Source organism: Agriterribacter humi (genome assembly GCF_009192765.1).
GTDB lineage: Bacteria > Bacteroidota > Bacteroidia > Chitinophagales > Chitinophagaceae > Agriterribacter > Agriterribacter humi.
In genome coordinates, this window is record NZ_VOHQ01000002.1 from 230,686 (window position 1) to 286,347 (window position 55,662).

The following is a 55,662-nucleotide window of genomic DNA, read 5'->3' on the forward strand; positions in this document are numbered from 1 at the left end:
ACCACTTGCAGGGGTGTTAGCACATCTTTTCCCTCCGACACAGAATTTTGAATTCCATAATAGGCATTTAATTCTATTTTAGGTTTTCCCGTTTTCCCTTTTTTAGTAGTGATGAGTATTACGCCATTTGCGGCTCTTACTCCATAAATGGCGGCTGCCGATGCGTCTTTTAATACGCTGATGGATTCGATATCGTTAGGGTCAACAATGGTAAAAACATTGATAGGCGTACGCAGATCCTGCAATACCGCTTCATTTCTCCCCAAGCCTCCTTCCGTAAGCGGAATGCCATCAATAACATACAAAGGATCATTTACACCATTAAAAGTATTTACACCTCTTATACGAACATTAATACGATCGTTGGGATTACCGCTGGGAGTACTTACAAATACGCCCGCCATCCGGCCCTGCATGGCCAGTTCGGCGGAAGGGGCGGTGCTTTTTTCAATATCTTTTGCAGCAGTAGTGGAAACGGCGCCGGTAATATCTTTTTTCTGCCGCTGACCATACCCTATCACTACTACTTCATCAAGCCCGCGTGCTGTGGCGGTAAGTATAATATTGATGTGCTGGCGGTTATTAACGGGAACGCTTTCCGTAACATAGCCTATTGACGTAAGTATGAGGATGCCGTTTTCGGGAGCATTGATGGAAAACTCTCCCTGGGCATTGGTGGCGGTTTGTACCGTGCTGTTTTCCAGTGCAACAGTTACACCTGCCAAAGGAGCTCCATTGGCATCCGTCACCTTTCCCTTTACAGTTATTTGGTTCAGCTTTGGCTCACTGCTTGTAATTACAATAAGATCTTCATCCACCTTTTTAAAAGTAAATCCCGTTCTGGCAAGTATAAGTGATAAAATTTCAGATACAGGCGTATTTTTTACCTGCACATTTACAGTAAGTTCCGCCGGGAAGAAATTACTGGAATAGACGAACCTGTATTCTGTTTTACGCTCAATGGTTTTGAGCGCTTTGCTGATGCTGACCTCCTTAAGGTCAAGCGTTAGTTTGGTTTCCTGCGAATACCCTTTTGCAGATACCTGCAGGCAGGTGGCAAGAATAATGATAACAGCCAGCTTCATAAGCAATGCAATTTTGGTAAGCGCGGATACGCAATGAAGCGCCCGGCTCTTTTGCCTTTTTTTCATATTTTTACCTTAGTTTAAGTTAATAATGAGGCAGGTCAATCTTAATACAGCCTGTCTCAAAACATTTAGAATGGGGGAATGCGTCAACATTTCCCCATCTTTTTCCCTTTTCATTAATTGCAATCGGTTGCTTCGGTTATTTACTGATAATAATATTATTGTTCTCTGCTATTTTATATTCAAACCGCCTTGATAATTGCAGGGCATCTAATACCTGCACAATATTTTTCTGATCAAAAACTGCGGTAAATCTGTATTGCTTTACCTGTTCATCATTAAACCGGATAGTGATATTATACCAACGCTCCAGTTCCGCGGCTACCTCATCCAGCCTGCTTTCATTGAATACCAGCCGGTTTTCTGTCCATGAAACTTCCGTAAGTGTGCTGTCTACTTTACTATAAGTAAGCCCTGTTATTTTAAAATCCTCAACATTCGTTTTTGGAGCATTTTTAACGGCAATCGTTGCTGTATTGTCATCCTTATGATTTGGCAAAATGATCTTTTGATTAGGACGTAACAAAATCTTCTCTGCTGCTTTATTGTGCAGCATTATTTCAACAGATCCTTTTATTAAAGATGTTTCCGTTAGCTTATCTGTTGGATAGGCTTTAACATTAAAAACGGTTCCCAATACTTTTACATCCATGGATGAGGTATGAATTACAAATGGTTTGCCCGGGTTATGCGCTACATCAAAGAAAGCCTCACCCAACAACGAAACCTCGCGGGTATGCGTGTTGAAATCTTTAGCTATATTAATAGTGCTTCCTGCATTCAGCATTACTTTGCTTCCGTCCGGCAATTGAAACGATTTTCTTTCACCCGCCTTGCTTACTCGCGTGTAATTATATTGTAAGGAAAAATCTCCTGTTTGCGTTTGCTCAGCAGGACGTACAGCAAAAAAAACAATAGCTGCAACGGCAGCGGCGGCAGTGGCCCCGTAAAGGAACAGCTTTCGCAGGTTTCCCTTTTTATGAACCGGCGCTTCAAAAGATATTTGCGGCGTATTGATCGCCATATGCTGTTCGGCCGCCCTTTGAAAGGCATTTCTGCCGGCAGTGAATTGTGCGGCATCATGATTGCCGTTCAATAAAGAAAAGAGTGATTTTGCCTGTTCTGCCGCATCGTGTTTTTGCGGGTTATCCCGGATCCATCTTTCCCAGAATGCCACATCTTTTTCGTCTTTTCCGAGGCAATAATTCTGGAAGGAAACATCCAGTATGAAATCCTCGGCCTCATATTCTGTATAGTTCATGTAACAGCTTTTTTGTATTGAGGAGCCCGGCCCAGTTATTTACTATGGAATTGAAGTTTTTTTTACCGGGAAAGGAACAGGGAATCTATAAAAAAAGCATACAGCAGCGCAGAGCCAGTATGGCGGGGTTATAAGTAACAGTGCCTGGTATGGGAGCAGTAATGAAATTAGCTTTAAGCGTTTTTAATGCAGCATAAATAATATTATAAGCAGTTCGCTTGGTTATATTACACCTGGCAGCTATTTCGTCGTAGTCAAGATCTTCAAAAAATTTAAGCTCCATCAGTTCTTTTTCTCTTTGGGTCAATTGATCCAATGCTTTAGTCAGCCTGTCTTTAAGCTCTTTACTGTGTTGCAATTGCACTAAGTATTCTTCATAGGAAGATTCTTCCTGCGGCGCCGTATGCTGGAATAGCTTATTGCTGCGCATTCTGTTGCTTTCCATTTTTATTTCTGCCATCAGTTCCCGCCTGAGGCAGGTAAGCAGGTATGACCTTACATTTTCCACAACAGGAAGCTTGGCCCGGTTATCCCAGAGACGCAATAGTATTTGAGTAATGCAGCCGCTGGTCAGTTCCCGCTGACCGGTTAACTTTATGCCATAGTTCATTAGGCCAACATAATGTTGATTGTATAGTTCCAGCAAGGCATGCTGGTGTCCGTTTTGGAGTTGAATCCAGGTATGGCAGGTTTTGGTCTGCATAATTAATCTTATAGCAGCGATCGGCAATTTCCCCTTTCAGTTGGTTAAGATAAAAATATTTAATGACTATCCGTTGTTTGGTATAATATTTTTTATAAGCACCCCACCAACGTCATTAACGTAAGATGCTGCGTTGCGATCTTTACGTTTTACACTTTAAATCGTTGCGTGAAAAATCACTATCAAATTTCTTAAGTTAATGACGTTGATCACATCGCCATCTTTACAACACAATTCCCCGGGTATAATTGTTTTCAATATTGAGCCACCAGCCTGTTTATTTTGCCTGCTGGCAATGTTACTATAATGTAATTGCTGTTACGGATGGTAACTTTACCTGCTGCCAGTGTTTTGCCCTCTACGCTAACAGTGGCTTTAGTAGCACCCTTGGGAAGTAAAATACGGACCTTGCTTTTATGCATATCTCCATTGATTGCAAGTTGAATGGTACGCAACACCGGGTCATGTTCATATTTGTAGCTGATAGCTGCTCCCGACGGGCCATATACCACATGAACACTGGCTTTGTTAATATCGGCCGCCAGCCAGCGCGGCGAAATTTCCACCGTTCTGAAAAGTGAACTTTTATCTGATACACCGGCCAATCCTTCAATTAATGCGCTGTATACGGCTGCCTGCCCCCAATTGTCGGGAATGCCTTCATCTACCGTTCCATCTGGTTTATAAGCTACCGGCAGGTTTCCCTTGTGTTTTTTCATTAAAACCATAAGCCTTTGTAAAATATCTACCCCATAGCTTTCATATCCATGCCGGAAAGCCGCTTTTGCCAGTTCGCCTGCTACAATGGTATTTACGCCGCCGTTCATATAGGAACCGGGCTGGTAATCAGCAAAATGTGGCAGCACCGCAGGGTAAATGCCATACCATTCTGCAAATGATGCTGAACGCTGATCTTCTTTTAATTTTTGGTAAGTATGTATAATAGACTGAGCCATCTGTTCAGTGGGCAAGCCCCGGTTAATATCGTAAGCATTGGATAGGCTCAATGTATTTTGCTGATCCATGGTAAGATAAGCAGGCTGGGGATCGTCCTCTATAAAATGAGCATAAAATTTTCCATTCCAGCACAGGGCATTTGTTCTTGTTCTGAAATGTTGTGCCTTGCTGGTCCATTGCTGCGCTGCGGACGTATCACCTGTTATGGTAAACATAGCCGACAATTGTGTACAGGCTGCATACATGCCACTGTTATCGCCATGCATAATGCCCATGGGGGTATTTTCATCAATATCAAAAATGCCTTTCTGCACGTTACCACCATTCTTTGTATATTCTTCCCTGGTAGCGGGCAATTGCATAAAATCCCATGTATCCAGGGTATAACCTCTTTTTATCAACTGGTGTTTTTTTGACCAGCGCAGCGGATCGGTCATCGAATAGTTTATTCCTTTTACCAGTGTGGGTAGCCATCTGGTTATAAAAGCTGTATCGCCGCTACATTGCCATACGGTATATACGCCTTCCACCAGCAAATATTCAAGGTCTGCTTCTACGGGTAAACGGTGCATCTCAATGCTGTCTTCAGGAAAAACTTTCCAATATCTTTTATGGAATATATTTTTCCTGTTGCCTGCTCCTCCATAATTAAGCGGGAAATAATAATCGAAATAAATACCTTCCTCCGTTTGGTTTTCAAGGAAAAACTCAAGAAAGCTTTTCATATCCGGATAAAGGTATTTCATGGCTTTCATTACATGTACATGATCCCTGATCCAGGGAACAAATACATTTCTTTGTTTACCGCCGAGCGTATCTGTCCACTTTTCCTGGTAATGCATCATATTATGTTCCAGTTGCTGCAGCATAACCGCGTATGCACCAGTTTCTCTTCCAAAGGCAGTTCTGCTTTGTGATGCGCCCTGTAATAGTATGGCAGTTAGCAATAATGCCAGGCTAAAATGTATGATCAGTTTTTTTGTGTTCATTAGTCGCCTTTTGGAAGAAAATGAATGCTTTTATAATTCAGGGGGCTTTACCGAATCCAATATACATCACCGGCCGGTACGTACTATGCTGTTGTGTGCCGGTTAACTGAATGTATACGCTATGCGAATGTTAATTACTTGTGAATAATTAAGTGCTGCATTTATATTACATACTGAGGCGCCGCTATTCAATAGTAGGAACCAACGTCAGGTGTAACACGAAACACTTTACCGAAACAATATGCTTAAAAACGACTGCCTGCAAACCATATTTCAGATAGATGCCCAACGCAGAACGCCAAAATATCTGCAGATTGTTCATTCTGTAACAAAAGCTATAAGGCAGGGCCAGTATAAAAAAGGCGACAGGATATTTTCTATCAACGAGCTCAGCAATGAATGTTTGCTTTCCCGCGATACTGTTCAAAAAGCGTATGATATGCTGGAGCAGGACAAGATTATAGAAGCAGTTCGGGGTAAAGGGTTTTATATATCCAGAACAAATATTGTTGTTCCTTACAGGGTGCTGCTGGTTTTTAACAAACTGAGTACCCATAAAAAAACGATATACGATTCATTTGTACATACACTGGGTAATAAGGCTACCGTAGAACTTAAGATACACCACGCCAGTTCGCGGTTGTTTGATGATATTATTGAAACCAGCCTGGGATGCTACGATTATTATGTGGTAATGCCCCATTTTTGCGAACAAACAGAGCAAACGTATAACAGCATTCATAAAATACCACAGGAACAATTAATTTTATTGGATAAGGATCTACCAACCGGCAACCGGATTCATAAAGCGGTTTACCAGGATTTTGAACACGACATTTCGGAAGCATTGGGGTCGGCTGTGGAAATGCTGCGGAAGTATAGAAAATTGATTTATGTGCATTCCAAATTACTGCCGCACCCGGTGGAGATCATCCGGGGTTTCAGAAAATTTTGTCTTCAATACGATTTTGAATACTGTATTAAGCCGGAGATGAATTTAAATGAAAAGCTGCAGCCGGGAGAGGCTTATATTGTAGCTGAAGATACCGACCTGGTGAGACTTATTAAAAATTGCAGGAACGAAAAACTAAAGGTAGGGAAGGATGTTGGTATCATTTCCTATAATGAAACACCTCTCAAAGAGATTTTGCTGGGCGGCATTTCAGTTATTTCAACGGACCATTCAAAAATGGGAGAAACTGCGGCCCGGCTGATTCTTGAAAATCGGGAAGAAAAAATCAGGAACCCTTTTTCGCTGATCATGCGTAAATCACTCTAACAAATATTTCCAGCATTTACCGGCTTTATTTTTCTATAAATGTTTTGCTATGTTCAGTAATCGCTTCATTTTGTTTTTTTATTTTTTATTTTTTGTTGGTATAACAGCCTGCACCAATGAGCCATCAGGTTTGTTTAAAAGAATTTCATCCTCTCATTCAGGCATACATTTCAATAATCGTATTATAGAAAACGATTCCCTCAATCCTATAGATCTTGAATTTTTATACAATGGAGGTGGAGTGGCTGTGGGCGATTTTAATAATGATGGACTGTCCGATCTGTATTTCACAGCGAGCACAGGCTCCAACAGGCTTTACATGAATGAAGGTGATTTTAAATTTAAGGATATTACAGGCGTAGCCGGCGTTACGGGAGAGGGAAGATGGAGCAATGGAACTTCCGCAATAGATATTAATAACGATGGCTGGAAAGATATTTATGTAAGCGCTGCCATAAAGAAAGACCCGGAGCAACGGAAAAATCTTTTATACATCAACCAGGGAATCGACAAAAATAATGTGCCCGTATTTAAAGAAATGGCCGGGGAATATAACCTGGCCGATACCAGCCATTCGGTGCACGCTGCATTTTTTGATTATGATAATGATGGCGACATAGACATGTACCTGGCTACTACCAAACCCGCCGGCAGAAATGCCGCGCAATTTTATAATAAAAATGTAGCCGACCCGGCCACCGGTGATTTTGATAAACTGTTTCGCAACGACTGGAATGATGCCTCCCAACACCCAGTGTTTACAGATGTAACCCGGCAGTGTGGCATAGGCGTACATGGTTTTGCACTGGGGCTCGCCGTGGCCGATATTAATAAAGATGGCTGGAAAGATATTTATGTGGCCAACGATTTTTTTACCAGTGATGAATTGTATATCAACAACAGGAACGGAACTTTTACCAATAAGCTCGATCAGTACATCAGGCATACTTCTCAAAATGCTATGGGTACCGATATTGCTGATATGAATAATGACGGGCTTGCCGATATCATAACTGTTGATATGAACCCCGAGGATAATTTCCGAAAAAAGAAAAACATGAACAGCGCTAATTATTACGTGTATCAAAACATGATCAATGGCAACTATGCTTTACAATATATCCGCAATACTTTGCAGCTTAACCAGGGACCGGCTATGCGAACTATGGATTCTATAGGGGAACCTGTTTTTAGCGAGATTGGATTTTTTTCCGGTGTGGCGGAAACAGACTGGAGCTGGAACCCTAACCTGGCTGATTTTGATAATGATGGCTATCGCGATATGATCGTTACCAATGGTTATCCGCGTGATGTAACCGATCATGATTTTGGCGCTTTCCGGCAAAAAGCCTCACCCACTGTAACAAAGCAGCAGCTCATAAACCAGATGCCTCAGATCAAAATTCCTAATTATGCATTTCGCAATAACGGAGCGCTGCAATTTGAAAATGTAACGCAGCAGTGGGGACTAAGCGAACCCAGCTTTTCAAGCGGAGCTGTGTATGCAGACCTCGACAATGACGGTGACCTGGATTATGTAATAAACAATATTAACGAAGAAGCTTTTGTATATAAAAATACACTGAATACAAAAGAGCACATTGCTGCTAATTTTTTGCAGTTGCGGTGCAGGGGCGATAAAACAAATATAAATGGATTAGGCGCGATTATAACACTGCATTATAATAACGGGAAACAACAAGTGTATGAAAATTCTCCCTATCGCGGTTATCTTTCCACTGTTAGTGACATTGCTCACTTTGGTATGGGGAAAACTACAAAAGTGGATTCACTGGTAATTGTTTGGCCCGGAAATAAAAAACAGGTGATCCGTAATGTAAGCGTTAACCAGCTGGTACAGGTGGATATACAAAATGCTTCATCATATACTTCACCGCAAAGTACAATTGCGGCCGATAACCTGTTTACGGATATTACGCCTGGTGCGGGCATCAGCTACCGGCATAGCGAAATGGATTTTGTGGATTTCAATTACCAGCGTTTATTACCACATAAATTTTCCCAGTATGGTCCTGCCCTGGCGGCCGGCGATGTGGATGGCAATGGACTGGACGATATAGTTACCGGCGGCAATACGATCAGTGATGCCGTTGCTTTGTTGCAACAATCCAACGGTAAATTCATTCAGCAAAAGCTACCGGCGGCTACGGGAAAGGATGCCCGAAGTCCCGAAACAATGGGTATTCTTTTATTTGATGCGGATAAAGATGGCGACAATGATATATACATGGCAAGTGGCAGCAGTGAGTTTACCCCCGGTACAAAAAATTACCAGGATCGTTTGTATGTGAACCAGGGCAAAGGAAAATTTAAAATAGATGAGCAGGCAATACCTTTAAATTATACCAGCAAAAGCTGCGTAAAGGCTGCAGATTATGACCATGATGGCGACCTTGACCTGTTTGTTGGCGGAAGAGTATTGCCCGGGAAATACCCGCAACCGGTAAGTAGTATTATTTTACGAAATGATTCAAAAGCAGGGGCGGTTAAATTTACAGATGTAACGGCGGATGTAGCCAAAGCGTTTACTGGTATTGGTTTGGTTTGCGACGCTTTATGGACGGATTTTGATAATGACGGTTGGGAAGATATTATTGTTGCCGGTGAATGGATGCCATTAACATTTTTAAAGAACAACCGGGGAAAATTTGAACGGCTCAAAAATAGTGGTATTGAGCAGCACAAAGGCTGGTGGAACAGCCTTGTGGCAGGTGATTTTGATAATGATGGCGATATGGATTATATAGCAGGCAATCTCGGGCAAAATTCATTTTACCGCGCTACAGCGGAAAATCCCATGCGTATTTATGGAAAAGATTTTGATAAAAATGGAGGATATGACATCATCACTACTATGTATTTAAAAGATGAGCAGGGAGTAAGGAAAGAATTTCCGGCGCAAAACCGCGATGAAATCATGGAGCAGTTGCCGGGGTTAAAAAAGCGGTTCCTTACCTATAAAAGTTTTGGTAAAGCCACTGTTCATGACATGTTTACGAAAGAAGAATTACAGGACGCCCTGCTAATGGAAGCGAACAATATGAAAAGCTGTTTTATAAAGAACATGGGCAATGGCAAATTTGAATGCCATCCCTTGCCGGTGCAGGCACAGTTAGCGCCTCTGTATGGTATGGTGGTGGATGACTTTAACGGCGATGGAAACCCTGATGTGGCAATGAATGGCAATGATTTTGGAACGGAAGTGGCCACGGGACGCTATGATGCATTGAACGGATTGGTATTGCTTGGAGATGGAACCGGAAATTTCAATGCGCAAAGCATACAGCAAAGCGGTATTTTCATTCCCGGCGATGGCAAGGCGCTGATCCGGTTACAACAGGCTGGCGGGCATTACCTGATTGCCGCTTCACAAAATCAAAATGCGTTGAAAGTTTTCAGGCTGAAAAAAAGCAACCGGCTGATTGCTTTGCAACCCGATGAGCTGTATGCTATTGTTCATCTCCAAAACGGTGAAACCCGCAAAGCGGAATTTTCGTACGGCAATTCATTCCTTTCACAATCTGCCCGCTTTATTACAGTGAATGAAGCTATGGAAAGCATTGAAATTTTTAACCGCAAAGGGCAGAGCAGGCTGATTAAGTAAAATAAATATTTTTGAAGGGATTTGAAAAAAACCGTTGTGAAATACCGCCTTTTGCTTTTGTGGCTCAACTGGCTTATATTTTATCAATTCCCTCAATATCGTTTTCAACTTATCTGGCACTGCACAAACGATATTTTCTGTATCTAAAAAAGAGATGGCGTTTTATTGTTTATTTTTTTTGCAATAATTTTTCCCCGACTACTGTTATTGGTTCCAACCTTAGGTTCTTATCTGATTTATGTCCAACCACTGTTATTGGTTCCAAACCTGGGTTCTTGTCTGACTTATGTCCGACTACCGTTATTGGTTTCAACCTTAGGTTCTTACCTGATTTATGTCCAACTACTGTTATTGGTTCCAACCCTGAGTTGTTGTCTGACTTTTGCCCGATTACTGTTATTGGTTCCAAACCTGGTTTCTCATCTGACTTATTTCCGGTTACTGTTATCGGTTCTGCATTCCGCTTAAAAGGTGTTGAAGTAGATTTTGGAATAGTATCTTCAGAAGGTTTCTGAATTTCTTTTGCTGTTTGAAAATTTGTTTTTGTATCTGTTTGTGCTTTAACATTAACAGATAGAACTGCCAATACAATTAAAGTAATTGGGAGTACCAATATCTTCCTTAAATAGGAATATTGGGTTTTGTTTGATAAACCAATCATATTTAACCGGCGTTTTATTGATGAATTAAAAAATGAATGAGACGGCGAAAGGTAGCTGCCTTCATTGTGAGAATGAAGAAGCATTTTTGCAAAAGATTCTGTATCGCCATTTTCAACAGAAGCTGCATCTGCAATAAATTCGTGTATCGTATTTAGCTCTCTTTGAATTAACCAGTAAAAGGGGTTCATCCAAAATGTACAAAAAACCATTTGGGCAAATAATTTGTCATAAGTGTGTTTTTGCGTAATATGAGTCAGTTCATGGTTTAAAATTTTTTTCCCATTGATATCTGTTGCAGAAAGCCCCTGCTTCCAGAATAAATTGCTGAAAAAAGAAAATGGGGCCTGATTAACTTCTGTTTCAATTAAAGTGTATCCCTGCATTTTTGTATTCGTATTCATTCGCTTAATTCTATAAATCCACATTATTTTTGAAGCTAAAAGAAAAAACAATAAAATACTTATAAATGTACTAATGCTGAACAACACAGAACAGATAGTAAAAAGCTTAACCGGGTCGCTTATAACTGGAGAATTTATAATGGTTACAAAATTAGTCAGAGGACTATTTTGTGCTTCTACAATATAAAACCATCTGAAATTTATAAAAGGAATTATAAGACTAATAATTATTGACAGCAACAAATAAAACCTGTTGTAGAAATGAAATTTTTTATTCCTAAGGGCAGCCTGATAATAGAGGTACAAAACTCCACTGGTAATAAATGATTTGATGAGACAGGCGGCTAATATATCCATATACTATTTCTTAGTTTTTTTTATTTGCTGCAATAAAAGCTCCAGGTCCTTAACTGATAATTTATTTTCATCAACCAAAAATGAAATGACATTCGTAAAAGAGCCTTCAAAATATCCTTTTGCAACATTATCCAGCGTTGATCTTGAGTATTGCTCTTTTGTAATTACCGGATGGTATCTGAAAAACCTTCCAACATTTTCAGTTTCTACAAAGCCCTTATCCACCATAGTTTTAAGGACCGTTGCAATAGTGTTTTTGTGTGGTTGCGGTTTAGGCATTTTTTTAACGATTTCCATCAATAGGCCACTTTCCAGTTTCCATAACACCTTCATTATTTGTTCTTCTGCTTTCGTAAGGGATCTCATAAACTATCTTTGTAGTTCAAAGATAAAACTATTTTTATAGTTCAGTAAATTTTTTTATAATTTTTTTTCGCAATGCTTCCAGTGAACCTTTTACATAAATTTAGGAGTACAAGCCAGTGCATATAAAACTGGATAGTAACTGCATATTCGTTTGAAGAGGAGTGGCCCTGCCTGAAATGGTCAGAAAGGAAGCAGCTTGAAGGTTATTGCGTAAATTGCACTTATAAATAATTACAATTATGCTTGAATGGCTTAAACAACCCTGGCCATGGTATGTAGCCGGACCCCTGATTGGATTAACCGTACCTGCTTTACTGCTGCTTGGCAACAAAACCTTCGGTATATCCTCTTCGCTGCGGCATATCTGCGCCATTTGTATTCCCGCCAAAATTCCGTTTTTCCGGTACGACTGGAAGAAGGAGACCTGGAATCTGTTTTTTGTGGGGGGCATTTTGCTGGGCGGTATAGTGGCAGCACAGTGGCTGGCTAATCCTGCACCTGTGCTGGTACATCCTCAGCTGGCGGAAGAACTGGCGGCTTATGGCGTAACGGATTATAATGGGATTGTGCCCCGCGATCTTTTTTCGTGGCAGGAATTATTCACCCTGCGCGGTTTTATTTTGATAGTAGTGGGCGGTTTTATGGTTGGCTTCGGCACCCGCTATGCAGGAGGCTGTACCAGCGGTCATGCCATTATGGGACTGAGCAATCTGCAATGGCCGTCACTCGTAGCTACCTGTTGCTTTATGATAGGCGGCTTTGTAATGACCTGGCTTATCCTTCCCCATATTCTCCAATTATGATCTAAAAATCCAAATATAGGGTTTAACAATAAATCAGAAATCCACAAATCAGAAATCAGAAATCTCAAATATTTATATGTTGGTAAAAGAAAAGGTACGTAAGACGTCTTTAAAGAAAGAACCGGTAGATACGGATTATGAAGTACGTTCTCAAAATGCCATGTGCGTAAATGAAAGCACCCTCGACAGGCCGCTCGTTTCTAATATTAAGTATGGCGTATTGGGTATTTTTTTCGGGATCGTATTTGTAAAAGCCGAAATCGTTTCCTGGTTCAGGATACAGGAAATGTTTAAGCTGCAAAGTTTTCATATGTATGGCGTTATTGGTTCGGCTGTGGTGGTGGGTATAATTAGTGTGGCGCTGATCAAAAAATACAATGCCAGGTCAATAGAAGGTGAAAAAATCCACCTGGAGCCTAAGCAATTTCATAAAGGGCAAATTTATGGCGGACTGATCTTTGGCTTAGGCTGGGCTATTACCGGCGCCTGCCCCGGACCCCTGTATGCGCAAATCGGCGCAGGGGCTACGGTAATTTTAGTAACCTTATTAAGCGCCGTAGCCGGAACCTGGGTATATGGACGTTTTATGAACAGGTTGCCGCATTAAAAGCGGCTGAAACGTTTATTTCCTGAAGCCAATCCTTTCACGTTTGCTGAAGTCCACCTCCTGTTGCTTTTTGTTGAGCAGGAATTGAAGGGCCTGGTATATATCTTTAAATTTTTTGTTGCTGCTTTGCTCTATTTCAGCCAGCTTTTCAACCAGTTCTTTATACTGGTGAGCCATTTGCCGCAAAGCTATGAACGCCCGTACAATAGCTAAATTGATTTTCACGGCTGTATCGCTTTTCAGCACACTTGCCAGCATGGTAACGCCGTGTTCCGTGAATGCGTTGGGTAGGTATCGTCTCCCACCCCGGTTTGAGGTCACAAATTGTGACCTCAAACCATTCCATTCACCCATGGTAAGCTGAAACATAAAGTCGGGAGGGAATCTTTCAACATTTCGCTAAACAGCCTGATTAAGCGCTTTGGTCTCTACTCCGTACAGCCCGGCAAGATCAAAGTCGGGCATTACTTTTTCACCTCTAATTTCATATATCTTTTGCTGAATGATGGCGATGTCCATAGTGTGTTTTTCAGGTTGAGCAAACAATTACTTATTTAAAAATAGTAAAATATAATAATTGCAGGTAAAACTAAAGAGGACAGAGAGGATAAATTATGTCCCATAAACTGCCTGAAATGAATCTATAGGGAGGCGGTTTACAGCACCCTAAAACATTTTTAAATTTTCTTTCCCAACTATTTGGCAATAAACGATAAGGCACATACCTTTGCACTCCCAAAATCAAAACGGGTACTTTACGGTATGTCTCAAAGAATCAGAATAAAATTACAGAGCTACGATCACAATCTGGTGGATAAATCTGCCGAAAAGATCGTTAAAACTGTACGCAGTACCGGCGCTGTGGTAACAGGACCAATTCCTTTGCCTACGCAGAAAAAAATATTTACGGTATTGCGTTCACCCCACGTAAACAAAAAGAGTCGTGAACAGTTCCAGCTTTCTACGCACAAGCGGTTGCTGGATATTTACACTTCTTCTTCACGTACCGTGGATGCACTGAGCAAGTTAGACCTGCCCAGCGGTGTGGATGTTGAGATCAAAGCGTAACAGCTTTGTTTGTGCGGGAAAATAAAGAAGCTTAGTTCTTACTATATATTCCATCTGCCAATTGCGGGAAACCAAAAAAAAGCAGCGCTGGATGCCGGAAGCAAAAGGGGTAAAGCCCGTTTGGTCATAACCAGTTTATGATTTCCGGTTTTTGAGAATTAAATATGAACTAGCCCTTCGAGGTTAGTTTACCGCTGGTACTTCCTCTTTCACAAGTGGGAAATACGGGAAAAGGTCGGCGGCAAACGGGGATTGAAGCATTGGATATAAAATAATAGTCCAGTCTGTCTCTTAAACCAAAATGGGTATAAAAACAAAACAATGAAAGGTATTATTGGTAAAAAAATCGGGATGACCAGCATCTTCAATCCTGCCGACGGCACGCAAACTGCCGTTACTATTATTGAAGCTGGTCCTTGTGTGGTAACACAGGTAAAAACAAAAGAAACCGACGGCTACAGTTCAGTTCAGTTGGGTTTTGGCGATAAAACTGAAAAGCATACTATAAAAGCAGAAGCCGGTCACTACGCCAAATCAAATACTCCCGCTAAAAAGTTCGTAAAAGAATTCCGCGATTTTTCCATCGAAAAGAATATAGGTGAAACCGTTACACTCGACATTTTCGCTGAAGGCGATAAAGTTGAAGTAATAGGCACTACAAAAGGTAAGGGTTTCCAGGGTGTGGTAAAACGCCATGGATTTCATGGTGTGGGTGAACAATCACATGGTCAGCACGACCGCCAGAGAGCGCCCGGTTCTATTGGTAACTCTTCCGATGCGTCACGTGTATTTAAAGGAATGCGCATGGCGGGCCGCATGGGTACCGACAGGGTGAAGGTAAAAGGATTGAAGGTGGTGAAATTGTTCCCTGAAAAGAATTACCTGCTGGTAAGCGGTGCAGTTCCGGGATATAATGGTTCAATTGTATTAATTCAAAAGTAAAGTCACTGCCGGTACACGGGTAACTGTGTACCGGCAAAATATTTTATACAATGCAAGTAGATATTTTAAATAAGACAGGTGAGAAAACAGGTCGCACAGCGGAACTGCCTGATGAAATTTTTGGAATTGAGCCCAATGACCATGTCATCTACCTCGCTGTAAAGCAATTTCTGGCTGCACAACGTCAGGGTACGCATAAGGTTAAAACCCGTGCAGAAGTTAAGGGGTCCAGCCGTAAGCTGCATCGCCAAAAAGGTACAGGCGGCGCCCGTAAAGGTAATATCCGTAACCCCTTGTATAAAGGCGGTGGTACTATATTCGGACCTAAACCACACGGTTACGATATTAAGCTGAACCGTAAAGTAAAAGACCTGGCTAAAATATCGGCCCTTTCTTATAAGGCCAGGGAAAATGCCATCGTGGTTATTGAAGATTTTTCACTGGAAGCACCTAAAACAAAGGAAGCCGCCAGCGTAATTAAAAGTCTTAACCTCGATAAAAAAAGAACTTTGCTGGTATTGCCTGGTTACAATGAGAACGTACAGTTAAGCTTTCGTAACATGCCCACCGTATTGGGAGTGTTGCTGGCCGATGTGAATACTTATGATATTGTGAACAGTGATGTGCTGGTGCTTACAGAAAATGCGGCTAAAATATTTTCTGAAGAAGAAGCAACAGCAGGAGCAGAGGCATAAGAAGAAATTTTGAAAAAGCTGGTTAAGGATAAAGAGGCGGATGGGTTTTCAAATTTTCAAATTTTCAAATTTTCAAATTAACAGAGATGAAACTTGCAGATGTACTTGTAAAACCGATCATAAGCGAAAAAAGCAATAAGCTTTCTGAAAAAAGAAATATATATGCTTTCCGGGTAGGGCGTAAGTCCAATAAGCTTGAAATAAAGAAAGCCGTGGAAGATTTTTATGGCGTTAGCGTGGTAAATGTAAATACAGTTGTTGTTCCCAGTAAAAGCAAATCAAGATTTACAAAAGCAGGTGTTATTTCGGGACGTAAACCTGCGTACAAAAAAGCCTATGTAACGATAGCTGAAGGTGAAAATATTGATCTGTACAGCACATTATAATACGGAACGGATATTCAAATTATTAAAGTTGGCGAAGCTGAAAAGTTCGCAATAAAAAGAAATAACAATGGCAGTAAGAAAATACAAACCAATGACAGCGGGCACCCGTTGGAGAATTGGAAATGGATATGCCGAAATTACTACGGACACACCTGAAAAAAGCCTGCTGGAAGCTAAATCCAGAACAGGAGGACGTAATTTCCAGGGTCGTCGCGCCATGCGCTATATTGGTGGCGGGCATAAACAAAAATACCGTATAGTAGATTTTAAGAGGGATAAGAAGAATATTAAGGCCACTGTAGCATCTGTTGAATACGATCCTAACCGTACTGCTTTTATTGCCTTGCTTAACTATGCTGATGGCGAAAAAAGATACATTATTGCTCCCCAGGGTTTGCAGGTAGGATCTGTGATAGTAAGCGGGGATAGCGTTGCCCCTGAAGTGGGAAATGCATTACAATTAAAGAATATGCCTTTGGGTACAAACGTACACAATATAGAATTACAGCCAGGCCAGGGTGGCAAACTGGTACGCAGCGCCGGATCTTCTGCGCAGTTGAGCAATAAAGAAGAAAAGTATGGTGTATTGAAAATGCCAAGTGGGGAACTTAGAAAAATATTGATCAATTGTTATGCTACCGTAGGTGTGGTAAGCAACAGCGATCACAGCCAGGAAAGAGCTGGTAAAGCTGGTGTAAACCGCTGGAAGGGCGTTCGTCCGCGTGTGCGTGGGGTGGCTATGAACCCTGTTGATCACCCGATGGGTGGTGGTGAAGGAAGGGCCTCCGGAGGACATCCAAGATCAAGAACCGGAAAATATGCGAAAGGATTGAAAACCCGTAAGCAAAAAGGTTCTGATAAGCTGATCATTCAGCGCAAGAATGGAAAGAAGCTGGCGAAATAATTGATAAGTGCCCGCCCGGCTGAACACCGTTCGGACGGGTAAGTGGTAAGATAAATCAGAAATCAACAAATCTAAAATCTGAAATATAGATTATGGGTCGTTCAATTAAAAAAGGTCCTTACGTAGCCGATTATTTAGAAAAGAGGGTATTGGCTATGAACGAGGGTAAAGCTAAAAAAGGTGTGATCAAAACCTGGAGCCGCCGCTCCACTATTACCCCCGATTTTGTGGGCAATACTTTTGCGGTGCACAATGGCAACAAGTTTATACCTGTATATGTAACCGAGTATATGGTAGGGCATAAATTAGGTGAATTTGCACCTACCCGTAATTTTAAAGGACACTCGAGCAAAAAAATAGCTTAAAAATAAGTTGCGGATTACAGTTGTAACAAACGGTAGCCCGGAACCAGAAAAAATAAAAAATGGAAGCAGTAGCTAAACTCAGAAACTATCCTACGTCACCACGCAAAATGCGTTTGCTGGCAGATGTTATCCGTGGTATGGATGTAGAGAAGGCTTTGGCAATATTGGAGCATCATCCACAGCATTCTTCTACCCCTCTTTATAAATTATTAAGGAGCGCCATAAGCAACTGGGAGCAAAAAAATGAAGGAACAAATGCGGCAGACAGCAACCTGTTGGTGAAAACCATTTTTGTAGATGGAGGAAGAGTGCTGAAAAGAATGTTGCCGGCGCCCCAGGGCAGAGCTTACAGGGTACGCAAACGCAGCAATCATGTAACATTGATTGTAGACCAGAAATAAAAATGAAAATTTTCAAATTATAAACATGGGTCAAAAAGCAAATCCAATTGGTAACAGGTTAGGGATCATTCGCGGTTGGGAAAGCAACTGGTTTGGTAACAAGAGGGATTACTCCAAAAAACTGATTGAAGATAACCGGATCAGAACCTATCTTAATGCCCGTATCAATAAAGGCGGAATTTCGAAGATTGTTATTGAACGTACACTCAATAAGCTAATTGTTACAATACATACTTCCAAGCCAGGCATTATCATTGGTAAAGGTGGTGGCGAAGTAGACCATATTAAGGAAGAGTTGAAGAAGCTTACCGGTAAGGAAGATGTGCAGATTAATATTCTGCAGGTTCGTCGTCCTGAACTGGATGCCAATATAGTGGGTGATACCATTGCACGGCAAATAGAGAACCGTATTAATTATAAACGCGCTATTAAATTATCCATTGCTTCAGCGCTTCGTATGGGCGCCGAAGGAATTAAGGTAAAGGTTAGCGGACGTTTGGGCGGTGCTGAAATTGCACGTACAGAAGAAATCAAGCAGGGACGTGTTCCTTTGCATACATTCCGTATGGAAATTGATTATGCCAACGTATTTGCTTTAACCGTATATGGTAAAATTGGTATTAAGGTTTGGATATGTAAAGGGGAAGTATTAACCAAACGCGACCTTAACCCGAATATAATTGATGGAAAAAGCGAAACCAGTGTGGGTGATAACAGAAGGGAAGACAGGAGAGATGACAGAAGAGGTGGTGGCGACAGAAGAGGGGGAGGCGACAGGCGTGATGACAGAAGAGGCGGTGGCGGAGACAGAAGAGGTGGTGGAAGAGGGGGAGACAGGAGATAATTATCAATGTATAAGGTGTGAGCGGTAAGGTGTAAGAACAATATTCAAAATTTTCAAATTGTAATATAAAATGTTACAGCCGAAGAGAACAAAACACAGAAAAGCGCAGAAAGGACGGATCAGGCAGGTGGCGAAACGGGGAGCAACTATATCTTTTGGTTCATTTGCATTAAAAGCACTGGAACCTATATGGCTCAATAACCGCCAGATTGAATCTGCCCGCCAGGCTATGACGCGTGCTATGAAGCGTGAAGGGAATGTATGGATTCGTATTTTCCCCGACAAGCCAATTACACGCAAACCAGCGGAAGTGAGAATGGGTAAAGGTAAAGGTAACCCCGAGTTTTGGGCTGCCGTGGTTGAACCGGGTCGTATTCTTTTTGAAGCCGATGGGGTTTCGGTTGAGGTAGCAAAAGAAGCAATGCAACTGGCTGCTGCAAAATTGCCCATTAAAACCCAGTTTATTATCCGTCGCGATTATGCCGGACAATAGATCAGCAGCTAATGTTTTAAATATTCAAACCGAATAGTAATGTCAAAGAAAACGGATTTTGTAAATAGCCTGAAAACGATGAGTGAAACGGATTTGCAGGCGCGTATCAGCGAAGATGAGATACGCCTGAAGAAATTAAAATTCGCTCATGCTACCTCTCCGCTGGAGAATCCCATGACCATACAAGCGGTTCGGAGGGATATAGCAAGGTTAAAAACTGAATTAAAGAACAAAGCTAAAAGCTAAATAAAATGGCTGAAAGAAATTTGCGCAAAACAAAGATCGGGGTGGTAACCAGCAACAGGATGGAAAAAACTGTGACGGTTGAAATTGAAAGAAAGGTGAAACACCCTATCTATGGTAAGTTCGTAAAGAAAACGACCAAATTCCATGCTCACGATGAAAAAAATGAGTGCGGTATTGGTGATGTTGTTAAGATAATGGAAGCCCGCCCGCTGAGCAAAACAAAGCACTGGCGCCTGGTTGAGGTGGTAGAAAAGGCGAAGTAATATATTTCTGATTTGAGATTTCTGATTTGAGACCTGCCTGCGGGCAGGCAGATTTGAGATACTTTGATTTTATCATCATCTCAACGTCGCACCAAATATCAAATTTCAAATATCAAATTTCAAATAACTAAAAAGATGATTCAGCAAGAAAGCAGGTTAAATGTAGCAGATAACAGCGGCGCCAAAGAGGTACTGTGTATCCGTGTACTGGGCAATAGCGGGCAGGATTATGCGAAGATCGGGGATAAGATTGTTGTAACAGTTAAAGACGCTATTCCTGCAGGCGGTATAAAAAAAGGAACAGTTACAAAAGCGGTTATCGTACGTACAAAAAACAAATTGAGGCGTAAAGACGGATCTTATATCCGCTTCGATGATAACGCAGTGGTATTGCTGAACCAGGCTGATGAGCCACGCGGCACGCGTATTTTTGGGCCTGTGGCAAGGGAACTGCGGGATAAGGGATATATGAAAATTATTTCTCTTGCACCTGAAGTGTTATAAGAGCATTCGGCTATGAGCTATGAGCTTTTAGCGAATATGGAACATAAACTTAATCGGCTGATAGCTGAAAGCTAATAGCCAAAAGCTAAATAAAATGAGCAAAAGATTTAAACCCAAGTTTAACGTTAAAAAGGGCGATTCGGTGGTGATTATTACCGGAGATGATAAAGATGTGAAAAAGCCGCGGAAAGTGCTTGAAGTATTTCCCGATGAGGCTCGTGTGCTGATAGAAGGAGCGAATATCATTACCCGTCATACCAAGCCTTCTGCACAAAACACCAAAGGTGGCTTAGTGAAAAAAGAAGCGTCCATTCATATCAGCAATGTTAAGCTTTGGGATGCCAAAAAAAGTGAAGCTGCCAAAGTGAAGCGCACCAGGGAAAATGGAAAATTAATTCGCGTATCTAAAAAATCAGGCGACACCATTTAATGCTGCTGTGATTTTGAGATGATAACAGCCAAATAAATTTTTGACAACATGAGCACAATAAAATATACCCCGAGATTAGCTGATAAGTACAAGAAAGATGTTGTACCGGCTTTGATGAAACGCTTTGCGTATAAAAGCGTAATGCAGGTTCCGCAATTGGAAAAGATTTGCCTGAACCGTGGTGTAAACGGTGCGGTAAACGATAAAAAATTAGTGGATGTGGCTGTAGAAGAGCTGGCTACCATTACCGGGCAAAAGGCAGTAGCTACAAACTCAAAAAAGGATATATCTAACTTTAAACTGCGTAAAGGTGTGCCTATTGGAGCAAGGGTAACATTGCGTGGGGTTAAAATGTATGAATTCCTGGATCGCCTTATTTCTGCGGCTTTACCCCGTGTAAGAGATTTCAAGGGGATTAATGAAAAAGCATTCGATGGCCGTGGCAATTATACCATGGGCGTTACCGAGCAGATCATCTTTCCTGAAATTGATATTGATAAGGTAAATAAAATAACGGGCATGGATATCACTTTCGTAACATCAGCCAACACCAATGAAGAGGCTTATGAATTACTGAAAGAATTAGGTATGCCTTTCAAAAACGCTAAAAAAGATTAATTGTAAAGAGGAATTCATAAAACGAATTTCGGGCAGACAGCTCATTTTCGGATTCAGAATTTCAAAAATTAGAATTTAATTATGGCAAAAGAGTCAGTAAAAGCCAGACAAAGAAAAAGGGAACGCCTGGTAGAACAATATGCTGAAAAGCGTGCTGTATTAAAAGCTGCCGGCGATTGGAAAGCGCTTGATGCGTTGCCAAGAAACTCATCAAAAGTGCGTTTAAAAAATCGCTGCCAGGTATCAGGCCGCCCAAGAGGATACATCCGTTATTTCGGATTGTCGAGAATTGCTTTTCGTGATATGGCTTTAAATGGTATTATACCAGGTGTTAAAAAAGCGAGCTGGTAGAATTTGAAACCCGCCTGCCTGCAGGCAGGCTTGAGATTTAAAATTTGAAATTTCAAATTCCTCCGCTTGTGCAGATAAAAATAATTTTGAACTGATTAATTCATAAAAATGGTAACAGATCCTATTGCAGATTTCCTGACCAGAGTGCGTAATGCCCAGATGGCGGGTCACCGTATTGTGGAAATCCCGGCTTCTAACCTTAAAAAGCGTATTACTGAAATACTGTATGATCAGGGCTACATTCTGAAATATAAATTTGAGGAAGATAGCAAACAAGGTGTAATTAAGATCGCATTAAAATACGATGCCCAAACAAAGCAACCCGCTATCAGGTCGCTTGAAAGGGTAAGCCGTCCGGGTTTGCGTCAGTATTCCAAGCCCACAGATTTTAAAAGAGTAATGAATGGCCTGGGTATTGCTATCGTAAGTACATCAAAGGGAGTTATGACCGATAAGCAGGCTAAGTCGCAGAACGTTGGTGGCGAAGTGCTTTGTTATATTTGCTAATATAAAATGTACCTGGCTGGTGAGCGGGTGCTTTACAATAAAAATGTTGACTGATAATTTAAGTTCTCTATACGGAACTGAACACTTTCAACAGAAGCGGTATTCAAATTTAAAATTTTAAATCTCAAATTAACATGTCTCGTATAGGTAAACAACCCGTTATAATTCCTGCAGGTGTTACGGTTACCGTTGGTAGTGATAATGTAGTAATTGTAAAAGGTCCAAAGGGCGAATTGAAACAGTCGGTAGATCGTGATATCAAAGTTGAAGTGAAAGACCGTGAAGTGAACTTTTCACGTCCAACCGACCAGATACGCCACCGCGCCCTGCATGGTTTATACCGTGCCATTACTGCCAACCTTGTAAAGGGTGTTACCGATGGATACACAAAGAAACTGGAGTTGGTTGGGGTAGGTTTTAAGGCTTCGAACCAGGGTAACCTGCTCGACTTATCCTTAGGGTATTCGCATAATATTGTTTTTGAAATACCTAAGGAATTAAAGGTAACAACTGCACAGGAGAAAGGACAGAATCCTACCATTTCATTGGAAGGTACAGATAAGCAATTGCTGGGACAGGTTGCGGCTAAAATACGGAGCCTGCGTAAACCTGAACCTTACAAAGGAAAGGGTGTTAAATATGCAGGTGAGCAGCTTCGTCGTAAGGCTGGTAAAGCTGCTGGTAAATAATTTGAACATTTGGTCCGGCAGTATCGGACAAAAAAATAAAAGAAAATGGACGCTAAAGTTATCAGAAGACAAAAGATCAGGTACAATATACGCAAAACGGTATCTGGCACTGCGCAAAGACCCAGGTTATCTGTATTCAGAAGTAACGCGGATATTTATGCACAATTGATAGATGATGAAAATGGCGCTACGCTTGCTGCTGCATCTACAAAAGACAAAGATATCAGTGCGCAAAAATCACCCAAAGTAACGCAGAGTAACCTGGTAGGTAAGGCGATTGCCGCAAAAGCGGCGGCTTTAGGAGTTACCACTGTTGTATTTGATCGTGGCGGTTATTTATACCATGGACGTATTAAGGCGGTTGCCGATGGTGCGCGGGAAGGCGGATTGAAATTCTGATTTTTTTGATACTGAAATTATAATTACCAATAACAAGTTTATAATGTCAAAAGTAAGTTTAAACAAGGTAAAAGCCGGCGACTTAGAGTTCAAGGAAAAAGTGGTTGCTATTAACCGTGTTGTTAAAACGACAAAGGGTGGACGGGCGTTCAGCTTTTCTGCGCTGGTTGTGGTAGGCAACGAGAACGGTGTAGTAGGTCATGGTTTGGGAAAAGCAAAGGAAGTGCAGCAGGCTATTGCCAAGGGCATTGACGATGCAAAGAAAAACCTGATCAGGGTGCCGGTAATGAAAGGAACCATTCCACATGATCAATGGTCAAAAGAAGGCGCCGCAAAGGTGCTGATCAAACCCGCTGCTCATGGTACGGGTGTAATTGCCGGGGGAAGCATGCGTGCCGTGTTGGAAAGCGCCGGTATTACAGACGTTCTGGCCAAATCCCTGGGTTCCGCTAATCCCCATAATGTGGTTAAGGCTACTTTTAAGGCATTATCGCAATTGCGTGAACCTATAGCGGTTTCCAAAGACAGAAAAATAGCACTTAAAAAAGTTTTCAACGGATAATTAATCATGGCAAAGATCAAAATCACACAGGTTAAAAGCATAATTGACAGATCTGAGCGTCAGAAAAAAACAATGTCTGCTCTTGGACTGAAAAAATTAAATGCTACTGTAGAGGTAGAAGCTACCCCACAAATACTGGGTATGGTAAATAAAGTAAACCACCTGGTAAAAGTAGAAGAAGCACAATAATATGGAAACCCGCCTGCCGGCAGGCAGATATGTAAGTGTGGAAATGTGAGAATGAAAGAAGATATTTCCACGTTTTATTTTGCAATTTACTTTAACGAATAAGATATTTCATTTATTAATATGCGAGCCCGAATGTTTTCCGGGCGTTGAGTAAAAAAGATAAACATGAAACTGCATCAGTTACGGCCCGCAAAAGGCGCCACACATAAAGACAAACGTTTAGGCCGCGGTGAAGCTTCAGGGCATGGCGGAACCTCAACAAAAGGTAATAAAGGCCAGCAGGCAAGAACTGGCTATAAAAGTAAAATGGCACATGAAGGCGGACAGATGCCTATTCAGCGTCGCTTACCCAAGCGTGGATTCAAAAATCCGCATCGTGTTGAATACGCAGTATTTAACCTCGGGCAAATAGAACAACTGTCGGCAAAATATGATTTGCAGGAAGTTTCGGTTGAAAACCTGTATGTTAACGGGCTGATAAAGAAAAGTGAGAAAGTTAAGATACTGGCTAATGGCGACTTAAAAACCAAGCTTGTTTTTAAAGTAGATGCCGTTAGCGAGAAAGCCAAAACTGCTATTGAAGCTGTTGGTGGAACCGTTGAAATAGTAAAGTAAATTTCCTTACCTTGCATAACGCATTTTAAATGGGTTATTTTCCATTTGGCGCTCAAACTAAAACGCACATTTCGTGAAGAAATTCATTCAGACACTGAAGAATATCTGGACTATTGAAGAACTGAGAGACAAGATATTGGTAACCTTGCTGCTGTTATTGATATATCGTTTTGGCACACATATCGTTTTACCAGGTATTGATCCCAATAAACTTTCCGAGTTTTCTCATAAAGCCAGCCAGGGTTTACTGGGGTTGTTTGATACTTTTGCAGGTGGTGCATTTTCGAAGGCCTCTATTCTTGCGTTAGGTATCATGCCTTACATTTCTGCTTCTATTTTCATGCAGTTGATGACCATCCTGGTTCCTAAAATGCAGAAAATCCAGAAAGAGGGTGATACAGGCAGAAAAAAAATCAATCAGTGGACCCGCTATCTTACCGCTGCGGTAACTTTATTGCAGGCAGGTACTTTTGTAGCATATCTTACCAATCAAAACCGGGATGCGCTTATCGAGGCCTACCAGCCTTATTTTTGGGTATCAACGGTGGTATTGCTTACCTCAGGTACTTTGTTTGTAATGTGGCTGGGAGAAAAAATTCAGGACAAAGGTTTGGGTAATGGTACTTCCATTATTATCATGGTGGGAATTTTAGCAAGATTACCCGAAGCAATGTTCCAGGAATTCGGGGCAAAACAGGTAAAAGGCGGTGGTGGTTTGATTTTCTTCCTTATTGAAATTGCGGTACTGATAACCGTTATACTCGGACTTGTTATTTTGGTGCAGGGGGTAAGAAAAATACCCATCAATTATGCCAAACAAATAGTGGGAAACAGGCAATTTACCGGGGCAAGACAATTTCTTCCCTTAAAAGTAAATGCTGCCGGCGTAATGCCTATCATTTTTGCACAGGCTATTATGTTCCTGCCTACACTTATTTCTTTTTCTTCATTCGAGAGCGGACAGGGCATCGCCAGGATCTTTTCTGATCCGAGCAACCCCTGGTATATGCTGGTATACGGCGTAATGGTAATTGCATTTACTTTTCTGTATACAGCACTGATATTTAATCCTAAACAGGTTTCCGACAGTTTAAAACAAAGCAACGGGTTTATTCCCGGCGTTAAACCGGGGCAGCCTACTGCCGATTATATTGGGCAGATCATGGATAGAATTACTTTGCCCGGCGCATTTTTCCTTGCCATTGCAGGTATATTACCCGGACTTATTCAAAGAACCGGGGTTACGCCGTTATTTGCCTCATTTTTTGGCGGTACTTCTCTTCTGATTATGGTTGCTGTAATATTGGATACCCTGCAACAAATTGAAACACATTTGCTCATGCGGCAATATGATGGCTTGATGAAAAGCGGGCGCATCCAGGGAAGACAAACTACATCACCTGTTTCGATATAACAAAATGGTTTATTATAAAACGAACGATGAGATCGGGTTAATCCGTAAAAGTAGTTTATTGGTTAGCGCCACCTTAGCAACGGTAGCTAAGTTTTTAAAACCCGGGATTACTACTTTACAGGCAGATATATTAGCAGAGCAATTCATCCGCGATAACGGAGCTGTTCCTTCTTTCAAAAATTACAAAGGCTTTCCCTTTACCTGTTGTATTTCCGTAAATGATGCCGTGGTACATGGCTTTCCCAATAACACAGTATTGAAGGAAGGCGATATTGTATCCGTGGATGTAGGTGTATTTATGAACGGATACCACGGCGACAGCGCTTATACCTTTGCTTTAGGTACACTTACAGATGATGTAAAGCAATTGCTCAGGGTTACAAAAGAATCTTTATACAAAGGAGTGGACAAAGCAATTGCGGGCAACAGGATCGGCGATATATCTTTTGCTGTTCAGGAGCATACAGAAAGAAAGCACGGATATGGAGTAGTTCGCGAGCTGGTAGGCCATGGATTGGGTAAACAGTTGCACGAAGATCCCCAGGTGCCCAATTACGGCAAAAGAGGAACCGGTTTAAAAATGAAGGAAGGCCTGGTAATCGCTATTGAGCCCATGATCAATATGGGTAAAAAAGAAGTTTACTACGAAGAAGACGGCTGGACGGTAAAAACCAAAGATGGCAAACCTGCTGCACATTATGAACATACGGTTTGTGTGCAGAAAAACAAACCAGATATACTGTCTTCCTTTTCGGAAATAGAGGCTAATGAAAAGGCGAACGAATATCTTGATGCTTCTTATTATTGACTTCCGTTCCTGTTATTAATTCCTGGACATATCTTCTCTCCGAAGGTTCCAGGATAAGATAGTTTTTAATTTTCATCATATACATCCAAAATTTTGTACTGCACCATCCGGTGAACGGGATGATAAATATCCATAACCAAAAGGGCGCCGAAGTAAAGTAATCCAATAATACTGAGGTCAGCATTATATATACAGGATACAATATAGTGAGTAACCCAAAAAGGAGGGCATCATAAAAAATAGTGCCTTTTGTTTTAATTCTTGCAAACACACCTACCGGAAAATAAAACAGGCTGTTAAGTACAAACCCTGCCAGTGCGGGAATGCACAATAAAGCTGCTATTGCAAAGCTTTTATAATAATCAGCATAATGCAGTGGAAAAAAGGATCTTTTCAGTTTTTGATACAGGGGCGGCTCAAAATCCTGTGCTGATAAAAGATATCCCTGGTGATGGATGTGCTTAATAAGGTTATTGCAGTTGTCCCTAAGCGTTACATTGGTAAGAATAGCCTGCCATAAATTTTTAGTTTTTCCTTTATCTGTTCCCAGAGCCGGAACAAGCGAATGGAGTTTCTGAAATAGCTGTGCATTGAATTCCTGTTTCCATGCACCTGTATGCTCATTGTACGGAAGCCTTCCGGGATAAAATATTTCCCCCGATTGTACGATAAGGGTTTTCGCCGGGTGTTCATAATCGCTATAGGTTAAGCCAACAGGCGCTACCTGTAGTGTATACCTGAGTTGCTCATCGCAGAGTGCATAATGTACAATTTTTGCCGTGCCGCTTTTTAACGGTTTCAGCTTCCATTCGTGCACGGTAATGCCTTCCGAAAAAATAATAATGATCCCGCCGTTTTTTAGTATGTTCCTGCAAAGATCAATAGAGGTGAAGTTTTCTCTTAGTTTTTCTTTTTCTTCAGATACCCTGTAAACAGGTATGCCATTTAAAAATTTTAAGAGCAGGCGAAATAGAGGGTTATTAAACATGTCGCTCCTGATCGTAAAATGTACGGGTTGTTTGCATTGGCAGGCTATAACAACGGCATCCAGCATGGAATTGGGGTGATTGGAAGCGATGATCGCTGGTCCCCTTAGTGTATGCAGCGGAAAACCACATGTAATTTTTCTTCTGAAAAAGAATAATAAACTACACCGGGCAAGCAATTTTATGCAATAGTAAAACAAAGTAGCCTTAGCTTTAATTTTGAAAATTGATAAGGTTAAATTAGTTAAATAAATGAAGCAAAAGCAATTGGTTGTAATTGGTGGCGGGGCTGCAGGGTTTTTTGCTGCTGTAAATGCGGCAAGGATGAACCCCGCATTAAAAGTAACCTTATTAGAAAAGAGCCATAAGCTATTGTCGAAGGTGAGAATAAGCGGTGGCGGCAGATGCAATGTTACCCATCATTGTTTTGAAATAAATGAGATGATCAAAAACTATCCCCGTGGCGCTCATTTTTTAAAAAAAGCGTTCCATCATTTTTTTACAACCGACACCATCAGGTGGTTTGAAGAAAGAGGGGTAGCGCTCAAAACAGAAAGTGATGGAAGAATGTTTCCTGTAACAAACCAATCGGAAACGATTATCGAATGTTTGCTCAAAGAGGCCAACCGCTATGAGGTTGATATACGCATGAATGCTGAAGTGAAGGAAATTAAAATGAATGATGAACAGCAGTTACATGGTACAGGAAACAAAAAGTTCAATATCTGTTTTTCAGATTCCGGATTTCTGGATGCAGATTTTATATGCATGGCCTGCGGAGGCTATCCTAAACTTTCACAGTACAACTGGCTGCAATCCACAGCACATCATATTGAATCACCCGTTCCTTCCTTATTTACTTTTAATATGCCGGGCAATACCATTACCGGTTTAATGGGCATAAGTGTGGAAAAGGCTGTTGCGAAAATTGCGGGAATGAAATTAATGGCGGAAGGCCCGTTGCTGATAACCCACTGGGGTATGAGCGGGCCCTGTATATTGCGCCTGAGTGCCCTGGGTGCAAAAGAACTCGCAGCAAATCAATATCATTTCACACTTCTTGTAAATTGGGTACCCGAATTTTCGGAACAGGAGTTGCGGAAATCATGGCCGGACTGGCGGCAACAATATGGTGCAAATAAAATATACCTGCATCATCCCTTTGCGTTGCCTGCCCGGTTATGGCATTACCTGCTTCAGCAAAGTGATATTGCTGAAACACAACGCTGGAGTGAACTGTTGACCAGGCAGCAAAATACATTGATACAACTGCTTACCGCCGCTCCCTTTGAAGTGAAAGGAAAAACCACTTTCAAAGAAGAGTTTGTTACCTGTGGCGGAATAGATGTATCTGAGATAGATGTAAATACCATGCAAAGTAAAAAGCATCCTGGTTTATTCTTCGCCGGTGAAATATTGAATGTAGATGGGATTACCGGCGGGTTTAATTTTCAACATGCATGGACAAGCGGGTGGATTGCAGCGAAGGCGGTTGCATCAATGGCGGCTAGTGCTGCATGAAACGTGAGAAGTGAAGCACTGCTTTTAAAAATCAATAGCCGGATCAGGCATTTGTTAATCTCCCCGTTTTATATGCAGGAGCTTTTTGCGGGATAGATTTAAATGGTTTTTTCTTCTTCTTTAATTTATTGAACCATATCAGTGTTCCTGTTATGGGCAGGCTCGTAGCTATAAGACAAGCAATAAAATATAATATTTTGGTAAATGTGCCATATACATTCCCTACATGAATGGCTTTAATGGAGCCTGCGATCTGTTCATTTAAGGGTTTGTTACGGAATATATCGGCCTTAGTGGTTTCACCTGAGTACTGATCTATGGATAAACGATCTGCCGCGGCAGGCGCAAAAAAGCCTACGCGGGTTTTATTAACCGCTACCGTTGATTTTGCATCGGGTGGAAACGTGATAGCATAATTGCCATTGTAGGGTAACTGCTTATCTGCTTCTTTTATAAATGCAGCTATACTTAGCCGTTGGCTTTCATTTTTATTCGTCACTGCATCCTGGCTGGTTTCGGCCGTTTCTCTATTCTTTTTTTCCTCTGCCGTTTTTCCGGCGGTACGCTCCTGTAAGCCATTTTTATCAGCCTGTGCATCCTTAGGTTTATAAGTGCCCAGGGTTTTTTGTAAACCGTTGCGGTACCATTCAAAAGACCATTGCGGACCTGTAAGCCCCATCAGCAATAAAAAAAACAATGAATAAAAGGCCAAGGAATTGTGCAGATCGTGGTTAACGCGTTTCCAGTTGCCGCTCATTTTTATTTTTAATCCCTGCCGCCATGCACGCAGTTTTTGCGGAAACCAAATGATCAGCCCGGTAATGCATCCCAATGTAAACAGGATTGTGGCCCAGCCGGATATTTTGCTGCCCAGTTCACGATTGGTCATACCGGAAAAAATGGGTGTTTCAATTTTGTCGAGTAAAAGCCAGCGGTGAAGGCTGAACATAGTGCTCATGAATTCCTTAGCACTGTTCTTTTCCAATGAATTCCCAACAATAGCACCGGTATATGGATTCACCATATAAGCTGTACCAAAACGGCTTTTATCGTCTTTCTTTTTTACATTGAACTGGTAGGTGCGTTCGGGATCGGCAGAGATATTTACGGAAGTAATTTTTCCACCGGATGCCTGTTCAATTTTTTCAACGAATGCATCCGCAGGCATGCGGTTCACTCCGGGCATGGGCTGTACTTTGTATAAGTGAGGCGCAGCTATTTCTGTTATTTCGGTATTGAATACGTATACGGTGCCACTGAAACAAATAACCAACACAAAAAGCCCGCTGGTTAGTCCCAGCCACAGATGGATATCATTGAACAACTTTCGTACTTTTTGCCACTTCGTTTTATCTTTACGCGTTTGCGCCATGCTAACGATTAATTTAAAATTCTTACCGGCTTTTTGAAGAGTGCAAAATAAAATTTTTCAGCGGTCTGCTATTTACGTTAAACGGAAAATTAATGCCGTTTAGGGAATATTAAAATCAGAAACACTAATTACATGCAGTATAAAATGAATCATAAATAGCCGGTAAAATAAAATGGCTACCTGTTCTTCCTTTTGCCCGGGGAAGAATTCTGATCCGGGTTATTTTGAAAGACTGGTTTTTCCACGGGGGCCTGGCCATCCTGTAATTTAAAATCAAATACTTTATTGATGTGTACCCATTTACCCTTTTCCCATTTAAAACCTTCATAATCTCCATCGGGTATATACGTGTATTTTTTTTCGGGTTGGTTGTTTTCTGAAATGAGATGATCAAATATAATAATGCCCAATTCTTTATCGTATTTTATACTGCCATTACCCTCTTTTTTATATTCAATTGAAAATCTTGTCTGAACAGGTTTGGGCAGGCTATCTTCTTCAAAACTGAAAAACGGGCCTCCAAAAACGGGCTTGCCATTGTTGAAAGTTAATACTTCAATGCGTTTTTTGGTACTCCTGAAACTATTTTCGTCATAGCCTAAAAGTGTATAGAAATTTTTATCCCGGTAGCTGGTTTGAATAATTTTATAATAGAGGGCGCCGATCCATTCTTCATTATCCGTTATGGCATTGTCAATGTCTTTTACAAATTCCGTTTTATCAAGGAGCGGGTATAATGATAATGAACCATCCGCTGTATTCATTTGTATGGCGCCATGTCGCCGGAATGTTGTTTCATCTCTTACCAACTGCCATGTAAAAATGCGAAAGCTACTATCCGGTGCATACAGCCGGGATATGCTCTGCAGTGAATCGAACGGATAGGAAAAAGAATGGGGTTCTTTTAACGCCCTTACCAGCATACGGGTAAAAATACTATCCGCTTTAATCCGGTCAGCCGGCTGCCGTGCATTTACAATATCATATGCATAAGACTTCATGGAATCTTCACGCACGCCCATTTCTGTAAGGAAACTGCTTTTACCGCTTTGGGCAAAAGCGTTTAATCCTATGCTACTTATGCACAATAAAAAAAGGTATGGAAAAATGCTTTTCATTCGTGATACTGTAAGATAACGAAATTACAAACAATGCTTTTTATGAACGGCAAATGCCGCTGATTAGTGCTTAAAGTTTTGGTAAAGTAGGTTTCAGATTGCGGGTTTCAGGTTACAGGTTGCAGGGGCATTTCCATGTAACTTGTACCATCCCGTTCCAAACCACAAACTTCCAAACCATAAACATTTTACACACTTGGTTCCTGCTGGCTAAGGCAATGAAAACTTCCCAGTCCCCAAATTATATCGGAAGAATCAATGCCCACTACCTTTCGGTCGGGAAAGCACTCCTGTATAATCTGCAGGGCTTTATCATCGTTCTTGCAGCGGTAAACAGGAACAATGACTGCTGTATTGGCGATATAAAAATTGGCGTAAGATGCAGGCAGGCGCTGATCTTCATAAACAACTGCATCAGGCATAGGCAGCTCAATGATATTGAGTTGTTTGCCATTGAGTAAGCGCATTTGTTTTAATTCTTTCAGGTTGGTTTGCAGAAGGGCATAGTTTTCATCCGATTTGATTTCTTCTATAACTGTAAGCACAGTGTCTTCATTTACAAAGCGCACCGTATCATCAATATGTCCATCCGTATCATCGCCCACAATACCTTCACTCACCCATAATATTTGTTCAACCCCATAGTAGTGGCGTAAATAGTCTTCAATTTGTTGCTGGTTAAGTTGCGGATTGCGGTTAGGATTGAGCAGGCAGGCAGTGGAAGTTAAGATGGTTCCCTGTCCGTTAAATTCAACCGAGCCGCCTTCCATAACAATACCGGGGTGAAATACCGGAATATTGTATTCGTTGGCTATTAAAGTTGGAATTATATCATCTAAGTCGTACGGAGGATATTTGTTTCCCCATGCATTATAATTCCAGTCAACGATTACCTTTTTATTTTCCGCTTTGGGATTAATAAGAAATGCCGGTCCGTGATCTCTGCACCAGGCATCATTGGTAGGGTGAATGAAAAATTTGATTTGGGCCAGGTCAACGTCTGCATCTGCAAGGCATTGAATAGCAAATGACCTCATGGCTTCGTCATTTACATTAATATTTACTTTTTCTCCTTCACTTACTGCTTTAATAAATTGGGCATAATAAGGATAAATGTCATTTATCTTTCCTGGCCATGATGCCTCTTTATGCGGCCAACTCAGCCAGGTAGCGCTGTGCGGTGCAAACTCGGCCGGGAAATAGTAGCCCAGTTTTTTAGGCGTTTTAAATGTAGGAAGTCCGGGGGCCGCAATATCTGAATCGCTTTCCTTAAAATTCCCGGAAGCTGTTGCATCTAATGAACGAAAGAGTGTATGTATGAATTTCAATTTTACTTTTTTTGATGATGTTTATGATATAGGGATGATGCTACCTAACCCATGGGAATGCTAATCCTCATCTATATATCTTTTTGTTATAGGCTGATAGCTGTCAATTCTGCGATCGCGCAAAAAAGGCCAATGTGTACGGTATTGATCGGTTTTTGATGTATCTACCGGTATTACATGCACTTCTTCCTTATCGTAAGGAGCCTGGTATAATATGGTTCCAAACGGGTTGGCAACAAAAGATCCGCCCCAGAATTTCATATTCCCCTCCTGTTCAAAACCCACCCTGTTTACACTTACAACATGTACACCATTGGCAACAGCATGGCTGCGTTGTATGGTTTGCCATGCATTGTACTGTTCGGTATTGGTGGCTTCATCCTGTGAAGTGGACCAGCCAATAGCGGTAGGGTAAAATAATATTTCTGCTCCCATAAGTGCGGTTATGCGGGCAGCTTCGGGATACCATTGATCCCAGCATATCAATACACCAATGGTGCAAAATTTTGTTTTAAATACCCTGTATCCAATATCGCCGGGTGTAAAGTAAAATTTTTCATAATAAGCAGGATCATCAGGAATATGCATTTTGCGATACTTACCCAAATAGGTTCCATCGGCATCAAGCACGGCAGTAGTATTATGGTATAAGCCTTCTGTTCTTTTTTCGAACAAGGATGCGATAATTACTACTCCAGCGTCTTTAGCTACTTTGCTCAATGCGTCTGTTGAAGGACCGGGTATGGGTTCTGCCAGTTTGAAATTTTCATAATCCTCCTCATCACAAAAATAAAGCGAAGTGAACAGTTCCTGCAGGCATACGATCTGTGCTCCCTTTTGAGCCGCTTCATGAACTTTTTCAATCGCTTTTTGCAGGTTCTCCGCCTTGTTTGCCGTACAACTCATTTGAACCAGTCCAATGTTAATATTACGCATAAGTGATAGCTTAAAGACCGCAAAATTAACCCTAATATTTAGTTTAGCCCTGCGGGTGGTATTTTTTGTATAATAATTCAAAAGATACATGCTTATACTTAACATATGATGATTTGTACTACTATCGGAAAATTATATTACCCCACCGGAACCAATGGCATTTCCAATAGCTATGGTTTTGTAGATGAGAAATGTTATACGTGTTGAATTAAACAGATCAGGACAAAGTAAACTTACGCTCAGGCTGGTTACCATTACCGGTAAAATAATTGAACAACAGGAAATGAGTGCAAACAGTAAAACAGCAGAGCTGAAATTGAATAAGTATGTTAGTCCTGCCAACTATATAGGGTATCCCTGAAAACGCCAATAGTTATCCACAAAGGGTTTGGCAGTGTGCATAGCTGCAAAAAAGCCTCACAATGGCACAAAAAGTGATCAAAGTGAGGCAGACAAAAAAACTTACAGCGAATGTAGGTAATCTTTTATTTGAATTCACTCCTGCATTACAAAGTCAATGATTTTTAGATACCGACCTTGGTAAGCTTTATCAGTCGGTTCCATTTAAAGCGTTAGCGGCCTTAGTGCCATCGCCAAAAGGCGAGTTAAGTGGTAAGGGATGCAAAAGCTGGTTAGCAGTAGAAGGTGGTATTGCATTAATGATAGCCAAGCACTACCTTCAGCTCAGCGATGCCATGCTGGTAGAAAGGCTCAATACAGATTGGGCACTCCAGATGTTTTGTGGAGTTCCCCTGAAAGTGTATGAAAAAATAAAAGACAGTGATCTGCCAGGTCGCTGGATAAAATATTTAGGGCAGCATCTTGATATTGATAAATGGCAGGTTCATTTGGCATCAGAATGAAAAGCAGATATGAGCAATAGGCACATAGGTTTTACAGATGCTACCTGTTATGAAAGTTATGTTACCTATCCAACGGATGCCAAATTGATCTGGAAATGTTGCCAGTAAGTATTTGCGCTGATCAACCGTATACGCAAACAACTTAAGCTGCGCCGCAGTCGTGCTAATCATGACAAGCATAAAAAATACTATCTCAGTTATGCCAAACGCAAAAAGAAAACCAACCGTGCCAGAAAAAAATTATGCGGAGTTTATTGAAATATTTAGACCGGTTATTGCAACAGGCTGGTGAACTGAGGGGCAAGCCTGTGAACAAAATAAATCTTAACCGGCTACCCGTTATAGAACAAATAAAGCAGCAGCAATGGAGCATGTATTTTGGACAAGAAGCTACAGTGCCAACCGGATCGTATCGTTGCACAAACCTTATATACCTTATATACACCCAATAAAAAGAGGTAAAGAAACCAGACCAACGGAATTTGGAGCCAGAGTAAATAAACTGCATGTAGATGGCATCAGTTTTATTGAGCATCTAAGCTTTGATGCTTTTACCGAAGGCATACGCATCCAAAGCACTATTGATATGGAGCGCCGTTATTTTGGCAAATGCAGCCAGATGGGAGCCGATGCTATTTATGGCACTAATGCAAACAGAAAGTATTGTACTACAGAGCATATAGCCACCTGCTTTGTTGCCAAAGGAAGGCAGGGTAAGCAGGAAGAATAGAAATCTCAAATGCGCAGCATATTGGGTAAACTCAGGAGTACACACCTGGAAGGCAGCTTTGGTAATGAAAAACAACACTATCTTCTCAATAAAATAAAAGCAAAAACCCAACAGGCAGAAATAGCCTGGATATTTTTTGGTATATTAAGCAGTAATGCCGTAAAAATTGCCAAGCGACGATGAAAGAGCACTTCCCTTTCTAAAGCAGCATAACAACAATGATCATCTTCCCTTCCTATGAAAAACAACCTGGCATAATGCTAATGGAAAAGCTATGCCCCCTACAGTCACAATCAATGGCAATCTGATAAAAAATAGCTTATTGCTCTCAAAACAGGAGCAGCAATTAAGTTGCATTTAAAATACGAAATGTGTCGTATTTTGATGCTTCTGCATATTCAGGCCTCCGCAATTCCATCCAAGAACACTTCTTTTTTTTTTAACAAATGCCCTATTTCTTTTTCGCATCGGCGGGCATAAGAATGGCTGTATAATGATTTTTGCCGTTCAGTAACAGTCGCGCAGCTTCCTGTACATCTTTGGTGGTTAATTTATCCATATACTGCTCAAAATGAATAAAGCGGTCAATGTTCTTGCTTTCTGTTTTTGCTGCTAAAAGATGGCTGGACCAGGGACCGTTCTCTTTCATCTCCTGTTTGTGTGATTCGCGCCATTGCTGCTTCACTTTATTGAGGTTTTGCTCACTCGGACCGTTTTTAATAATGGCATTTATTTCGTTTTGCATAGCTTTCAGGAGTGTGTCTACCTTTTCCGGACCGCAGGGCAATTGCACAACCAACTGGAAAGAAGGATGAGGCGCTTTGTTCAATCCTCCATAAATACCACCTCCATAAATGCCCTGTACCTTTTCTCTCAATTCTTCAATAATGCGAATATTGAGCACTTCTGTAAGGGCGCTGGCTTTTAGCGCAAGATCTTCGTTGTACGGAATGTCTCCGTAATAAAAAGACAGGATCAGGCTTTTTTGCTCCTCACCTTTATAAACCGTTAATTCTTTTTTCCCCTTTATAGGTCTTACCTTCTGATCAACATAACTTTTTTTCCTGGCTGTAGCCGGCAGGCCGGCGATATAGGTTTCAATTAAAGGAATGATCTGCTCTTCCTTAAAATTACCGGTGAAAACAAAATGTAAGCCTCCGGCATCTCCCAGGCGTTGCTTGTAAATAGCTAAAGCCCTGTCTGCCTGTATGCTGTCAAAATACGCTGCCTTAGGCACGTTGATGGGCGCCAGGGGATTATTATTATAAAAAACTTTGAAAGCCGTATCAAAAAATGCAGCTTGAGGATTGGAGCTTAATAAAGCCAGTTGCGCTTTATTTTTTTGTACGAAAGATTTAAACAGGCTGCTGTCTTTACGCGGTTCCGTTAATTTCAGGTATGCCAGTTGAAACATGGTTTCCAGGTCCTTTACTGTTGAGCTGCCATTGATGCCTTCGGTAGTGGCACCTATAAACGGCGTGGCGGATATGGTTTTGCCCGATAATGCTTTTTGCAGGTCTGTGGGAGAAAAGCTGCCGTATCCCATGGCATTCACTACCGGCAAAGCGTAAGCGGCATTGTATTTATCGGGCTGCCTGTAGTTGCTTGTACCTCCATACCGGGATGCCGCCATCAGTATTTCGTCATTTTTGAAATCGGTAGGCTTGAGTGTAACGCTAACGCCATTTGATAAAGTAAGTTCGGTTGTGCCGGTTAGTGCATTGCTTTTTTTGCCGGTTACTTTTCCTGCTTTAGGTAATACCGTTAATAATTCGGTGGCTATCACTTTTTCTTCATAGGGTTTTACCTCAGCTTTTTCAGCAAGCGCCACTGTTTGTAAGAGTGCGGCAGAGGAAGGTAATTGTACGCCTTCCTTCTGCGGTCCCATAATAAATGCAAATACGTTCTGATCTCCCTTTAAAATATCAGCAATGGCGTTTACATCTTCAAGACCGATAGCCGGTAAAAAATCCCTGGCCATTTTATATTCCGCAGCAATACCCGGAATGGGCGATCCCTGCAGGTAATGCTGAATATATTCCTCTACCAAATCAGATGATTCTTTTTTATCCCTGTCGTTATAACTTTTTTCATAAGCGGCCAGCATATTTTTTTTGGCTCTTTCCAGCTCTGGCGCCGTAAAACCAAATCGTTTAACTTTCTCCAGCTCTTCCAGGGCAGCCTGCAATGCACTGGTGGGCTCTTTATCACCCGAAACTGCATACAGTTCAAAGTTTTCATATCCCCTGGCAATATTGCTGAAAGATCCACCACCATATACAAAGGGTGGATTTGCCTGTTGTGTAAGTTCCTGCATGCGTTTATTCAGCATGGTTACAAACAGGTCTTTTACCAGTTCTTTTTTATAATCATTGTAAGTAGTAGTTGTATCTGATTTATAGGCCGGAAATTCAACAATGGCCTGGTAACTGGTAGCTTCTTTATCGGTAACTACTAATGCATCATCTGTGGTATATGAAGGTATGGGGGGTTGCAGGCGCGGACGTGTTTCGGCGGGATTGGTTAAACCTCCGAAATGTTTTTTTATCATCGCCATGGCATTTTCCTTTGTAATATCCCCTACAACAATTACAGCCATTAGTTCGGGGCGATACCATTCTTTATAAAACCGGCGTATAGCATCGTGTTTAAAGTTTTTAATAATACTGTCTTTGCCTATGGGCAAACGTTCAGCGTATAGTGACCCGATTAGTAATTTGGGCAATATCTTTTTGAACATTCTTTCTCCCGCTCCTTTTCCCAAACGGCTTTCTTCCAGGATGATCGCACGTTCATTGTCTATGTCTTCGTCTAAGTAGGTAACATTATGCGCCCAGTCTTCCAGTACGCTAAATCCTTTTTCCACGTTTCCGGGTTTGTCGGTAGGAATGGGTAAGATGTAGATCGTCTGATCAAAATAAGTGGAGGCGTTAAGGTCATTTCCAAAACCAACACCTATTTCCTGCAGGAAGGAGACGATTTCATTTTTTTTGAAATTCTTGGTGCCATTAAAAGCCATATGTTCAGCCATATGCGCCAACCCAAGCTGATCGTCGTCTTCATTAATGGAGCCTGCATTAAGCACCAGCCTGAGTTCCACCTTTTGTTCGGGCTTATTATTGGGACGAATATAATAGGTTAGTCCGTTGGGCAATTTGCCAATGGTAACAGCAGTATCAACAGGAAGTTTATCTGCAGGGTTAATTTGGGCCTGAACAAATGCAATGTTTATGGTGAGTAAAATAAACAGTAAGGTGTTTTTGATTATCATTCTGTTGTGCATAGCTGTTGTGTTATTTGCTGTAAATGTATAATAAATAAGAGAAAGTTTTTTGGGGTTAACCTTAGCCAAAGAGTTGCTGTGAAATTTCTTCATTTACTGGTCGTTAAGGGGATATTGACCTCCGGTTTGTTTGCTTATAGCATAACCGTATGATTTTAGGTGACTGACCAGGTACCGGCCACTGGGGTCCCGGGGGATTCTCATGCAGCAATAACTTCTTCTCTAACAATATGTAAGCGGATAATTCTTTTCTTTCCATCTTCGTAATGGCAGCGTACGGCATCCACCACAGCGCTTCTTAAGGCTTCCATTGTATCGCCTTGCTATAGATAGATACGCCCAGCCCCCTGGCTATATAACCTCCTTCAGGGCTTTCTTCTACCATAAAAAATAATTTCTTCCATGCGAATATGTTTCTTGCAGGTTTAGCTTTTTAAAACTCCTTATCCAAACAGGGCATATCAAGTTTCCGTATAGTTGCCACAGAAGAGCAGACTGAAAATTATAACGCCAGTTTTCCCTGGTAAAAGTCTAATATCCGGGTGCGGAAAATATATTCGTACCAGGTTTGTGTAAGGTTGAGTTTAGCCCTGTCGTAATTATTTTTAGTGAGCAGGTATTCCGTGGAAACAATGGTGCCCATATTGAAACGGATTTCTGCTGAGCGGAATGATTCTTTGTATTGGATAACCTGCTCCTGCAGCACCTTGTAACGTTCGTAGGTGGATGCCATATCCTGGTATGCTTTTTCTATGCTTTGTTTCAGGATAAGTTTGGTGTTCTCCGCTTCGTATACGGCATTCTTTTCGCTGAGTTTTGCTTTTTTTACATTAGTGGCTACCTGCAGATTATTAAAGATGGGAATGCTCAGGCTCAGCCCAACATAACTTCCGAGGTTGTTTTTGAACTGGCTGTTGTACGATATTTTTTGTGCTGTGTAATTTTGTTGTTGTTCCAGCACAGGATTTTTAATATTGTCAATCAATACATATTGTCCTGTATTCACTTCAGTAACCGTAGTTGGAACCGACCGTGCAGAGATGCTGGAATAATTAGAGTTGAGATTGCCATTGAGTCTTAAGTAAGGATAGTATCCGCCTTTTGCCACCTTCACCCCCTTCGCCATGCTTTTTACCCGCAAATCAACCGCTTTAACCTGCGCAAGGTTTTGCAGGGAAGCAGTGTATATTTCCGCGGAGTTGTGTGGATACATCTCCAGTAGTTCCCCTTCAGACAGTCTTTCTAATTGCATGTCTTTGTTATAAGGAATATTCATAAGCTGGCTGAGATTCAGCCTGGCAGTTTGCAATGCATTGTAGTTATTGATGGCAGCCAGTTCATCACCCGATAGCTGACCTTTCATATCAGACAGCATATAGCTGCCTACAGCACCTTCGTTTACCATAGCCGTTAGTCGTTCTACCTGTTTACGGGTTATTTCCGTCTGTTCCGACATGATTTTCCAGGTGTCTTCATTATTTAATACGGTTAAATAGGCAAGTATTACATCCAGCGTAAGTTTGTCTTTGGATTGCTGCCATTCCATTTCACTGGCGTGATAGGCATATCCTGTTTGGCGGATAAGATTTTGCAACTGCAAACCACCGAACAAAGTAAGCCCCGCGCTTAAACCTGCACCTGAAGATGAGAACCGCTGATCAATATAGCCGTTGGTAAAAGGATCAATAGCACGTCCCTGGTTCCAGCCATAGCCCCAGTCTCCGTTCAGGTTGGGAAGTAAATTGGCTTTAGCCTTTCGCCAGTCGGCCCTTGCCGATTGCACAAGCAACTCATTTTGTTTTACCGGGATATTATTGTTCAGTGCGGTTTCTACACATTGTTTCAATGAAAATGATCCGCCCTGCGCTTGGCCGTTTATCCATATTGCGCATGTCAACCCCCATACTATTGTTCCTTGTATTAGCTTTCGCATTGTATGATTGATTTTTATTTCAACAGCCTTTATCAAACTATTTTCCCATCCAGCAGGTTAATGATCCGGGAACCGTATTCTGCATTTTTTTCGGAATGGGTTACCTGTATAATGGTTACGCCTTCTTCCTGGTTCAGTTTTTTGAACAGATCCATTATTTCTTCACCTTGTTTGGAGTTGAGATTACCGGTAGGTTCGTCTGCCAGCAGCAGGCTGGGCTTACCTACAAGGGCCCGTGCAATGCCTACCAGTTGTTGCTGGCCTCCTGAAAGTTGTGTTGGAAAAAGATCCTTTTTACCCACTATCTGGAAACGATCCAGTGCATCGGCAACTATGGCTTTGCGCTCAGATGATTTCATGTCCTGGTAAATAAGCGGCGTTTCAATATTTTCATAAACCGTTAGTTCATCAATAAGATGGTAGGCCTGAAAAACAAAGCCGATGTATTTTTTGTAAAGTTGTGACCGCTGTTTTTCTTTCAGCAGGTGTACGGCATCTCCCATAAAATAGTGGTAACCTTCGGAAGGGTCATCAAGCATACCTATAATATTCAGCAGGGTAGATTTGCCGGAGCCCGAAGGACCCATTATGGAAATAAATTCACCCTGGTTTATCCTGAAGTTGATGTCTTTAAGAATATAGGTTTTCTGTCCGCCGGCATTAACCGATTTAGAAATGTTGGTAAGTTCTATCATAATATCATTTTTTTAAGGAACAGGGTGTAAGGAATAAATGTATATAAATCTGCTTTACCCTTCCCCGTATATTTCACTCACTGCACTTAGCCCTACTTTGTATAAAATTAATGCCATGAATTGAAATAATTGAAAACCAGCTTATTGCGAAGCTTTTGAACGCCGTACTGTACGGTTTTGATACAACTGAAGTATGATTATGATACAAGGAGGATAGTAGAATGGGAGGGATAAAAGGATGTTTCAGGTCACAGGTTGCAGGTCTCAGGGGTGCAACTTGTATCTTGCAACCTGTACCAGGTAATAGTTATGAGCCCGGAGCGGCTTCAATAACCATAGTTTGTTTTAGCCGGAAAGCCACAGGTTGTTCCTGGCGTATGGCAGGTTTCCAGTTTGGCATACTTTCAAATTTTTTTTCAATCACTTCATTTATATCATAGTTACCACCTTTTACCACACGGGCATATACGGGTTTCCCTTCTTTATCAATAATATAATCCACAACAAGGTATGCGGCTCTTTGTCCTTCATCTAAAAGCGGGGCAAGCTCTCTTCCTGTTTCATCAAGAAAATTTTGAAAGGCTTTGGACCCGCCGGGATAAAGAGGTTGATTATTGACCACTTTTGCCAATTCACTTTCGGGTATCGGTATCTTCTTTTCCGGTAAAGTCCTTTTTACTTTATCAGCCTTTTTTTCGACTGGCTCTACATTTTCAACAAGGTAATTTCCCTTTGCATTAACCATCACCACAGGTACCTGTTTGTATTTTTCAAAATAATCATAAGCTGCTTCCAAGTTATCTGTAAGGGTTTTGTAATTGCGGTAAATTTTCAGGAACCGTTCTAAATAACTTACACTTCGCGGGTTATTGAATTGTATGGGAAATATGTGTACAGGTATATAATCCTGTCCCATCGCGCGGGCATAGCTTGTAATCACATATAAATCTTCAATCTGATCGTTGGTAATAGGAATGCAGCCTTCCGTTACACACGATCCGTGAATATAAATATCGCCACCCGGATACAGGGAGTCACTCAGCATTCTGTCTGATGAATTGGGATAATTTAGTCCCAGTGACAAGTGATAGGTGCTGTTGGGTTTAAATTCATTAATATAATAAAAGCCTTCCGGTACCTGGTAATCACCCGACATTCTTTTGGGCCCAAGAGAGCCCGCCATTGCACATATCTTAAAGGTCTTAAATAATTTGAAAGGCTCGCTGGTGCTGTTTTTTACCCATACTTCTAACTGGCTGTCGTATTTAAATGAACGGATGTAAATATATTTTGCCGGCCATTTTAAACCTTTTGCTTCAAATTGTTTGCGCAGAGTATCTTCCTTCCGCCGAAATACATCGGCAACTTTAGCGAAAGATTTTTGATAATCAACGAATGAATTTTGCCCGCTTACGGCGCTGGAAAAAATGAAGACAATGAATATTGCAAAAATGGATTTCAATTTATTCATTAATATTGATTATAGCTTAAAAGAGACTTTTATCATTTGATAATTTTTCGATAATCTCTTGTTATTTGCAAATATCATGCTTATTACAATACGATACTATAAATTTACTCTGAAACATAAGCTTTCTTTAACGGTAAAACACAGTTATCTATTTTACTTCCGCCTGTTAAAACTTCATTATAAAATGTGGAAAGAACTGTTAACAATCAGCACGTTTCTTTTTTAATTTCTGGCGGCAAAATGTTTGTCCCGGATTCATTTCAGCCTTCATTTCCATCTGTTTATTATCTTCACGCCTTATTTGAATAAGATATATGCTGAAAGTTGGAATTTTAGGCGGAGGTCAGTTGGGCAGAATGTTATTGCAGGCGGCCGCTAACTACCCCGTTGAGACCTATGTAATGGAGAACGATGAAAATTGTCCTGCAGCGCATCTTTGTCATCATTTTGTGAAAGGAGATATACGGCATTATGAGGATGTATATCAATTCGGGAAAGATCTGGATGCTGTTACCATTGAAATTGAATCTGTTAATGATGATGCACTGGCGGCGCTGGAAGCGAAGGGCGTAAAAGTATATCCCGGCACAGCGGCCCTGCGAATCATAAAGAGCAAAATTGAGCAAAAACAATTTTACGCATCCCATACGATTCCTTCAGCGGCGTTTGTTGTTACAAAATCCCTGGAAGACTTAGCGCAGCATGCAGATTTTTTACCGGCTGTGCATAAGCTAAGCGCGGGAGGATATGATGGCCGGGGCGTTCAGGTTATTACATCCAAAGAAGACCTGGATAAAGGATTTGATGCGCCTGCGGTGCTGGAAAAAAAAATTAGTATCCATAAAGAAATTGCACAGATCGTTGCGGTCAATGAAAAAGGTCAAACAGCCCTGTACCCACCTGTGGATATGGTTTTTAATCCCCTGTTGAATTTACTGGATTACCAGGTAAGCCCTGCCGAACTTACCGAAACTATTTTATGGAAGGTGGAAGCTATTGCGCTTAAGGTAGTGAAAGAATTAAAAAGTGCGGGTATTTTTGCTGTAGAGCTGTTTATTGATAAAACGGGTGATATATATGTAAATGAAACGGCGCCAAGAGTACACAATAGCGGACATCATACTATAGAAGGGAATTACAGTTCCCAGTTTGATATGCTCTGGCGTATTATTTTAGATTATCCCCTTGGCAATACTGCACCCATTCTTCCCGCGGCTATTGTAAATGTATTGGGTGAAGATAATTATAGCGGGATAGCAAAGTACGAAGGTCTGGAAGATGTGTTGCAAATGGATAATGTATTCGTGCATATTTATGGAAAAAAAGAAACAAAGCCCGGTAGAAAAATGGGGCATGTTACCATTTTAAGTGCAGACAGAAATGACCTGACCTATAAGCAAAGCCGGATCAGACATATTTTGAAAGTAGTGAGTGGGGAGAAGTGAATTGTGAATGGTGAGTAGTCAGTGGTGAGAGGTGAGAAGTAAGAAGGAAGGTTGCAGGTGCAAGAACAGCTAACTGACTATTGACTATTACCTACTCACTACTGAGGCTGATGGCTGATACCTGATTGCTAACGGCTAAATTAAAATCTAATCAGTATGTCTTCAATACAACCACTTGTAGGTATCATTATGGGCAGCGACAGCGACTTAACGGTAATGCAGGATGCTGCCACCATTTTAAAAGATTTTGATATACCATTTGAGCTTACGGTGGTATCGGCGCATCGTACCCCGATGCGTATGGTGGAATATGCTTCAAAAGCAAAAGAAAGAGGGTTGAAGGTTATTATTGCGGGGGCAGGCGGCGCTGCGCATCTGCCCGGGATGGTAGCTTCCCTTACATCGTTGCCTGTTATTGGTGTTCCGGTTAAGTCTTCCAATTCTATTGACGGATGGGATTCTGTTTTGTCAATTTTACAAATGCCCAACGGAATACCGGTGGCTACAGTGGCTTTAAATGCATCTAAAAATGCTGGTATACTTGCAGCAACTATACTTGGCGCCTTTGATACTAATATTGGTAACAAAGTAGTGCAGTATAAAAAGAATATGGAGGCCGAAGTGCTTAAAAAAGCAGGAAAACTAAAGGGAGAGGGCTGGAGAAATGATTTTGATCATTGATTTTGGAACAGGATTTAAACTGCCGATAGCTTCCTTCTTGCTTCTTCGGGAACAGAGGCTATTTTTTTGCTGCTGTAATCAAAGCAAACCATACCTGTTTTGGCCGTAGCAACTATAATATTCTTCCCGTTTCTATGGGTATTTAATTTGTAAACGATATCAAAGCTCACTCTTTCAAATGCAGTTGCTGTTACGGCTACATCTACCACATCTCCATAAAACAGTTCTTTTTTAAATTCAATAACCACATCATTCATAATAAGGCCAACACCTGCAAAGTTTTTTTCATTGTACGCATACTGTTGCAAAAATTGTATCCTCGCCTCATGAATCATAGCAAGAATACTATCATTGCCGGCATGCCCGCCATAATTAATATCGGTTATACGAATGGGAATTTTAGTGGAGAAAGAAAAGTGCTCCGGTAGTTCAAGCTTTATCCTGGACATATTTTATTTTTTGGACAAATATAAATGCGGAAAATGAAGCAGAACTATTTGTTGTTATGCTGTTGCAGCAGTTTCATCAGTTCGGCAATATCCATAAAGTTTTCAGCGGAGGGAATGAAAGTGGAATGACCTACTTCTTCTTTCCATTCTTTAAATTGATTTCTCCAGTACTGGCTTTCCCTGAGAATAACATCCAGCAATTCCTCGTTGCTACTGCCGTTCAGGTATTGAATGGTATTTCTGAATTTGGAGGAAACCCTTACCGAATGTCCATTGGGTCCTGTCATTAAAAAATAGCTGTTGGGCAAGTCAAGTAAACTTACATCTTCCTTTACCTCGCCCTTTAAATTACGGATGCGTTTGGCGGCCGTTTGGTCTAAGTCGTAACGGTCGGTGATAGCCGTATTGTCATCCGGTACTAATGAAACCGGCGGAGCATTATAGGTTTCATCTTCGCTGTAAAAATCAATTATGGTATTGGCTTCGGCTTTATATTTTTTGCTTCTGACGTGCGAAGCGATCATAGGCTTTGCACTTGCCGGAGCGCTGATATCGTCTTCGTTTTTGATAACAGGCTGATCAGTTTGATTTTTATACGTTGTATCAGGGGTTGTTTTTTTACCCGCTGTGGCTTTACTTTTATCGCTGCCCGCTATAAAGTAATTGGCGGCAAAAAAAGAAATTCCGATAAGCGCTGCGGCAGCGGCTATACGAAACACTTTTTTTATATTAAAGTTTTTCGGGTTTGCAATGGACGGGGTATCGAGGGAATATTGAATGATCTCCCAGCTATTATCTGGTGGGCGGATTTCAACATGGTATAATCTGTTTTTAAATTCTAAAAATTCATTATCCAGGTCATAAACTACCCTTTTCCACACGTGTTCGGGTGGATTGACTTCATGATTATATAATTCATTTTTCCATTTCATGATGAGGGTCAGGATAGTATTAGGGTGATGTTCTTTTTGTATTAATGATATTCTGCAACACTCCCTTTGCTCTTGCCAGTTGCGATTTACTCGTTCCTTCGCTAATGCCAATCATTTCCGCTATTTCTTTGTGCGAATAGCCTTCAACTACATATAAGTTAAACACTGTTCTGTAACCCGGGGATAATTGCTGGATGATTTTCATCAGGTCCTTTACACTTAAGCTATCAAAAGCAGATATCTCTTTTGTCTCAAGCAGGCTCTCATGATTTTCGGTAACGGGGTAAAGATTAACCTGCCTGCGATAATGTTCAATTGCGGTATTTACAAATATCCTTCTAATCCAGCCTTCAAACGAACCATCGCCCCTGTACATATGGAGATTTTTGAAAATTTTCACAAATCCATCCTGCAAAATATCCTGGGCATCTTCAGCTTTGCCGGCATAACGGAGGCAAACACCGTACATTTTGGGCGAAAACCTTTGATATAAATATTCCTGCGCCCGGCGATCTCCCTCCAGGCAACCTTTTATTAAGTCGCTTTCGCTCATGTTATGGTTGCTTTGCATAGACATTTAATCGTATGAAGATCAATTTGCTCCTATCCTGTTTTGTATCATATGATAATGCGATTATTTTTTTATTAAAAACTGCATCAATTGTTCCATTGCCTTTCCTCTATGGCTGTATTGATTCTTTTCCGGTAATGACATTTCGGCAAATGTGTGCCCGGCATTATTGGGTATAAAAACCGGGTCATAGCCAAACCCTTTTCCGCCCCGGGGCCGGGTAGTAATGCTGCCTTCACAAATGCCTTCAAACTGGTATTCAACACCATCAAGTAGTAATGAAATAACAGTTCTGAACCTGGCAGTTCTGTCTGTTTTGTCTTTTAATCTATCCAGCAACTTCTCAATATTAGCTGTAAAATCTCTTTCTTCTCCCGCATACCTTGCACTTTTAACGCCTGGCTCACCATCCAGGGCATTTGTTTCCAGACCTGTATCTTCTCCAAAACAGCTTATTCCGGTTAAATTATAAACTGTAGTGGCTTTCTGACGCGCATTTTCTTCCAATGTATCAAAAGGTTCCGGAATATCCATATCTATGCCTGCTTCTTTGAGGGTTATTATAGTAAATTGCCCTTCAAGCACAGAACGAATCTCTTCTGCCTTATGTGTGTTATTGGTAGCGAAAATAAGTTTTTGCATATTGGGATTGCATTAAAGTTGAAAAACGGACTTCAAGCCAGCCCACAGTTGAGTTTTAAGTGACTTGTCTTCCTCAATGCTGTTTAAATCCGGTGCGCATAAATAAACAACATTGTTATAGGGCTGCACCTGGAAATAGGGAAAATGAATGGGTAATCCTATTTCCTGAGGTGATACGCCAAAAAGAAGCTTGATTTTAGGCCGGGTTATGCTATTAAGGTCCAGGTAATGATTGTTTGTGGATTGATTCATGTTAATAATGGCTACATCCGCCATATTCAATTTGCAGGCATTTAATACACCGGTTAAAAAAGCAAACGATTTGTCGGTAAGGTAAGTAGCATCACTCACATTAACCAGGATAGTGATTTGTTTTTGATTGGAGCCCAGAAATTTTAAACCGGTTGTGGTCGAGGTGGGGGCTTCGGCTGTATTTTGTAAACAAACAAGTGGGGCTGTATACAGGTTTGCTATCAGGATTTCCGGTAATTTTACATTTTTAAGGCTCATACAAATTGACAAGTGGTCTTTCGGCCATGAAGTTTTTTCGTTTCTTTGCAACAAAAATAGTGTTTTATGATTGCCGCTATGGATATTCAGGTTACAAAAACAGAAAGAAGCAAGCTGCAGGATATTGATCTGGAAAACCTGCCTTTTGGAAAATATTTTACGGATCATATGCTGGAAGCAGAATATGAGAATGGTAAGTGGACAAATGTGGAAATTAAGCCTTACCAACCTTTATTGCTGGAGCCCTCATTAGCGGCATTGCATTATGGGCAGGCTATTTTTGAAGGCATTAAAGCATATAAAGACGAAGAGGGTAACGCTTTCATATTCAGGCCTTATGACAATTTCAGGCGCTTTAATATATCTGCCGAAAGAATGGATATGCCTGAAGTGCCTGAAGAAATTTTTATTGAAGGCATGCGCCGTCTTATTGAATTGGATAAGAAATGGATACCTGCTAAAAAGGAGCATTCTCTTTATATCAGGCCTTTTATGTTTTCTACCGATACCATGCTGGGCGTTCGGCCTTCTTCCAAATATAAATTTCTTATTATCTTAAGTCCAACAGGCCCTTATTTTCCCAAGCCAATGAATATTTATGTAGAAGAAAGATACACCCGTGCAGCTCCGGGAGGTGTTGGGTTTGCCAAGAATGCCGGTAATTATGGAGGCAGCATGCTGGCCGCCACAGAAGCACAAAAGCAGGGTTACGACCAGGTACTATGGACAGATGCTTCTGAACACAAATGGTTGCAGGAAGTAGGGATGATGAACGTGTTCTTTATTATTGATCATACCGCCATAACACCTTCTCTTGAAGAAGAAACGATATTAAATGGTGTAACCCGCAATAGTGTAATTACTATTTTAAAAGAAATGGATATACCGGTGGAAGAGCGTCGCATTAATATTGACGAAGTGATAAAAGCGCATAAAGAAGGCAGGTTACAGGAAGTATTTGGTACGGGAACCGCAGCCACTGTTGCCATGATACAAAAGTTAAAATACCGGGATTATGTAATGGAATTCGGTGAAAAAGACTGGACGCTGAGTGCGGAAATAAAGAAAAAATTAAACGGCATCCGTCAAGGGAAGTCGCCAGATACACACCATTGGATGTTTCCTGTGTAAGTTTGAGGAAAAAAAGCCCCGCAGCATACAAAAGCCATTTTAAATAGTGGTTTTTTTCATGCAATTCCTGCAGTTAATATTTTCTTTTACAGTTAATTGTGATATAAATAATGAGTCTGGTACGAAATTGTAACTACATCTGCCAAACGAAACATTATGATAAGGCAACTTACTGGCCGGAGCGTGTTGATTCTATTTATTTCTTTATCAGGGCTGCTCTTAGGATGTGCAAAAGATAGCGGCAATGATCCTGATCCGCAACTTGATTTCAGGGAGTATAAGCTATTTAATTATTCAAGCGGCAGTGAGGCAGAAGCGGGTAGTTTTCGCATTGACCAGTTGAGAGATGGGAATGCGAAGTTAACGATCTCCCTAAATGAGCCTTACCGGCAGGACGGGACAGCTTTTGATGCTGTAATTAATACCAGGGACGAAGCTGACAATGAACTGGTATTTTCATATCTGGGTTCTGTGGATGGAAAATCAGGCAAGTTGGTTATAAACCCGGTTGTCAGCAGTGGATCCAACCTCCCCGTAAAATACAGCGATTTGATCGGTAAGTCGGGTTTTTATGTAAAAGTAATGAACGGTGCAAATGTGCAGGCAAGGGGTGAAATTAAATAACCGGCAGGTTTTTAATAATTTGAACTTATAAATTTTGGTATTTCCCAACAAGCCGCTTACCTTTGCCCTCCCAAAAATAAAAGGTTAGAATGCCCACAATACAACAATTAGTTAGAAAAGGTAGAGAAATCATCAGAGCAAAAAGCAAATCAAGGGCTTTGGATAGCTGTCCGCAGCGTCGTGGTGTTTGTACCCGTGTATATACCACCACTCCTAAAAAACCCAATTCTGCTTTGCGTAAAGTTGCAAAAGTGCGTTTAACCAATAAGGTGGAAGTGATTGCCTACATCCCCGGTGAAGGACATAATTTGCAGGAGCACTCTATTGTATTGATCAGGGGTGGGCGTGTAAAGGATTTACCCGGCGTTCGTTACCATATAGTAAGAGGCAGCCTGGATACTGCGGGCGTAAAGGATCGCAAACAAAGCCGTTCCAAGTACGGTACCAAAAGAGAAAAAGCTAAAAAATAGCTTTGGGCCAAATAAATTAATTGAGTAATAATATTTAACCAATATGCGTAAAGCACAAGCCAAAAAATTACCATTAGCACCCGATCCAAAGTTTAACGACAAACTGGTTACCCGTTTTGTAAATAACTTAATGTGGGGTGGCAAAAAAAGCACTGCTTACGATATTTTTTATAATGCTATTGACCGTGTTTCAAAAATTTCCGGCGAAAACGGATATGAAATATGGAAACGTGCACTGAATAATGTTACGCCGGGTGTGGAAGTACGCAGCCGCAGAATTGGTGGCGCAACTTTTCAGATCCCTGCTGAAGTTCGTCCCGACCGCAAAGTATCGCTTAGCATCAAATGGCTTATCCGCTATAGCCGCGACAGGAACGGAAAAACAATGGCAGATAAATTAGCCAATGAAATTGTGGCCGCAAGTAAAGGAGAGGGCGCGGCTTTTAAAAAGAAAGAAGATACACACCGTATGGCCGATGCCAACAAAGCATTTGCCCATTTCAGAATATAAAGTCATTTTTAATAATTTTATACCCTGCTGTTCTTCTACGGCAGGGTTTTTATTTACTAAGAACCATACCTGCACCACGATTTTGTAAATTTCCCGGCATGAAACTTAAAATCACAATAATTGTTTTGCTGCTCTCAAATTTTGTTTTTTCTCAAAACAAAGATCTGGGTTCCTGGCAGGTGGTGAATGCGCAATTAAGCTTAAGCAACAAGTGGGAGACTTTTGCAGAATTGCAGGCGAGATCAAATAAATTTTTTGACAATTTCTTTTATTATGAAATTAAGGGTGGGATAAGCTATAGCATTAATAGCAATTTTTCATTCCTGGTTGGTGTGGGCAGGTACGCTACTTATTCCGGCGATGGCAATTTTGCTAAGCCATTTGATAATGAAGAGTTTCGGATTTGGCAGCAGGTTACCATGAACCAGTACCTGAACCGCCTGAAAATTGAACACCGCTATCGTGCAGAGCAAAAATGGATGACCGATGGTTACCGGAACCGTTTTCGTTATCGTTTTAATATGATGCTACCCCTCAATGCTTCCAAACTGCTACCCGGAACATTTTATTTGAATGCATACGATGAAATTTTCCTCAATAACAAGGCGCCGCATTTTGAGCGCAACAGGTTTTTTGCGGGTGGAGGCTATATTTTAACTCCTGTTACCACTGTTCAGGCCGGGTATGTAAACCAGTACAATTATGCTCTTGACAAACGTGGAAGTAAAAATTTCCTGCAATTTTCGATTATGCTGCAATTTGAGTATGATGACGATAGTGAGCGTATCCCGAATTTAATGGACTAAGTTATTTGCTCTTCTTTTTTTAAAGGTCTTATAATCATTCTGAGCGCCTGGTCTTTTGTAAAATAGGCGATCATCCAGTTATAAAGGGTGGTTATCTTATTGCGGTAGGTTATTAATGAAGTAAGGTGAATGAACAACCACATGAACCAGGCGATAAATCCCTTAAAGTGCAATGTGGGCTTAGGTATATCTGCAACGGCTTTATTTCGGCCTATAATAGCCATTGTGCCTTTGTCTGTGTAGCGGAATGAGCGGAGCGGTTTTTGAGCCACCATTCTTATAAAATTAATGGCTACATTTTTCCCTTGTTGCAAGGCTACCTGTGCTACCTGGGGATGTCCTTCCGGAAAACCGGGATCGCTGGTTTGCAGGCATGCATCGCCAATGGCATATATGTTGGATGTATCCTCCACTTTATTGAATTCATCTGTCAAAAGCCGTTTGCCCTTTCCGTAAGAAGTGGCAGGAATGCCATCCGCAATTTTAGCTGAAACACCTGCAGCCCAGATCAGTGTTTTGGTTTGAATATGCTCTCCGTTAGACAGGATAACTGTATCATCTACATAATCTTTTACCTGTATGTTCAGCTTAATTTCCACTCCTAATTTTAATAAGGCGCTATAGGTATCTTTCTGAGATTTTTGAGTCATGGGCGACAGCAATTGGGCGCCCCCGTCTATTAAATAAATATGGCTTTGATCTTTGGCCCCCCTGAACTCAGGATAATCTTTCCGGATGATAAACTTTCTCATCTCGGCCAGCATGCCCGATACCTCCACTCCTGTTGGTCCGCCGCCGGCAATAACAATGGTAAGCAATTTCTCTCTTTCTGCTTTATCGGTGGTAACCGTAGCGATTTCTAATTGCTGCAACAGGTAATTGCGCATTTCCAGCGCATCATTAACTGTTTTCATTGGAATAGCATTCTTCTTCACATTTTCCAGTCCAAAATAATTGCTTTCAGTTCCTGTAGCCAATACCAGGTAATCATATTCAAGTTCGCCCGATGATAGCACCACTTTGTTTTCTTCCGGGATTACTTTCAATAATTCTCCCATCCTGAACCGGATGTTTTTTTTGCCCTGGAACATTTTGCGGAACGGATAGCTGATGTTAGAGGCTTCTAAAAACCCTGTAGCTACCTGGTAGAGGAGGGGCGGAAAAAAATTATAATTATTTTTATCTGCCAGGGTAATGTTGAATTCATCATGTTCTGCCAGATGTTTGGCCAGGTTAATACCTGCAAATCCTCCGCCTATTACTAGTATTTTTTTTGTTGCCATTGCTTAACTCCCTTTCTAAATTGGTTTGTCAAAGAAAATTGATCCCTGTTCTTAAAGCGCTTCACAGTTTTGTTTAAGCTTATTCAATCCAATGCTAAAATCTTTATCCATCATTTTATCCATATTCATAAATAATTTCATCTTACTCCTGGGATATGGGAACCTGCTGTCGAATCCCCATAGCCTTAGTCGTATTTCCATTTGTGCACAACGCCAACTGTTCCGTCTGTGCCTTCAATGGTGTGCTGCATGTTGAGGTCATATTCTGCCCATGAGCTCCATTTATTGCGGTTGGTAAAATTGTTTACCTGTTCCCATACCTTTTCTTTGGGAGCATTTATGGTAATGCTTCTCTCAAAATGATAATCTTTGCAATAAACAGGCCGGCAATTAAAATGAACAAAATGGCAGTGAAGAGTAATAACCCACTGTACTTAAGTGTTTTTTTCCTTTCCGTGCGCTATAAAGCTACCAAACCCGGCACGGCTTTCCTTGTTTTTTCAGTATAAAATTTTACAATTGCCGTGCTATTGTTTTCACACTAATTTCGCTACCTTTGCGCCTCAAAAAAATATAGTTGAGAGAATTTTCTCTTTAACATATATTATAAATAAAAACATATTTAATCCCCAATAAAATGGCAGACTTAAAATTTCAGAGAAACTTTGGTATTGCGGCACATATTGATGCCGGTAAAACCACTACTACAGAGCGTATTCTGCGCTACACCGGTATGATACACAAAATAGGGGAGGTGCATGACGGTGCTGCCACTACCGACTGGATGGAGCAGGAAAAAGAAAGAGGCATTACCATTACCTCTGCAGCGGTAAGTTGCCAGTGGAATTTTCCCACCGATAAGGGAAAGGTTACACCCGATACCAAAAAATATGCTTTCAATATTATTGATACGCCCGGGCACGTGGATTTTACAGTGGAAGTAGAACGTTCCATGCGCGTACTTGATGGGTTGATCGCCCTGTTTTCGGCTGTGGATGGGGTTGAGCCCCAGAGTGAAACCGTTTGGCGCCAGGCAAACCGTTATAAAGTGCCACGTATAGGATTTGTGAATAAAATGGACCGTGCGGGTGCCGACTTTTTAAATGTAGTAAAACAGGTGAAGGAAATGCTGGGCGCGAAAGCAGTTCCCCTGCAATTGCCCATAGGTGCGGAAGAGAATTTTATAGGCGTGGTTGACCTTATTAAGATGAAGGGCGTTATATGGCATATGGAAACCGAAGGAATGACCTTTGATGAAATTGAAGTGCCTGCCGATTTGCTGGAAGAGGCCAATGAGTGGAGAGGTCATTTGGTAGAAGCTGTGGCTGAATACGATGACAAATTAATGGAAAAGTTTTTCGATGATCCCAATACGATTACAGAAGATGAGATGCATGAAGCCATCCGTAAGGCTACGGTTGACCTGAGCATTGTGCCTATGATGTGTGGTTCGTCATTCAAAAACAAAGGCGTACAAACTGCGCTTGATGCTGTTTGCCGCTACCTTCCTTCACCAATAGATATTGATGCCGTAGAGGGTGTAAATCCTGATACTGGTGCGGTGGAAGTGCGTAAGCCTGATGCAAAAGAACCTTTTGCAGCACTGGCGTTTAAGATCATGACCGATCCTTTTGTGGGGCGTCTTGCATTCTTCCGTGTGTATTCAGGGCACTTGGATGCGGGTTCTTATGTATTGAACGTTAGAAGCGGTAAGAAAGAGCGGATCAGCCGTATCATGAAAATGTTTGCCAACAAACAAAATCCCGTTGATTTTATTGAAGCCGGCGACATTGGTGCGGCAGTAGGGTTTAAGGAAATAAAAACCGGTGATACGCTTTGCGATGAAGATCATCCCATTACACTGGAAAACATGTTCATTCCCGAACCGGTAATTGCCATCGCTGTTGAACCTAAAACACAGGTAGATGTAGATAAAATGGGTATGGCCATTGGTAAGCTGGTGGAAGAAGATCCAACGCTACGGGTAAATACAGATGAAGATACCGGTCAAACCATCCTCCGTGGAATGGGTGAACTGCACCTGGAGATTATTATAGACCGTATGCGCCGTGAATTTAAAGTAGAAGTGAACCAGGGCGCGCCGCAGGTGGCATATAAGGAAGCCTTTACAAACAAGGTGGAACATCGCGAAGTATTGAAAAAACAGACAGGTGGCCGTGGTAAGTTCGCCGATATCATATTTGAAATTGGACCCGCTGATGAAGAATGGCTGAAAGAGAACCCGGGCAAATCATTCCAGTTTGTGAATGATATCTTCGGTGGATCTATTCCCCGTGAATTTGTTCCGGCTATACAAAAAGGTTTTGAAACTTCTATGGGTAACGGGGTTTTAGCCAATTACCCGCTGGAACATATGAAGGTGCGTGTGTTTGACGGTAGTTTTCATGATGTGGATTCCGACTCTATGTCGTTTGAACTTTGCGCAAAAAGCGGTTTCCGTGAAGCAGGCCGTAAAGCCAAACCCGTACTGCTGGAACCTATTATGAAAGTAGAAGTGTT

Annotated in this window: 63 protein-coding genes and 1 pseudogene (2 of these 64 cut by a window edge); 40 read left to right on the plus strand and 24 right to left on the minus strand. The window is 41.3% G+C overall.

Going from position 1 to position 55,662, the window contains the following annotated elements:
- The 4 genes from FRX45_RS04105 to FRX45_RS04120 all read right to left on the minus strand — a co-directional run.
- On the minus strand, positions 1–1,151 hold the 5' end (the start) of the coding sequence (locus tag FRX45_RS04105) for a TonB-dependent receptor (protein WP_152267137.1). The gene continues 2,455 nt to the left of window position 1, outside the view; the window shows 1,151 of its 3,606 coding nt (coding positions 1–1,151); it begins with the start codon at positions 1,149–1,151; its stop codon lies off the left edge, out of view.
- Between the two features lie 136 nt (positions 1,152–1,287).
- On the minus strand, positions 1,288–2,409 hold the full coding sequence (locus FRX45_RS04110) for a FecR family protein (protein WP_152267138.1): 1,122 nt from the start codon (positions 2,407–2,409) through the stop codon (positions 1,288–1,290).
- An 85-nt stretch (positions 2,410–2,494) separates the two neighbouring features.
- Complete coding sequence (locus FRX45_RS04115) at positions 2,495–3,112, minus strand: RNA polymerase sigma factor (protein ID WP_152267139.1); 618 nt, start codon at positions 3,110–3,112, stop codon at positions 2,495–2,497.
- 254 nt (positions 3,113–3,366) lie between these two features.
- The gene (locus FRX45_RS04120) at positions 3,367–5,058 is read right to left on the minus strand and encodes a glucosidase family protein (RefSeq protein ID WP_152267140.1); all 1,692 of its coding nucleotides are present in this window, start codon (positions 5,056–5,058) and stop codon (positions 3,367–3,369) included.
- A 241-nt stretch (positions 5,059–5,299) separates the two neighbouring features.
- Here FRX45_RS04120 and FRX45_RS04125 point away from each other — a divergent pair, with 241 nt between their 5' ends.
- Positions 5,300–6,337 carry a GntR family transcriptional regulator gene (locus FRX45_RS04125; protein ID WP_152267141.1) on the plus strand — a complete coding sequence of 346 codons (1,038 nt, stop codon included), beginning with the start codon at positions 5,300–5,302 and terminating at the stop codon, positions 6,335–6,337.
- A gap of 49 nt (positions 6,338–6,386) precedes the next feature.
- Positions 6,387–9,962: a VCBS repeat-containing protein gene (locus FRX45_RS04130; protein WP_152267142.1), complete on the plus strand. Its 3,576-nt coding sequence runs from the start codon at positions 6,387–6,389 to the stop codon at positions 9,960–9,962.
- A gap of 169 nt (positions 9,963–10,131) precedes the next feature.
- On the opposite strand, the gene FRX45_RS04135 is transcribed toward FRX45_RS04130, so the two are convergent.
- Together FRX45_RS04135 and FRX45_RS04140 are read right to left on the minus strand one after the other, a co-directional pair.
- Positions 10,132–11,382 (minus strand): M56 family metallopeptidase, encoded by a 1,251-nt coding sequence (locus FRX45_RS04135; RefSeq protein ID WP_152267143.1) that lies wholly within the window; start codon positions 11,380–11,382, stop codon positions 10,132–10,134.
- A 3-nt stretch (positions 11,383–11,385) separates the two neighbouring features.
- Positions 11,386–11,748 carry a BlaI/MecI/CopY family transcriptional regulator gene (locus FRX45_RS04140; RefSeq protein ID WP_152267144.1) on the minus strand — a complete coding sequence of 121 codons (363 nt, stop codon included), beginning with the start codon at positions 11,746–11,748 and terminating at the stop codon, positions 11,386–11,388.
- A gap of 239 nt (positions 11,749–11,987) precedes the next feature.
- Between FRX45_RS04140 and FRX45_RS04145 the strand changes: the two genes are divergently transcribed.
- Together FRX45_RS04145 and FRX45_RS04150 are read left to right on the plus strand one after the other, a co-directional pair.
- Positions 11,988–12,551 (plus strand): YeeE/YedE family protein, encoded by a 564-nt coding sequence (locus FRX45_RS04145; protein WP_152267145.1) that lies wholly within the window; start codon positions 11,988–11,990, stop codon positions 12,549–12,551.
- A 76-nt stretch (positions 12,552–12,627) separates the two neighbouring features.
- Positions 12,628–13,158, plus strand: coding sequence for a DUF6691 family protein (locus FRX45_RS04150; protein WP_152267146.1), 531 nt, complete (start codon positions 12,628–12,630; stop codon positions 13,156–13,158).
- A 15-nt stretch (positions 13,159–13,173) separates the two neighbouring features.
- Here FRX45_RS04150 and FRX45_RS04155 read toward each other — a convergent pair.
- Positions 13,174–13,677 (minus strand): annotated as a pseudogene (locus tag FRX45_RS04155) (ORF6N domain-containing protein).
- A 243-nt stretch (positions 13,678–13,920) separates the two neighbouring features.
- On the opposite strand from FRX45_RS04155, the gene rpsJ reads away from it, so the two are divergent.
- The 23 genes from rpsJ (at position 13,921) to map (ending at position 26,851) form a co-directional block, all read left to right on the plus strand.
- Complete coding sequence (rpsJ, locus tag FRX45_RS04160) at positions 13,921–14,226, plus strand: 30S ribosomal protein S10 (protein WP_152267147.1); 306 nt, start codon at positions 13,921–13,923, stop codon at positions 14,224–14,226.
- A gap of 321 nt (positions 14,227–14,547) precedes the next feature.
- Positions 14,548–15,168 (plus strand): 50S ribosomal protein L3, encoded by a 621-nt coding sequence (gene rplC / locus FRX45_RS04165; RefSeq protein ID WP_152267148.1) that lies wholly within the window; start codon positions 14,548–14,550, stop codon positions 15,166–15,168.
- Between the two features lie 50 nt (positions 15,169–15,218).
- Complete coding sequence (rplD, locus tag FRX45_RS04170) at positions 15,219–15,863, plus strand: 50S ribosomal protein L4 (RefSeq protein ID WP_152267149.1); 645 nt, start codon at positions 15,219–15,221, stop codon at positions 15,861–15,863.
- Between the two features lie 86 nt (positions 15,864–15,949).
- Positions 15,950–16,249 (plus strand): 50S ribosomal protein L23, encoded by a 300-nt coding sequence (gene rplW / locus FRX45_RS04175; RefSeq protein WP_152267150.1) that lies wholly within the window; start codon positions 15,950–15,952, stop codon positions 16,247–16,249.
- Between the two features lie 67 nt (positions 16,250–16,316).
- The gene (gene rplB / locus FRX45_RS04180) at positions 16,317–17,153 is read left to right on the plus strand and encodes a 50S ribosomal protein L2 (protein ID WP_152267151.1); all 837 of its coding nucleotides are present in this window, start codon (positions 16,317–16,319) and stop codon (positions 17,151–17,153) included.
- 92 nt (positions 17,154–17,245) lie between these two features.
- Positions 17,246–17,518: a 30S ribosomal protein S19 gene (gene rpsS / locus FRX45_RS04185; protein ID WP_152267152.1), complete on the plus strand. Its 273-nt coding sequence runs from the start codon at positions 17,246–17,248 to the stop codon at positions 17,516–17,518.
- Positions 17,519–17,577: 59 nt separating this feature from the next.
- Entirely contained in the window at positions 17,578–17,919 is a 342-nt protein-coding gene (rplV, locus tag FRX45_RS04190) for a 50S ribosomal protein L22 (protein WP_152267153.1), read from the plus strand.
- Between the two features lie 25 nt (positions 17,920–17,944).
- Positions 17,945–18,763: a 30S ribosomal protein S3 gene (gene rpsC / locus FRX45_RS04195; protein WP_152267154.1), complete on the plus strand. Its 819-nt coding sequence runs from the start codon at positions 17,945–17,947 to the stop codon at positions 18,761–18,763.
- A gap of 70 nt (positions 18,764–18,833) precedes the next feature.
- Entirely contained in the window at positions 18,834–19,256 is a 423-nt protein-coding gene (gene rplP, locus FRX45_RS04200; protein WP_152267155.1) for a 50S ribosomal protein L16, read from the plus strand.
- 39 nt (positions 19,257–19,295) lie between these two features.
- Entirely contained in the window at positions 19,296–19,502 is a 207-nt protein-coding gene (gene rpmC, locus FRX45_RS04205; RefSeq protein ID WP_152267156.1) for a 50S ribosomal protein L29, read from the plus strand.
- A 5-nt stretch (positions 19,503–19,507) separates the two neighbouring features.
- Positions 19,508–19,765 carry a 30S ribosomal protein S17 gene (gene rpsQ / locus FRX45_RS04210; RefSeq protein WP_152267157.1) on the plus strand — a complete coding sequence of 86 codons (258 nt, stop codon included), beginning with the start codon at positions 19,508–19,510 and terminating at the stop codon, positions 19,763–19,765.
- A 135-nt stretch (positions 19,766–19,900) separates the two neighbouring features.
- Entirely contained in the window at positions 19,901–20,269 is a 369-nt protein-coding gene (rplN, locus tag FRX45_RS04215) for a 50S ribosomal protein L14 (RefSeq protein WP_116873575.1), read from the plus strand.
- Positions 20,270–20,363: 94 nt separating this feature from the next.
- On the plus strand, positions 20,364–20,699 hold the full coding sequence (rplX, locus tag FRX45_RS04220) for a 50S ribosomal protein L24 (RefSeq protein WP_152267158.1): 336 nt from the start codon (positions 20,364–20,366) through the stop codon (positions 20,697–20,699).
- A gap of 48 nt (positions 20,700–20,747) precedes the next feature.
- Entirely contained in the window at positions 20,748–21,317 is a 570-nt protein-coding gene (gene rplE, locus FRX45_RS04225; RefSeq protein WP_152267159.1) for a 50S ribosomal protein L5, read from the plus strand.
- Between the two features lie 81 nt (positions 21,318–21,398).
- Positions 21,399–21,668 carry a 30S ribosomal protein S14 gene (rpsN, locus tag FRX45_RS04230; RefSeq protein ID WP_152267160.1) on the plus strand — a complete coding sequence of 90 codons (270 nt, stop codon included), beginning with the start codon at positions 21,399–21,401 and terminating at the stop codon, positions 21,666–21,668.
- 108 nt (positions 21,669–21,776) lie between these two features.
- On the plus strand, positions 21,777–22,175 hold the full coding sequence (gene rpsH, locus FRX45_RS04235) for a 30S ribosomal protein S8 (protein ID WP_152267161.1): 399 nt from the start codon (positions 21,777–21,779) through the stop codon (positions 22,173–22,175).
- A gap of 134 nt (positions 22,176–22,309) precedes the next feature.
- Positions 22,310–22,864 (plus strand): 50S ribosomal protein L6, encoded by a 555-nt coding sequence (rplF, locus tag FRX45_RS04240; protein WP_152267162.1) that lies wholly within the window; start codon positions 22,310–22,312, stop codon positions 22,862–22,864.
- Between the two features lie 45 nt (positions 22,865–22,909).
- Complete coding sequence (gene rplR / locus FRX45_RS04245) at positions 22,910–23,263, plus strand: 50S ribosomal protein L18 (RefSeq protein ID WP_152267163.1); 354 nt, start codon at positions 22,910–22,912, stop codon at positions 23,261–23,263.
- 43 nt (positions 23,264–23,306) lie between these two features.
- Positions 23,307–23,825, plus strand: a complete 519-nt coding sequence (rpsE, locus tag FRX45_RS04250) for a 30S ribosomal protein S5 (RefSeq protein WP_152267164.1) — start codon at positions 23,307–23,309, stop codon at positions 23,823–23,825.
- A gap of 6 nt (positions 23,826–23,831) precedes the next feature.
- Positions 23,832–24,014, plus strand: a complete 183-nt coding sequence (rpmD, locus tag FRX45_RS04255) for a 50S ribosomal protein L30 (RefSeq protein WP_152267165.1) — start codon at positions 23,832–23,834, stop codon at positions 24,012–24,014.
- A 165-nt stretch (positions 24,015–24,179) separates the two neighbouring features.
- Positions 24,180–24,629, plus strand: a complete 450-nt coding sequence (gene rplO, locus FRX45_RS04260; RefSeq protein ID WP_152267166.1) for a 50S ribosomal protein L15 — start codon at positions 24,180–24,182, stop codon at positions 24,627–24,629.
- A gap of 73 nt (positions 24,630–24,702) precedes the next feature.
- Positions 24,703–26,043 carry a preprotein translocase subunit SecY gene (gene secY, locus FRX45_RS04265; protein ID WP_152267167.1) on the plus strand — a complete coding sequence of 447 codons (1,341 nt, stop codon included), beginning with the start codon at positions 24,703–24,705 and terminating at the stop codon, positions 26,041–26,043.
- Positions 26,044–26,047: 4 nt separating this feature from the next.
- The gene (gene map / locus FRX45_RS04270) at positions 26,048–26,851 is read left to right on the plus strand and encodes a type I methionyl aminopeptidase (RefSeq protein WP_152267168.1); all 804 of its coding nucleotides are present in this window, start codon (positions 26,048–26,050) and stop codon (positions 26,849–26,851) included.
- Here map and FRX45_RS04275 read toward each other — a convergent pair.
- Entirely contained in the window at positions 26,808–28,037 is a 1,230-nt protein-coding gene (locus tag FRX45_RS04275; RefSeq protein WP_152267169.1) for a 1-acyl-sn-glycerol-3-phosphate acyltransferase, read from the minus strand. The genes map and FRX45_RS04275 overlap by 44 nt on opposite strands.
- A 52-nt stretch (positions 28,038–28,089) precedes the next feature.
- Between FRX45_RS04275 and FRX45_RS04280 the strand changes: the two genes are divergently transcribed.
- Positions 28,090–29,358, plus strand: a complete 1,269-nt coding sequence (locus FRX45_RS04280) for a BaiN/RdsA family NAD(P)/FAD-dependent oxidoreductase (RefSeq protein ID WP_152267170.1) — start codon at positions 28,090–28,092, stop codon at positions 29,356–29,358.
- 43 nt (positions 29,359–29,401) lie between these two features.
- Here the strand turns inward: FRX45_RS04280 and FRX45_RS04285 are convergent, their stop codons facing one another.
- The 4 genes from FRX45_RS04285 to FRX45_RS04300 form a co-directional block, all read right to left on the minus strand.
- Entirely contained in the window at positions 29,402–30,730 is a 1,329-nt protein-coding gene (locus tag FRX45_RS04285) for a PepSY-associated TM helix domain-containing protein (protein ID WP_152267171.1), read from the minus strand.
- 176 nt (positions 30,731–30,906) lie between these two features.
- Positions 30,907–31,848: a hypothetical protein gene (locus tag FRX45_RS04290; protein WP_152267172.1), complete on the minus strand. Its 942-nt coding sequence runs from the start codon at positions 31,846–31,848 to the stop codon at positions 30,907–30,909.
- Between the two features lie 188 nt (positions 31,849–32,036).
- On the minus strand, positions 32,037–33,176 hold the full coding sequence (locus FRX45_RS04295) for an agmatine deiminase family protein (RefSeq protein WP_226804943.1): 1,140 nt from the start codon (positions 33,174–33,176) through the stop codon (positions 32,037–32,039).
- Between the two features lie 60 nt (positions 33,177–33,236).
- Complete coding sequence (locus tag FRX45_RS04300) at positions 33,237–34,112, minus strand: carbon-nitrogen hydrolase (RefSeq protein WP_152267173.1); 876 nt, start codon at positions 34,110–34,112, stop codon at positions 33,237–33,239.
- 184 nt (positions 34,113–34,296) lie between these two features.
- Between FRX45_RS04300 and FRX45_RS23165 the strand changes: the two genes are divergently transcribed.
- The 4 genes from FRX45_RS23165 (at position 34,297) to FRX45_RS23170 (ending at position 35,888) form a co-directional block, all read left to right on the plus strand.
- Complete coding sequence (locus FRX45_RS23165; protein WP_193311577.1) at positions 34,297–34,473, plus strand: hypothetical protein; 177 nt, start codon at positions 34,297–34,299, stop codon at positions 34,471–34,473.
- Between the two features lie 223 nt (positions 34,474–34,696).
- Entirely contained in the window at positions 34,697–34,975 is a 279-nt protein-coding gene (locus tag FRX45_RS04305; protein ID WP_152267174.1) for a transposase, read from the plus strand.
- A gap of 364 nt (positions 34,976–35,339) precedes the next feature.
- Positions 35,340–35,705, plus strand: coding sequence for a hypothetical protein (locus FRX45_RS04310; RefSeq protein WP_152267175.1), 366 nt, complete (start codon positions 35,340–35,342; stop codon positions 35,703–35,705).
- A 9-nt stretch (positions 35,706–35,714) separates the two neighbouring features.
- Positions 35,715–35,888 carry a hypothetical protein gene (locus FRX45_RS23170; RefSeq protein WP_193311578.1) on the plus strand — a complete coding sequence of 58 codons (174 nt, stop codon included), beginning with the start codon at positions 35,715–35,717 and terminating at the stop codon, positions 35,886–35,888.
- A 268-nt stretch (positions 35,889–36,156) separates the two neighbouring features.
- Here FRX45_RS23170 and FRX45_RS04315 read toward each other — a convergent pair whose 3' ends face one another.
- The 4 genes from FRX45_RS04315 to FRX45_RS04335 all read right to left on the minus strand — a co-directional run bounded on the left by FRX45_RS04315 (position 36,157) and on the right by FRX45_RS04335 (position 43,087).
- Entirely contained in the window at positions 36,157–39,081 is a 2,925-nt protein-coding gene (locus tag FRX45_RS04315; RefSeq protein ID WP_226804945.1) for a M16 family metallopeptidase, read from the minus strand.
- Between the two features lie 409 nt (positions 39,082–39,490).
- Positions 39,491–40,921: a TolC family protein gene (locus FRX45_RS04325; RefSeq protein WP_152267176.1), complete on the minus strand. Its 1,431-nt coding sequence runs from the start codon at positions 40,919–40,921 to the stop codon at positions 39,491–39,493.
- Positions 40,922–40,953: 32 nt separating this feature from the next.
- Positions 40,954–41,616 carry an ABC transporter ATP-binding protein gene (locus FRX45_RS04330; protein WP_152267177.1) on the minus strand — a complete coding sequence of 221 codons (663 nt, stop codon included), beginning with the start codon at positions 41,614–41,616 and terminating at the stop codon, positions 40,954–40,956.
- A gap of 307 nt (positions 41,617–41,923) precedes the next feature.
- Entirely contained in the window at positions 41,924–43,087 is a 1,164-nt protein-coding gene (locus tag FRX45_RS04335; protein WP_226804947.1) for a L,D-transpeptidase family protein, read from the minus strand.
- Positions 43,088–43,401: 314 nt separating this feature from the next.
- On the opposite strand from FRX45_RS04335, the gene FRX45_RS04340 reads away from it, so the two are divergent.
- Entirely contained in the window at positions 43,402–44,532 is a 1,131-nt protein-coding gene (locus FRX45_RS04340; protein WP_152267178.1) for a 5-(carboxyamino)imidazole ribonucleotide synthase, read from the plus strand.
- Between the two features lie 156 nt (positions 44,533–44,688).
- Positions 44,689–45,213 carry a 5-(carboxyamino)imidazole ribonucleotide mutase gene (purE, locus tag FRX45_RS04345; RefSeq protein ID WP_152267179.1) on the plus strand — a complete coding sequence of 175 codons (525 nt, stop codon included), beginning with the start codon at positions 44,689–44,691 and terminating at the stop codon, positions 45,211–45,213.
- A 14-nt stretch (positions 45,214–45,227) separates the two neighbouring features.
- Here the strand turns inward: purE and FRX45_RS04350 are convergent, their stop codons facing one another.
- From FRX45_RS04350 to FRX45_RS04370, 5 genes are all read right to left on the minus strand, one after another.
- Entirely contained in the window at positions 45,228–45,662 is a 435-nt protein-coding gene (locus tag FRX45_RS04350; RefSeq protein WP_152267180.1) for an acyl-CoA thioesterase, read from the minus strand.
- 44 nt (positions 45,663–45,706) lie between these two features.
- Entirely contained in the window at positions 45,707–46,594 is an 888-nt protein-coding gene (locus FRX45_RS04355; RefSeq protein ID WP_152267181.1) for a hypothetical protein, read from the minus strand.
- A gap of 19 nt (positions 46,595–46,613) precedes the next feature.
- Complete coding sequence (locus tag FRX45_RS04360) at positions 46,614–47,147, minus strand: RNA polymerase sigma factor (protein WP_226804949.1); 534 nt, start codon at positions 47,145–47,147, stop codon at positions 46,614–46,616.
- Between the two features lie 81 nt (positions 47,148–47,228).
- Positions 47,229–47,807 (minus strand): RdgB/HAM1 family non-canonical purine NTP pyrophosphatase, encoded by a 579-nt coding sequence (rdgB, locus tag FRX45_RS04365; protein WP_152267183.1) that lies wholly within the window; start codon positions 47,805–47,807, stop codon positions 47,229–47,231.
- 12 nt (positions 47,808–47,819) lie between these two features.
- A complete protein-coding gene (locus FRX45_RS04370) occupies positions 47,820–48,317 on the minus strand; it encodes a hypothetical protein (protein WP_152267184.1) in 498 nt (165 codons plus the stop codon).
- Positions 48,318–48,383: 66 nt separating this feature from the next.
- Between FRX45_RS04370 and FRX45_RS04375 the strand changes: the two genes are divergently transcribed.
- The 5 genes from FRX45_RS04375 (at position 48,384) to FRX45_RS04395 (ending at position 51,859) form a co-directional block, all read left to right on the plus strand.
- The gene (locus tag FRX45_RS04375; protein WP_152267185.1) at positions 48,384–49,448 is read left to right on the plus strand and encodes a branched-chain amino acid aminotransferase; all 1,065 of its coding nucleotides are present in this window, start codon (positions 48,384–48,386) and stop codon (positions 49,446–49,448) included.
- Between the two features lie 156 nt (positions 49,449–49,604).
- Positions 49,605–50,072 carry a hypothetical protein gene (locus FRX45_RS04380; RefSeq protein WP_152267186.1) on the plus strand — a complete coding sequence of 156 codons (468 nt, stop codon included), beginning with the start codon at positions 49,605–49,607 and terminating at the stop codon, positions 50,070–50,072.
- Between the two features lie 89 nt (positions 50,073–50,161).
- Complete coding sequence (rpsL, locus tag FRX45_RS04385; RefSeq protein WP_116876838.1) at positions 50,162–50,542, plus strand: 30S ribosomal protein S12; 381 nt, start codon at positions 50,162–50,164, stop codon at positions 50,540–50,542.
- 43 nt (positions 50,543–50,585) lie between these two features.
- Positions 50,586–51,053, plus strand: coding sequence for a 30S ribosomal protein S7 (rpsG, locus tag FRX45_RS04390; protein WP_152267187.1), 468 nt, complete (start codon positions 50,586–50,588; stop codon positions 51,051–51,053).
- Positions 51,054–51,151: 98 nt separating this feature from the next.
- On the plus strand, positions 51,152–51,859 hold the full coding sequence (locus FRX45_RS04395) for a DUF2490 domain-containing protein (RefSeq protein ID WP_152267188.1): 708 nt from the start codon (positions 51,152–51,154) through the stop codon (positions 51,857–51,859).
- On the opposite strand, the gene FRX45_RS04400 is transcribed toward FRX45_RS04395, so the two are convergent.
- Genes FRX45_RS04400 through FRX45_RS23810 form a run of 3 tightly spaced genes read right to left on the minus strand, consistent with a single transcriptional unit; the run spans position 51,856 to position 53,564 of the window.
- Positions 51,856–53,142, minus strand: coding sequence for an NAD(P)/FAD-dependent oxidoreductase (locus FRX45_RS04400; protein ID WP_152267189.1), 1,287 nt, complete (start codon positions 53,140–53,142; stop codon positions 51,856–51,858). The two genes, FRX45_RS04395 and FRX45_RS04400, sit on opposite strands and share 4 nt — an antisense overlap.
- Before the next feature lie 51 nt (positions 53,143–53,193).
- Positions 53,194–53,343 carry an SRPBCC family protein gene (locus tag FRX45_RS23175; protein ID WP_193311579.1) on the minus strand — a complete coding sequence of 50 codons (150 nt, stop codon included), beginning with the start codon at positions 53,341–53,343 and terminating at the stop codon, positions 53,194–53,196.
- Positions 53,328–53,564, minus strand: a complete 237-nt coding sequence (locus tag FRX45_RS23810; protein ID WP_152267554.1) for an SRPBCC family protein — start codon at positions 53,562–53,564, stop codon at positions 53,328–53,330. Before FRX45_RS23810 ends, FRX45_RS23175 begins: the two co-directional genes overlap by 16 nt.
- Before the next feature lie 215 nt (positions 53,565–53,779).
- Here FRX45_RS23810 and fusA point away from each other — a divergent pair, with 215 nt between their 5' ends.
- Positions 53,780–55,662 carry the 5' portion of an elongation factor G gene (gene fusA / locus FRX45_RS04410; protein ID WP_152267190.1) on the plus strand. 262 nt of this gene lie beyond the right edge of the window, so only the first 1,883 of its 2,145 coding nucleotides appear in the window; it begins with the start codon at positions 53,780–53,782; its stop codon lies beyond the right edge, outside the window.

Excerpts from the sequence above, each read along its gene's own strand:
- FRX45_RS04110 (WP_152267138.1), bottom strand. The coding sequence starts at position 2,409 with ATGAACTATACAGAATATGAGGCCGAGGATTTCATACTGGATGTTTCC.
- FRX45_RS04115 (WP_152267139.1), bottom strand. The coding sequence starts at position 3,112 with ATGCAGACCAAAACCTGCCATACCTGGATTCAACTCCAAAACGGACAC.
- FRX45_RS04120 (WP_152267140.1), bottom strand. The coding sequence starts at position 5,058 with ATGAACACAAAAAAACTGATCATACATTTTAGCCTGGCATTATTGCTA.
- FRX45_RS04125 (WP_152267141.1), top strand. The coding sequence starts at position 5,300 with ATGCTTAAAAACGACTGCCTGCAAACCATATTTCAGATAGATGCCCAA.
- FRX45_RS04130 (WP_152267142.1), top strand. The coding sequence starts at position 6,387 with ATGTTCAGTAATCGCTTCATTTTGTTTTTTTATTTTTTATTTTTTGTT.
- FRX45_RS04135 (WP_152267143.1), bottom strand. The coding sequence starts at position 11,382 with ATGGATATATTAGCCGCCTGTCTCATCAAATCATTTATTACCAGTGGA.
- FRX45_RS04140 (WP_152267144.1), bottom strand. The coding sequence starts at position 11,748 with ATGAGATCCCTTACGAAAGCAGAAGAACAAATAATGAAGGTGTTATGG.
- FRX45_RS04145 (WP_152267145.1), top strand. The coding sequence starts at position 11,988 with ATGCTTGAATGGCTTAAACAACCCTGGCCATGGTATGTAGCCGGACCC.
- FRX45_RS04150 (WP_152267146.1), top strand. The coding sequence starts at position 12,628 with ATGTTGGTAAAAGAAAAGGTACGTAAGACGTCTTTAAAGAAAGAACCG.
- rpsJ (WP_152267147.1), top strand. The coding sequence starts at position 13,921 with ATGTCTCAAAGAATCAGAATAAAATTACAGAGCTACGATCACAATCTG.
- rplC (WP_152267148.1), top strand. The coding sequence starts at position 14,548 with ATGAAAGGTATTATTGGTAAAAAAATCGGGATGACCAGCATCTTCAAT.
- rplD (WP_152267149.1), top strand. The coding sequence starts at position 15,219 with ATGCAAGTAGATATTTTAAATAAGACAGGTGAGAAAACAGGTCGCACA.
- rplW (WP_152267150.1), top strand. The coding sequence starts at position 15,950 with ATGAAACTTGCAGATGTACTTGTAAAACCGATCATAAGCGAAAAAAGC.
- rplB (WP_152267151.1), top strand. The coding sequence starts at position 16,317 with ATGGCAGTAAGAAAATACAAACCAATGACAGCGGGCACCCGTTGGAGA.
- rpsS (WP_152267152.1), top strand. The coding sequence starts at position 17,246 with ATGGGTCGTTCAATTAAAAAAGGTCCTTACGTAGCCGATTATTTAGAA.
- rplV (WP_152267153.1), top strand. The coding sequence starts at position 17,578 with ATGGAAGCAGTAGCTAAACTCAGAAACTATCCTACGTCACCACGCAAA.
- rpsC (WP_152267154.1), top strand. The coding sequence starts at position 17,945 with ATGGGTCAAAAAGCAAATCCAATTGGTAACAGGTTAGGGATCATTCGC.
- rplP (WP_152267155.1), top strand. The coding sequence starts at position 18,834 with ATGTTACAGCCGAAGAGAACAAAACACAGAAAAGCGCAGAAAGGACGG.
- rpmC (WP_152267156.1), top strand. The coding sequence starts at position 19,296 with ATGTCAAAGAAAACGGATTTTGTAAATAGCCTGAAAACGATGAGTGAA.
- rpsQ (WP_152267157.1), top strand. The coding sequence starts at position 19,508 with ATGGCTGAAAGAAATTTGCGCAAAACAAAGATCGGGGTGGTAACCAGC.
- rplN (WP_116873575.1), top strand. The coding sequence starts at position 19,901 with ATGATTCAGCAAGAAAGCAGGTTAAATGTAGCAGATAACAGCGGCGCC.
- rplX (WP_152267158.1), top strand. The coding sequence starts at position 20,364 with ATGAGCAAAAGATTTAAACCCAAGTTTAACGTTAAAAAGGGCGATTCG.
- rplE (WP_152267159.1), top strand. The coding sequence starts at position 20,748 with ATGAGCACAATAAAATATACCCCGAGATTAGCTGATAAGTACAAGAAA.
- rpsN (WP_152267160.1), top strand. The coding sequence starts at position 21,399 with ATGGCAAAAGAGTCAGTAAAAGCCAGACAAAGAAAAAGGGAACGCCTG.
- rpsH (WP_152267161.1), top strand. The coding sequence starts at position 21,777 with ATGGTAACAGATCCTATTGCAGATTTCCTGACCAGAGTGCGTAATGCC.
- rplF (WP_152267162.1), top strand. The coding sequence starts at position 22,310 with ATGTCTCGTATAGGTAAACAACCCGTTATAATTCCTGCAGGTGTTACG.
- rplR (WP_152267163.1), top strand. The coding sequence starts at position 22,910 with ATGGACGCTAAAGTTATCAGAAGACAAAAGATCAGGTACAATATACGC.
- rpsE (WP_152267164.1), top strand. The coding sequence starts at position 23,307 with ATGTCAAAAGTAAGTTTAAACAAGGTAAAAGCCGGCGACTTAGAGTTC.
- rpmD (WP_152267165.1), top strand. The coding sequence starts at position 23,832 with ATGGCAAAGATCAAAATCACACAGGTTAAAAGCATAATTGACAGATCT.
- rplO (WP_152267166.1), top strand. The coding sequence starts at position 24,180 with ATGAAACTGCATCAGTTACGGCCCGCAAAAGGCGCCACACATAAAGAC.
- map (WP_152267168.1), top strand. The coding sequence starts at position 26,048 with ATGGTTTATTATAAAACGAACGATGAGATCGGGTTAATCCGTAAAAGT.
- FRX45_RS04280 (WP_152267170.1), top strand. The coding sequence starts at position 28,090 with ATGAAGCAAAAGCAATTGGTTGTAATTGGTGGCGGGGCTGCAGGGTTT.
- FRX45_RS04285 (WP_152267171.1), bottom strand. The coding sequence starts at position 30,730 with ATGGCGCAAACGCGTAAAGATAAAACGAAGTGGCAAAAAGTACGAAAG.
- FRX45_RS04290 (WP_152267172.1), bottom strand. The coding sequence starts at position 31,848 with ATGAAAAGCATTTTTCCATACCTTTTTTTATTGTGCATAAGTAGCATA.
- FRX45_RS04300 (WP_152267173.1), bottom strand. The coding sequence starts at position 34,112 with ATGCGTAATATTAACATTGGACTGGTTCAAATGAGTTGTACGGCAAAC.
- FRX45_RS23165 (WP_193311577.1), top strand. The coding sequence starts at position 34,297 with ATGAGAAATGTTATACGTGTTGAATTAAACAGATCAGGACAAAGTAAA.
- FRX45_RS04310 (WP_152267175.1), top strand. The coding sequence starts at position 35,340 with ATGGAGCATGTATTTTGGACAAGAAGCTACAGTGCCAACCGGATCGTA.
- FRX45_RS23170 (WP_193311578.1), top strand. The coding sequence starts at position 35,715 with ATGCGCAGCATATTGGGTAAACTCAGGAGTACACACCTGGAAGGCAGC.
- FRX45_RS04315 (WP_226804945.1), bottom strand. The coding sequence starts at position 39,081 with ATGAAGAAATTTCACAGCAACTCTTTGGCTAAGGTTAACCCCAAAAAA.
- FRX45_RS04325 (WP_152267176.1), bottom strand. The coding sequence starts at position 40,921 with ATGCGAAAGCTAATACAAGGAACAATAGTATGGGGGTTGACATGCGCA.
- FRX45_RS04330 (WP_152267177.1), bottom strand. The coding sequence starts at position 41,616 with ATGATAGAACTTACCAACATTTCTAAATCGGTTAATGCCGGCGGACAG.
- FRX45_RS04335 (WP_226804947.1), bottom strand. The coding sequence starts at position 43,087 with ATGAATAAATTGAAATCCATTTTTGCAATATTCATTGTCTTCATTTTT.
- FRX45_RS04340 (WP_152267178.1), top strand. The coding sequence starts at position 43,402 with ATGCTGAAAGTTGGAATTTTAGGCGGAGGTCAGTTGGGCAGAATGTTA.
- purE (WP_152267179.1), top strand. The coding sequence starts at position 44,689 with ATGTCTTCAATACAACCACTTGTAGGTATCATTATGGGCAGCGACAGC.
- FRX45_RS04350 (WP_152267180.1), bottom strand. The coding sequence starts at position 45,662 with ATGTCCAGGATAAAGCTTGAACTACCGGAGCACTTTTCTTTCTCCACT.
- FRX45_RS04355 (WP_152267181.1), bottom strand. The coding sequence starts at position 46,594 with ATGAAATGGAAAAATGAATTATATAATCATGAAGTCAATCCACCCGAA.
- FRX45_RS04360 (WP_226804949.1), bottom strand. The coding sequence starts at position 47,147 with ATGAGCGAAAGCGACTTAATAAAAGGTTGCCTGGAGGGAGATCGCCGG.
- rdgB (WP_152267183.1), bottom strand. The coding sequence starts at position 47,807 with ATGCAAAAACTTATTTTCGCTACCAATAACACACATAAGGCAGAAGAG.
- FRX45_RS04370 (WP_152267184.1), bottom strand. The coding sequence starts at position 48,317 with ATGAGCCTTAAAAATGTAAAATTACCGGAAATCCTGATAGCAAACCTG.
- FRX45_RS04375 (WP_152267185.1), top strand. The coding sequence starts at position 48,384 with ATGATTGCCGCTATGGATATTCAGGTTACAAAAACAGAAAGAAGCAAG.
- FRX45_RS04380 (WP_152267186.1), top strand. The coding sequence starts at position 49,605 with ATGATAAGGCAACTTACTGGCCGGAGCGTGTTGATTCTATTTATTTCT.
- rpsL (WP_116876838.1), top strand. The coding sequence starts at position 50,162 with ATGCCCACAATACAACAATTAGTTAGAAAAGGTAGAGAAATCATCAGA.
- rpsG (WP_152267187.1), top strand. The coding sequence starts at position 50,586 with ATGCGTAAAGCACAAGCCAAAAAATTACCATTAGCACCCGATCCAAAG.
- FRX45_RS04395 (WP_152267188.1), top strand. The coding sequence starts at position 51,152 with ATGAAACTTAAAATCACAATAATTGTTTTGCTGCTCTCAAATTTTGTT.
- FRX45_RS04400 (WP_152267189.1), bottom strand. The coding sequence starts at position 53,142 with ATGGCAACAAAAAAAATACTAGTAATAGGCGGAGGATTTGCAGGTATT.
- FRX45_RS23175 (WP_193311579.1), bottom strand. The coding sequence starts at position 53,343 with ATGGAAATACGACTAAGGCTATGGGGATTCGACAGCAGGTTCCCATAT.